This is a genomic window from Spirosoma arboris, assembly GCF_009754945.1.
Classification (GTDB): Bacteria; Bacteroidota; Bacteroidia; order Cytophagales; family Spirosomataceae; genus Spirosoma; species Spirosoma arboris.
Map to the genome: position 1 here is coordinate 865,072 of NZ_WPIN01000002.1, position 46,438 is coordinate 911,509.

Sequence of the window (46,438 nt, forward strand, 5' to 3'; positions counted from 1 at the left end):
GCCGGGAAGCTCTTTGTCGTTTGCAAACGATACATTAAAGATCCTGATGAAGCTGAGGACGTGTTGCAGGATGCATTTGTGAAGATTTACCAGCATATCGACTCATTTCGGTTTGAGTGTCCATTGGAAGCCTGGCTGAAACGAGTTGTGATCAATACAGCGCTTAAATCTTTGCGAAAACAAAAACCCTGGGAACATACCAGCGACGTACAGGAACTGGCCCCAGTATTACCACAGGCCGACGAAAGTTTGCCTGCACTGAATTATAAGTATTTGCTGCAACTGATTCAGGAACTTCCTCCCGGTTGTCGCACGGTATTTAACTTATACGCAATTGAAGGGTATAACCACCCAGAAATTGCCGAAATGCTCGACATTGCCGAAGGAACTTCTAAATCACAATATGCCCGCGCCAGAGGTCTACTGCAACAAAAACTTCAATCTGATAAACGATTTGCCGATGGGTATCCTGCCGAAGGACGCCCGTGAAGAATAACGAAGATGGATGAATTAGATAAAAATATACCGGACGATTTCTGGCGGAAGACATTCGATGAAGCCGCAGAAACACCCCCGTCCCGAGTGTGGAATTCTATCGAGCGTCGGTTAGATCAATCAAACGACACGAAAATAATACCACTTTGGGGATTAGGGCTCATTTCGTCACGACCATTTGCCTGGGGTATGGGTGTGGCCGCTGCCGTAACTTTACTGTTAATTGGCTGGTGGGCAGGTTCGACTCAAACAGCCTATGAACAACATCAGTCAGTTGCTCAACATACCGAGTCAGCCGACCGTATTAACGTAAAGTCACAGGCACCGGTGAACGCCACTGTCGATAAATCGCTGGTGCAATCTCCGACTACGATCGCATCAGCCAATAAGACTAGTTTACCTTCGGCAAAGTCGAAGCCAACTTCGGAGTATCCTGTAGCAATATCTTCTTCAGTTGATGATCAGGCAAGCGGTTTACTAGACCAATTGAAGGTCGTAACCAATCAAAAAGCAAATACGACTGATAATAGCATAATGACAATATCTGCTGATCATTCGACAATGGCTCCGGTCGCGACGAATGTTCCTCTGCCATCATCCTCTGCCAGCCGCACTACAATTAGTTCTTTTGCTTTTGCGCATTCGGTATCATCAAAAATAGTTGCATCCAAGTTGAATGAGTTGGCGGCATTTGAACCTCTTTTGGGGAAATCGTGGCGCTTCCGTGATTTGGGTCAGATTCATCGTATTGTCTGGTTCCGCCCGACAGAACTGCCATTGAAACCTGAATCTCTCAAATCAAAGCAGAAGACTCACGACGTTTGGGCCTCGGCTAGTGTTATGCCCGGTGCCTTCAATCCAATGGTTTCGGTACAATCGGCAGCGGTTTATACTAATAGTTACGCCAGTATGGATGCTCTAAAAGCTAGTCAGGCTAGTTCATCGGTTAGCAGCCGGGCTAATTTTTCCGTAGCGTATCAGGCTGGGGCTGGTGTTCAATTAACTGAACATTGGTCGCTGGAATCAGGCGTTGGTTATTTATCAGGGCGCTCAACGGTCGAAACTCCAGCTCAATTACCAACAGCCTCTCTTGTTGCAATTTCAGGCAAAAACACAACGTCAGGCACGCTCTATGTAGATGCCTTAAAAAGCAGCATACATACTGGTGATATGGCAGCTTCTCCAGCAAGTTATAACAACGTCGCCAACAGCGTTTATCAACAGGCCAACTACGCGAATTCAACACGGCAGGTACTTACAAATGACTATCAATACATGCAAGTACCCCTCCAGGTAGGTTATCAGTTGAGACCCCGTAAACGGCTTAGTCTAGCTGTGCTGGGAGGGCTGATTACCAATATTTTCATTCGTAATACCGTTGGTAATGAAGTTACAGTCACGGCGAAAGATGGCGTCTATCGGCCCCTGTCGCTAGCTGCTACTATGGGAGCCCGATTACGTTATCGACCTACACCGCAATGGTCGGCTTCATTAGCTGGTGCCTATCAACCGTCGTTAGGTTTAGGCACTCAGTCTGATTCACAGGTGCAAACTCATCCGACCTCGACTGGTATGAGTTTTGGCGTTGACTATCATTTTTGATATGACTGATTATGAAATCGATTGCCGTTTCCCTCTTATTTATCGTTGTTTTTGGTCGTTGTACAACTAATCTCACGCCACAAACTTCAGAAACCGACGAGCTGATTATCCGAACAGGAACAAAGTTCGGGATGTGCATCGGTACGAATTGTGTAAAAGACTTTGTCTTCAATGGCACCAGCGTTACACTGACACAGAAAGATATACAACCGAGAGAGCAACCTACCTCCAAAAGCTGCGAATCAACCATTAGTCTGGCCGATTGGCAAACGCTTAAAGCGAACGCGAATCTGGATACATTCAGTAAACAATCTACCATACTAGGCTGCCCCGATTGCGCCGACGGTGGAGCTGAATATGTGGAGATACAAATTGGTGACCAAAAGCACCGGGTTACGTTTCCATATGGCGAAACAATTCCCGGATTCGAATCACTGGTAAGTGGACTTCGAAGTCAACGGGAATCTATTAAAGATTGTCAATAATTTATGTTGTTTTATTCTCTATAGACGCCCAAGCAGCAATAGAGAATAAAGCAACAACAGAATCTACAATTGTTATGAAAACGACCCTTTTTTCAACCTTAGTCGTTGTTACAACCGGCGTTTTGCTGACAACGATCAGTTGCCAAAACTCCACAGTTACTCCTGCCCCCAGCACTGCCAGCGAATTACGCGTCTCGACCTCTTTTGCAAACCAAACTACCCAATTCGCATTTGATGTATCAAAACAGGTAGTTGCAGAAGAAGGTCAGGCTAAAAACGTTTTCATTTCTCCATTGAGTCTGCATATTGCGTTGGGCATGATCATGAACGGAGCGAATGGACAAACAGCTCAGGAAATTCAGAAAACGCTGAAACTGGATGCACAAACGCTGGCCGAAGCCAATCAGACGTACCAGAATCTACTGGAGAATCTTCCTGGAGTGGATTCTGAAGTAACGCTAACGCTGGCGAATTCTGTCTGGTATCGGAATACATTCTCGGTAGAAACCTCTTTTCAGGATTTGCTGAAACAATCGTTTAAGGCTGAAGTATCGGCGCAGAATTTCGACGATCCAGCCACGCTGGATAAAATCAATAGTTGGGCAAGCCAGAAAACCAACGGTAAGATTCCAAAAGTACTTGATCAGATTCAGGCTGACAATGTTATGTTTCTGATGAATGCACTGTATTTCAAGGGTGATTGGAAAACCCAGTTCAAACCTGAACAGACAATCGATAGCCCTTTCAAACTGGCATCGGGCAATACGACAACGGTGCGTATGATGCGGCTCAATACAGCGTTAAATCACGCTTCGCGACCAAATTATACAGCGTTTGAACTGCCTTACGGCTCTGACAAATTCGCGATGACGGTGCTTCTCCCAGCCGAAAGCACAACGGCTGATGCTCTGATAGGCAACCTAACCAGTACAGAATGGGCCCAATTACAACAGGCAATGATGTCAAGTACCATTGATATCGGCCTGCCAAAATTCACCCTGAGTTATGATATCAATTTAAACAAGGCATTGAGTTCGCTGGGTATGCCAACTGCCTTTACCGACGGGGCTGACTTTACTAAAATAAATAAGCAAGGTGGTCTTACGCTTAGTTTCGTGAAGCAAAATACATTTGTAGCGGTAGATGAGAAAGGAACAGAAGCGGCAGCCGTTACAACGGGGGGCATTTCGCTAACATCGGTGCCATTACCAACGCTCTGCGACCGTCCTTTTATCTTCGTTATTCACGAAAAAACATCGGGTACTATCCTCTTTGTAGGTAAAATTGCAGACCCGACTAAAACAACTAATTCATGAGACTTATAGGGATAGCCTGCCTGGTACTCATAACATTGATGACAAGCCAATGTAGAAAAGCAGAACCTGAATTAGCTCCTAAAATAGCGGAGTTGATTGGTACCTGGCAGCTTATCGAATCTGACTCAGCGTATACAGTGACCTTAACATTTGCGTTGGATACCGACAACCCTCCACACGATATCACGTCATTTAAAGCCAGTGGAAAATCGTCGGTTAATGCCTATAATGTGAATTTGTTTGCCGCTATTGACGGCATGATGCTGGCCGATCAATTTGGCAGCACGAAAATAGCAGGATCGCCCGATGCGATGCAGTTTGAGCAACAGTATTTCAAGAATCTAAAGGCTGCTGCCCGCTTTGAATTGCCAACCACTACCCAATTGAGGGTATATCATGGTGGCGACTTACCGCGTGTATTGGTGTATAAAAAACTGAACTGATTATGAAAACTGTACGGCTCATTCCTTTCACTGTCTTTCTGGTTTTACTAGTTTTCAGTTGCGAGAAACGCATGTGTGGCTGTGTTTTCCCTCCATCACCCCTATCTGGCGAATGGGTGCTGGCGAACATTACTTATGGCCTGTCGCAAAAGACGGTTACTGCTGCAGAGGCAGGGTATTCTGAAACAGTAACGTTTGATGGCACGACAACATCCGGTAATTTCCGGCAGGTGCGTAACGGGCTACCTATTTCAGACAGTCGCTATTCGCTTTCGTTTCCAAAAGGCGGCAGTACCGAAGGTGTAATTTATTTTGAAAAAGATACAACTCGGCAAGAATTCCGAATGGTCGAAACAGTGCTCTATTTAGGTGAGCGAATTCCGCAAGGAGCTGTCATTGCCGACGGTTCAACCTATGCTTATAAAAAACAATAATTTGCCTTTTTGTGTAAGATCAATATTGCCCGGCCGTATTTAAGACAGCCGGGCAATTTATTTTTAAACTATTCCAACGTTTCTAAGGCCTTTAGGCTCATAGTTTTATAATAACTGCGAGCTTATATGAAATCAAATTTACTTATCCTTATTCTATCTCTGCTCTACTTAACTAGTTGCACTGATAACTGCGAGCAGACAAGAACGTATCGGAAATACACGTCTGTTCAGCTTGCCTTATCCGATTTACGACAGCCAATTACGTCAGGGGCACCACAATCTCTGGTAGAACCGGGTAAGCTTTACGTAAAAGATCAATATTTATTTATTGTGGAAGTCAAAAAAGGAATTCACGTTTTTGACAATAGCAATCCATCAAACCCCAAAGCCATTTCCTTTCTTCCAATTCCGGGAAACGTAGATATCGCTGTTCGCGATAATATCCTCTACGCTGATAGTTACATTGATTTGGTAGCGCTGGACATTAGCAATCCGACAGCTATTAAAGAGGTAAACAGAACCGAAACGGGCTTTACGAACGGTTCTGTTGGACGTACCTATTGGTCATACGATAAACAGAACATGAAAATCTATGATCAGCGTGAAGAAATTGCCACTGAAACGGTTAAAACAGACTGCGAAGGTACATTTAATGTATTGCCTTATTTAGTACCAATTGCCTGGTTTGGGCGCTATTATGAAAGTTTTGCATTTGCAGATGTTGCTTCCGGGAGCAATACAAGTGTTAAGGCTCCAACGGGGTCTACAACTGGTACAGGCGGCTCGATGGCACGTTTTGCCATCACAGACAACCAACTTTACGTTGTCAATAGCGCTTCATTACAGCTATTTGATATCACAGACCCAACTAAACCCGCAAAAGGTAAAACGGTTACCCTAAACTGGAATGTCGAAACGATTTTCCCATATCGCACCAATTTGTTCATTGGTACCACCACCGGTATGTACATCTATGACATTGCCAACCCTTCAGAACCTAAACAGCTTTCGGCGTTTTCACACGTTCGTTCCTGCGACCCAGTTGTGGTGCATGAGAACTATGCTTACGTTACGCTGCGGGGTACCAGTACTTGTGGTGTTGCGGGTACTCAGGATGTACTCGATGTAATTGATATTAGCAGTTTATCATCTCCCAGAGTTGCCAAATCTTATCCCATCGAAACTCCTTATGGACTAGGAATCGACTATCCAACGCTGTTTGTCTGTCAGGGGAATAAGGGGTTGAGTGTTTTTAATGCCTCAAATCCGCTTGATTTAAAAGTTCAGCAAACGTTCGCTAATGTAAATGCATTCGATGTTATTCCGCTCTCGAAAACGTTGCTAACTATTGGTAAGGATGGATTGTATCAGTATGATTATTCCAATCCAGCTGCCCTTCGGTTACTCAGTAAAATTGATGCCCATCAAGCTAACTAATTGTCTCTCCTCACCATGAAAATCTTTACTTGTTTACTTTTGATTTTTGGTCTATCTGCTGAGTTTACTCAAGCTCAGACAGAGTCTGCTAAAACCAGTCGTTGGCGAACGACCGTTCAGATGGGTATTCAGGCGGGTCGGGTGCGTCCTGATCAGCCCAATGCTTATCCATATTACGGAGATTATATCTATTTGCCTAACTACTATAACTATTCTCCGATTCGCGCTGCAGGTAACCGAATTGGCCTAACAATAAATACATTTGTCGGTTATACACTGCGGCCGCAACTTATAACCGGACTCGCTTTGGGTGTTGACTATTATAATAACTCAGCGTTTATACCCGTAGCAGCCGCTATTCAGGGCGATCTTTTTGGACGCAGTAAACGACTAACAACCTTTTACAGTCTCGAAAGTGGTTACGCGATTGCAGGACCAAATCCACACGATAGCGAACTAAAAGGTGGCTGGTTATGGAGCCCAGGTCTTGGTCTTCGAATAAACAAAGGCAATGGAACTGGATTTTTGATTAGTGCGGGCTATAAACACCAAGAAGCAAGGCAAGTAGCTTCAGTTGATGGTGTTCAGGTTCTATCACAAATAGAAAACCGGTCGTACAATCGGCTTTTTTTTAGAATGGGCTTTAGTTTTTAATTGAATCAACTACAATATCAACACATGAAAACTTTGATAAATCCTATAAAGTCTACATTTTCAGCTTGTAGTGCTTTCGATTGATAAATAGTTAGCGACTACCTGTAACCAATGTATAGGTCTCAGAGTCTCAAGGGAGTTGTTCGGCGGAGAGCCCTTAACCGCATAATAAAAGGTAAGAAGGAGTTGGTCGTATAACCCATTAAATTGGTCGAAATTTCAACCTACCCACATTCCAACTAGTAATACAGAATAGCCTTAACGGCGAGAAACAATTGTTATGAAAAAGATCACTGTTGCAGTCATAGGTGGAACACTCTTCATCGCTGGATATTATCAGGCGCGTAGACAAACAGAATATATGACATCAAAATCTCAGATGGTAAGTCCTGCTTCTCTGGCCAAACCGATGACGCTTTCGCTTAAAACGCAATCACCTTTTGCCTTTCGCTTAGATCGCTCATTTGTAAGCAGCAACTGATAGCTGCTTTGCCCAATACAAAAAATCCCCGCTGACAGTCAGCGGGGATTTTTTGTATCTAGTGAATCACTCAAGACTAAGCCATCACAAACTTGTTCTGGTTCCGTTTACGTTCGTTCTCATCCAGATAGACTTTACGAATCCGCATCGACTTTGGCGTTACTTCCAAATACTCGTCTTTCTGGATATACTCCATATTCTCTTCGAGGGAGAACGAGATTTTCGGAGCAATTTTCACGTTGTTATCCGAGCCAGAAGCCCGCATGTTCGTCAATTGCTTCGCCGTTGTTACGTTGACAACAATGTCGTTCTGACGGTTGTGCTCGCCAATTACCTGGCCCGTGTAAATTTCATCACCTGGCTCGATAAAGAACGATCCCCGATCCTGAAGTTTATCAATCGAATAAGCCGTAGCTGAGCCGCTCGTCATCGAAATCAACGAACCGTTGATCCGCTCCGGGATTGGGCCTTTAAATTCCTGATACTCTTTGAACCGGTGACTCATAACAGCCTCTCCAAACGTAGCAGTCAGAACGTTTGACCGAAGGCCGATCAGACCACGCGATGGGATATCAAACTCAAGGTGTTGCAAGTCGCCTTTCGGTTCCATAATCAGCAATTCACCTTTACGTTGCGTAGCTAATTCAATAACTTTCCCGGCAGTTTCTTCAGGTACATCTACAACGAGGGTTTCAATGGGCTCCAATTTGCGGCCATTCTCATCTTCTTTGTAAAGAACCTGTGGCTGACCAACCTGCAATTCATAACCTTCACGACGCATCGTTTCAATTAGAACTGACAAGTGAAGAATACCTCGACCATATACCAAGAAACGGTCTTCACTATCCGTGTTTTCAACACGTAGGGCGAGATTTTTCTCAATTTCTTTATACAAACGATCACGCAAGTGACGTGATGTTACGAATTTACCTTCTTTCCCGAAGAACGGCGAGTTGTTGATTGTGAACAACATGTTCATCGTTGGCTCATCCACCGAAATACGGGTTAGCGCTTCAGGATTTTCAAGATCGGTCAGGGTATCACCAATTTCGAACTCTTCCAGGCCTGTTACAGCACAGATATCGCCACAGGCTACTTCTGCCACTTTAACTTTACCAAGGCCTTCAAACGATTGAAGCTCTTTGATTTTCACTCTCTTAACCGAACCGTCTGCCTTTACAAGGGCCATATTAGCACCTTCTTTTAGCGTCCCACGATGTACACGACCAATGGCAATCCGACCAACGAAAGTTGAATAATCGAGCGAGGTAATCTGCATTTGTGGTGCACCTTCGTTCATTGGCGCAGCCGGGATGTTCTCAACAATTGTGTCGAGCAGATACGTGATGTTGTCGGTTGGGGTTTTCCAATCGGGACCCATCCAACCTTGTTTCGATGAACCGTATACCGTTGGGAAATCCAGCTGGTCTTCAGTAGCACCCAGGTTGAACATCAAATCGAAAACCTGCTCGTGAACTTCTTCGGGACGGCAGTTTTCTTTATCAACTTTGTTTACGATCACAATGGGTTTCAGGCCCAGTTGCAGCGCTTTGCTCAACACGAAACGTGTTTGTGGCATAGCTCCTTCAAAAGCATCGACCAACAGACAAACGCCATCAGCCATTTTCAGTACACGCTCAACCTCACCACCGAAATCACTGTGGCCTGGTGTATCAATGATGTTGATTTTAACATCTTTGTAACGTACCGATACGTTTTTCGATACGATGGTAATGCCCCGCTCACGCTCCAGGTCATTGTTGTCCAAAATCAGATCGCCGAACTCCTGGTTATCCCGAAAGAGTTTTGACGCGTGAATAATTTTGTCAACCAGAGTCGTTTTGCCGTGGTCAACGTGGGCGATGATTGCTATATTGCGAATTGATTGCATACAGTTTCTGAACCCGGATTTAGCTGATTTAAGGAGTTACTGGATTTTGTTTATGGCTTTCATAAAACACGAAAACTTTTTAATCCATCACCGCCTAAAAATCCTGGTCAATTTTTCTGCAAAGGTACGAAAAAATATACTGAAACACAGATTTTTACAACTAATAATACGAAAAAAGGCCCTTGTAAGGGCCTGATTCTGATATAAATACAATTTCTTACTGGTTGCTTAATGATTTGGACAACCACAAGGATTTTTCTTTCGGAAAAGGCCGGTGTTAAACAGGCCACCACGCCGGGGTTTATACCCTTTTCGTTTGCGACCAATAGTCGAAACGTCAGTCTTAACAGTACTAGTAGAGGCCAGGGTTTGGACGGGCACATCAATCAGCATCAGCGATGCGACTATCATCAGAAATACTTGCGCCTTTTTCATTGTTGAACCCGGTTTTATCTATTAACGGCAAATTTAACTACTTTCGTCAACCTGCCAGCTATATTTATTTAATGACTAACAACCCTGATTTTCTGATTGTTTACGGCACCCTTCGCCCTCCGTTCGATAACACGTTTGCCCAATATCTGCGACAGAGAGGTCGTAATGTCGGCGAAGGTACATTTAAAGGGAAGGCTTTCGATATGGGCAGCTATCCAGGTGCGGTTTACGATGAGACCAGTAATACCCGTGTGCACGGCACAGTTTTCAATATAAGTAATCAGAAATCAGCCATTCTGACTTATCTGGATTATTACGAAGGAGTAGGTGAGGATTTTGAACAACCTACCGAATTTATTCGGGCTATTGTTCCGGTATTGTTCAATGATACGCTAACCGATTGCTGGATTTATCTATATAATCTCTCAACCGATGATAAGCCATTGATCGAATCTGGTGATTATTCGAAACACATCGGCAATCCCTACCAATCACCCGCTTGATATATACCTATCAACTCATAAAAAAGCATCGACTTATATAGGTCGATGCTTTTTTATGTATTTCTATTTCAGCTACATTAACGTGGCCCTCGCGAACGGCCACCACCACTGTATCCGCCACCATCATAACCACGACGGGCGTTAGGGCTACCACCTCCATAATAACGAGGAGCAGGTGCATAATACCGTGGTGCGGGACGAACAATTACGGGTGGTCTGTAATAACCATAAGGGCGACCATAACCGTATCCATACGGATTGTAGCCATATCCATAATAGGGGCGAGGGCCATAACCCACGCCAGTACTTACATAAGCCGGTCCGCAACTAGTCATCAGGACAACTAGCAAACCAGCCGTTAGTAAGGGCAAGAGTTTTATCGTTTTCATGATTTGTCGTTTAAAATTAACTTGTTGAACCATCTAACTACTGTTTGGATTAACCGAACCAATCAACTGGCTGGTTAATCCAAAGGTTTATTCTAACTCAAATTACCTACCAGCGGTGACCACCGTGACCATAACCACGACCGCCCCCAAAACCACCTCCGTAACCACCACGGCCACCGTAGCCATATCCATAATTTGCGTATGGGCGAACAACCACAGGAGGGCCAACTACTACTGGAGGAGGAGCAATAACCACTCTAGGTGGCACCACTACAACCTGTGGCTGAACCGGATAAGGTTGCCCATATTGGTTATAACCATAATTTCCATTCGGATAAGCCTGACCGTAGCCATTTGGATAGCTTTGTCCATAGCCGTTGTTATATCCATTTGGATAACCCTGGTTAGGATAGTTTTGGCCATATCCATTGGGATAAGCTGGTGAGCAATTACTCCCATTTGGGTAACTCTGGCCGTAGCCGTTACCAGGTCCATATTGTCCGAAACTAACAGTAGCCACTCCTAACAGAAGGCCAGCTATCACTCCACTCCATTTTATCGTTTTCATCGCCTTAGTGAGTTTTTGCTCGATTTGTAGGTTAGACAGAGCAAGAACCTCCACGTTTAATGGAAACTAGAAGAAAGCGGTTAAAGTTTAATTAAAAGCCTGAGAGCTAAGTTGTAAGTACAAAGTTGGTAAGTAATAAGTGACTGACGCGAAAGCTATGTGCATGCGCCAGCCACTTATTACTTACCAACTTCTACTTATGACTTTTTATTAAGATTAAGCCTTTAATTTTTCTTTCAAATAGGCAAGCGCCAACTTATAAGCGTCGGCGGCAGCTTCTTTGTTATAAACCGGGTTGCTGGGGTTAGCGAAACCATGACCTGCATCATACATTTTCACAGTTACTTTTTCGCCAGCCTTCGCCATATTCTCTTCGAATGTCTTAACGGATTCAGGTGAGATACCTTTATCCTGGCTTCCAAAAAAGCCCAATACGTCGGTATCAAGTGTTTTCAGTTTCTCAACATCCTGCTCAGGACGACCGTAGTACATTATGCAACCCTTTGCCTGTTTGCCTTCCAGCATGGCCGATTGCAGCGACAGCATACCTCCGAAACACCAGCCAACACTGGCGAATTCGGCTTTTGGGCCAGCATAGGCAATAGCGCCTTTCTGAATACTGGTCAGTCGTTCTTTGTTGGCAGCCTGCATTAACTTACCGGCTTCTGCAGGCTCCGTAGCGACTTTGCCATCATACATATCAACTGCCAATACGTTCACATCCTTCAGGTCGTTGTAAAACGTTTCTGACTGTTGCTTGATGTTGTCGTTCAAGCCCCACCACTCCTGATAAACCAGCAACCATTTGTTGGATGGCGTTTTCGATTTCAATAGAAACCCATTAGCCGACTGTCCATCGGGTGTTGAGAATTTAATCATTTCGCCCGCTCCCGCATAAGTAAAGGGTAAGGGAGCCTCGTGTAATCGCTGAAAAGCTGGATCAGCGGCCATCGCCGACATATCATTGCCTACACCATCGGTCGCAGGAGTATGGCAGAGTGGAATCGTTGTTTCTGCAGGCTCAACTGACTTGGGGCTCAGGTAAGAAAACAGCGACATGAAAAACGACAATCCGGTAATGAATACAATTTTCATATGGTATGTAATGGTTAGTGATAAAGGTAACTGACTGTGAAAAGAATTAGTTAAACTTAAAAAAGGGTAAACTGTCTGCAAATGGCACACAATTTACCCTTTTATTGATGTAAGTACATACAATTGGCTCACCAATTAGGCTTTCACCAATTCAAAAATCGTGATCTCCGGCAAAATACCGACCCGGCCAGGATAGCCAATGTAGCCATAGCCTCGATTTACATAAAGTCGCTGGTCGCCTTTCTCATACAATCCTGCCCATTGTTTATAGAAATATTGAGCCGGGCTCCATTTCGCATCGCCAATTTCTACGCCAAATTGAGCACCATGCGTATGGCCACTAAACTGAACATCAATATCTTTATACTTCTTATTGACTTCGGCATCCCAGTGAGTAGGATCGTGAGAGAGGAGGAGTTTAACAGGATATTCTTCGGTACCCTTGTAAGCTTTGGCAAGATCCCCCGCACGTAATGCAGCCGGGCCAAAACCTAGATTCTGAACGCCGATAAGCGCGATTTTATCCCCATTCTGCTCCAGAATCTTGTTCTCGTCCATCATGATATTCCAGCCCATTTGCTTGTGAGCAGCCACTACGTTCATTACATTTTGCCGCTCGGCCTGGGCACTTGGCCACTGTACGTATTTACCATAGTCGTGATTGCCCAGAGTTGAGTAAACACCCAGTGGCGCCTTTACTTTATCAAACACATCAATGTAACTATTGACTTCTTCAGCATGGCTATTGACTAGATCGCCGGTAAAAAATACCAGATCAGGCTTTTGACCGAGTAGCATTTCAACTCCACCTTTCACGGCTGTTTTGTTGAAAAAGCTGCCCGAATGAATATCCGAAATCTGGGCAATAGTCATACCATGAAAGCCCGATGGAAGGTTTTTGAGTGGGAGTTTAATCCGCCGGATTCGATAGTCGTGTGCGCCGGAAAGTATGCCCCAGGTAAATCCAACCAAGGGCACCGTACTAACTACCAATGCCGTTTTCATCAGGAAATCCGAGCGAGTAATGGTATCGGTGGGAGGGATCGTCTGGCGAGTAGAATCTTCAACTGCTTCGCGTACTTCGGGCTTGTAGAACAACGATACAATCCAGCGGAAGAAACGACCGATATCGTCAATCAGAATGATTAGGACGGCAAAAATCTTTGAGAAATAGGGGATGGCGATAGCAGCCCACAAAAACGTACGGGTGTTGCGACTAATGGAATCTGGCGGCAACAATTGCATAATGACGTATAACAACAATGACACCGCAGTAAAGCCCCAAAAGGCAATGGCAATAATACGTTGTGTGCTTTCTGAGGCCGACCGGCTTAGCGTTTTAACGGCCTGAAAAACATACCAGTCAATCAGAAGAAGAATGGCAGGAAGAATGAAAAATAAGGCGGTACGGTTCATGAATTAGCAAATGAAGGACATAGTTGCCTAACGGAATCAGCGTTCGTAAAGTTTGACGAATGATAGCGTGATTTTTCTATTATCTTTTCCAAATTCAATCACATACTCATAAATATATTCGCCATTTAGTGTTGTCATTTCGACCGGAGGGAGAAATCTCAAGTTTGATTAATGAGGAAGTTGAGATTTCTCCCTCCGGTCGAAATGACAAACACGTTTGTCAAAAGCCCAACCGCCCATGCATTCCTATACTGCCCAGAAAATTACTGAATCAATAACGATTAACGGAGACGTAACAAAACCCGTTTGGCAGAATGCCGTCTGGAGTCATCGATTCGTAGATATGGCAACAGGCGGACCGGGCATGTATGATACTAAGGCGGCTATTCTCTGGAACGACACACATTTATATGTAGCCTTCCGGGCTGAAGAGCCTTTTATAGAAGCTCATCTGACTGAACGAGATTCCATTATTTTCCTTGAAAATGACCTAGAGTTATTTATCGACGGGGGAGACTGCTACTATGAACTGGAAGTAAATGCGCGAAATACACTTTATGAAGTGTTTTTTATCTGGAAAGATGCCTATCAACGCGGCAGTCGATTCGATGTGCCGCAGTTCGATGTGCATCATCCACAGGCAATGACATTCGGTGGAGATTCTGATCGAAGTGGAGCCTCATTCTGGTACGGCACACACCCGCGCGGCTTGCGCTGGGCCTTTTTGAATTATGATATGCCTGGTTTAGAAACAGCCGTTTATATAGATGGTACGTTGAACGACAACAGTGATATTGATAATGGGTGGAGTCTGGAAATTGCTATTCCTTGGAGTAGCCTAACCTGGTTAGCCAATGGTCGTAATTTACCTCCTCATCCAGGCGATGAGTGGCGAATGTTTCTAGGTCGATTCCAGAAATTGATGGTGTCAGGTGTAGAAGTTCAACCGCACCCAGCTATGGTTATGAGTCCACACGGCGTTTACGATACACATATGCCTGAGCGTTGGAGTCGGATTTTGTTTGAATAAATATGGATATCTGTTCCTCGCGTTCCTCGTTCTCGCTTGGCTTTGCCGAGTGAGGATTATTTCAGGGCGTCTCGCCCGTAGTTATTATTGCAAAAGGGGCCAGAGGCCCTAGAAGAGATAGTCCTCACTCGGCAAAGCCAAGCGAGAACGGGATCATATAATCCCTAAAATGGAAAGTGCCAGTGATTTCCAAACCACCGGCACTTTCCATTTTACTCTATTCTTTAAGCTAATTCTTCTTCCAGTTCCTCAGCGGGTTCCAGTGCAGGGTCTTTCTTGCCGAACCATTTCATACGAACCTGCTCGTTGATCCAGTACATACAGGGAACAATGACAAGCGTTAGAATCGTAGAGAATGTTAACCCAAAAATGATAGTCCAGGCTAAGATGTTCCAGAATACCGAGCTATCGCCACCTATAATTACGTGCGGATCGAAATCGCGGAATAGGCCCACGAAATCAACGGTTATACCCAACGCTAGCGGAATCAGACCTAACACGGCAGCCGATGCTGTCAGCAATACCGGTGTTAAACGAATGCCACCCGCTTCGATAATGGCTTTGCGGAGAGGAACGCCCCGTCCCCGTAGCTCTTCGATAAACTCGATGAGCAGAATCCCGTTTTTCACCACGATACCGGCCAGGGAGATAATACCAACCCCCGACATGATAACCGAGAAGTCTTTATGGAAAATGACAAATCCTAAAAGTACCCCAATCAGTGAGAACAGGATGGTCACGAAAATAATCAGCGGTTTTACGACTGAGTTAAACTGCGTAGCCATAATCAGATAGATCAGCAGCATAGCAATACCGAAGGCCGAAACCAGGAAGTTCATCGACTCCTGCTGGTCTTCCTGCTCGCCACCCATTTTGATTTTATATCCATTTGGCACGTCCATATCATTAATAACTTCCTGAACCTGCGCCACAATTTCGTTCGCATTGTAGCCCGGTACAACATCAGAACTCAGTGTTACCAGACGTTCCTGATTTTTCCGGTTAATCTGGCTGAAGGTCGTCGAATAACTAATGTTCGCTACCGATGTGATAGGCACCTGACGCAGTTGTCCACCCATCACCATATCGCGATACACGACGTTCAGACTCAGCAACTTGTCAATCTGGCTACGATCGTCCTGTTGTAAGCGAACCATGATCGGATACTCGTCTTTGGCATCACGGAATTTTGAAACTTCTAGTCCAAACAAAGCCGTCCGAATGGCCAGTGCGACCTGACCTGATGATATCCCTTCTCGTTCCGCTTTGTCGCGGTCGATATCGATCACTATCTCAGGTTTGTTGGTAATCAGGTCAGATTTCAATTGGTCAATTCCCTTGATACCAGCCTGAGCGATTTTTTGCCGAACCTGTTTTTCTATCTTCTGGAGTTCGCCAAATTCTTCACCTGCAATCTCAATCGCAATTGGTTTACCCGTTGGCGGGCCATTAGATTCGCGCTCTACCGAAATTTCGCTACCTGGTAATCCACTCACCGCCGACCGAACTTTGCTCAACAGCGAATCTGTCGAGATGCCGTGCCGTTCTTCGTTTGGTTTAAAGGCAACCGTCACCTTCGATTTCTGTGGCGTCGCCGACCGATCCGGGTTCATTGGATCACCCGCGTTTTTACCTACGTTCGAGATAACCGAGTTGACAATATCTGTCGCCTTGTTATCATCTAAGACTTTAAACACACGCTTCTCAATTACGCGGGTAACGGAATCAGTTACGCGGGCATCGGTACCAACAGGCATTACGTTGTAGACGTAGATGTAATCGGGTTCACCGCTTGGGAAGAAGAGAACCTTTGGCTTTGCAATACCAACAATAACGAAGGTCAGAATCAGCACGCCAAAGGCTCCTACAATAGCCCAGACGGGGCGCCATCCGGTCAGAATCCACGAAATCAATTTACGATAACCGTTTTTAAGCGCGGGCAATATACTTTCCTGGAAAGGCACAATCAGTCTTGGCGTCAGTACGTAGTGATTGAACACATACAGGATAATGAACAATACAAACAAATTGCCAATACCGCGGTCAATTACATAGCCAATGCCCGCCAAAACGGTCATGATAATCAGTGGCCTTCTGATTTCGGCAAACGTCTGTTTGTCTTCATGGTTGTCGTCTTCATGCCGTTTCATGAACGTAACCGCAAAAACCGGGTTAATCACGTAGGCAACAAACAGAGAAGCAAACAGGGTCAGAATCAGCGTTAAAGGCAGGAACTTCATGAACTCACCTACGATACCCGGCCAGAACAAGAGCGGGAAGAATGGCGCAATGGTCGTCAGCGTTCCCGAAAGTACCGGCACGAATACCTCACCCGCAGCCGCTTTCACGGCTTGTTTAATATCCCAGTTTTTGTTCTCGTTGAAGAGTCGGTGGGAGTTCTCGATTACCACAATGGCATCATCCACCACCAGTCCTAAACCGAGCAGGAAGGCAAACAGAACCATCGTGTTTAGTGTGAATGAAGCACCCACCATTGGCCCAAGAACAGGCATCAATACGAAGGCAACCAGCGCCGATAATGGTACGGATAAACCAACGAAAATAGCATCCCGAACACCCATGAAGAACATGAGTACCAATACCACGAAGATAAATCCAAGAACAACCGTGTTGATCAGGTCATTCACGTTCTCACGAGTACGTTCTGATTGATCGGCAGTGATTTTCACATCCAAACCTTCCGGGAAACGCGATTCTTTGTATTCTTCAATGGTTTTCTCAATCCGATCAGCAGCCGAAATAAGGTTTGCCCCAGCCCGTTTGATCACGTTCAGCGTTACAACAGACTTGTTATTCAAGCGGGCAAAGTCCTGCTGCTCTTCAAAATTATCCCGCACTTCGGCAATGTCACCAAGGCGAACAGTAGCACCAGTTGCTGTGCGAATTTGCAGATCCTGAAGCTGCGTAACATCGGTAAATTCGCCTTTTACACGAACCGTACGACGAACACCATCAATTGGTAATTCACCACCTGATACGTTGATGTTTTCGCCCTGAATAGCTTGCTGAATATCGGAGAAAGCCAGACCCGCCGACTGCATTCTTGGCAAGTTGACATTGATCTGAATTTCGCGTTCCAGCGCACCAACGATATCTACCCGACGAATTTCAGGCATCCCTTCAATTACGTCCTGTAAGTCTTCCGCATACTCTTTCAATTGTTTCAGCGAGAAGCTGCCAGCCATATTGATGTTCATAATCGCCATTTCGGAGAAGTCAACATCTTGCGCTGTTGGGCCTGAATCCAGCTTTTGTGGCAGATCGGGCTTCGCTTTATCAATAGCATCACGAACCCGCTGCAAAGCTTCAGCCGATTCTACATCGGGATTGAACTCAACCAGAATTACCGATACGTCCTGCAATGCATTCGATTTGATGCGTTTGACGCCCGAAATCGACTTTAACTGCTTCTCGATCTGCTTGTTAATCGTGTTCTCAATATCGGCGGGAGCCGTACCGACGTATACCGTGTTGATATACACCTGTGGTACCTTGATGTCGGGAAATTGCTCTTTAGGCAGGTTATTATACACGAACAGCCCGCCAAGCGTAATCAGGAAGGTGAATATGTAAATCGCCGTCCGGTTCTCAACGCACCAGTTGGTAAAGCCGAGGGTTTTATACTGTTCAAATTTCATAAAAGTCGTTAGTTGGTTGTAGAGACCGGCGGACCGGTCTCTACTAATAATTAATTTGTTGTCCGTCAACTAAATCCTGATAACCAGCCGTGACAAGTTGATCGCCCGCCTGTAACCCTTGCGTTATGGCAATCTGACCACCATACGATTGCCCTGTTTTCACAGTCTTCGCTTTAGCGACCTTTTTGCCTCCTTCATTCACGGCCACATACACTAGCTGACCATTCTCGGTACTCTGAATCAGATTTTGATTAATTACAATAGCATTTCCCTGCGTAGCATCGTTGATTTTAATACGAGCCAGCATATTGGGTTTCAGTGCATTGTCGGAGGGTAGGGGAGCCTCGATAGTAAATGTCCGAGTCGCAGGATCTACCATCGTAGCCACAAAAGATATGCGCGAATTCAGGGTTTTATTCAGGTCAGGAAAATCAACCAGTACAGGATCGCCTTTCCGAACACTACCCGAATACGAGTCAGCTACTTTAGCAACAACTTTTAGTTGCGACAGGTTTACCACCCGAACCAATCCCATACCTGGAGCAGCCGACTGACCAATCTTCACAGTTACCTGATCGACAACACCTGAGATTGGCGCCGTTACGGTCGATTGACCAACTTGCGCATTCAGGGTAGCTAGTCGACGTTCGAGCGATTCTTTGTTATTTTTTGCTTGTAGATACTGGATTTCAGTACCGATTTGTTGTTTCCACAAAGCGGCCTGTTTTTCATATACTGTATTTACGAGCGAAAGCTGCGTTTTCAGTTCGGCTTGAGATTCACGTAAAAGCTCGTCATCGACTTTAGCAATAGGCTGACCGGCCCGTACCTGATCACCTTCTTTTACGTAAACTGCGGTAACAACTCCGCCCGACTTTGGCGAAACGAGTACGTTATTTTTTGCATCAATTGAGCCTTGTAATTCAACAAAGTGCTTAAACGTTGATGCGACGAGTGGCGAAACCGTTACGTCTTTTACACGGACATTTTCCTCTTTCTTTGGATCAAGTTTTCCTACTTCAGCCTCAAGTGTTTTGATTTTCGTCGTTAATTCAGCCTGCTGCGATTTTAGTTGGGCGAGTTCCTCGCGTTTGCCTTGTAAATCAGTTGACTTTTTCTCCTGCGAGCAAGCAGCTAATAAGCTCACAAGAATAAGGGCGTAATATGGTTTCATTCGTAGCATTTTAATGATTCATTTCAGGTTTCAAGCGCCAGATTACCGATATGGAATCCGGAGCAAACGGATTTTTTAATTGCCGGTATAAAGTTTTCCGTTTGCTTTATCGGCATCGACTTTGGTTTGTAGGAAGTTATATAAGGATGCGAAGTAGTTCGTTTGGGCCTGACGATATGAATTCTCGGCATCCAGAACCTCAATATTTGAACCTACTCCTTCCTGATATTTGATCTTGGTTACGCGGGCAACTTCCTGTGCCAGATCGACATTTCGTTTTTGCGTGCGTAAGGTTTGTAGACTATTTCCAAGCGTGATCGATGACTGACGAATTTGCAGATCAATCGTATTTTTCAGCAACTGACTGTTATTTTGGGCTTTTTGCAAGGTAAACCGCTTCTGCTGTGCCTGGTATTTCTTCTGGAATCCGTCGAAAACTGGAACCGATAGATTAAGTCCTATCATGGACGAATTGAACCAGGGCGAACCAATTACTTCACCGAATTTATTTCGGCCCGTATTGTAGCCATAATTGGCGAAAGCGGTGAGTCTTGGGTAGTATTGTTTAGCAATACTCTGGACATCCAGATCAGCCAATTGAATCTGCGATTGTAGCGTCGAGAACTCAATCCGCTGGTTGTAATCAAACTCAGCGGCAGCTCTCACATTCGTCCGTTCGACAGCATCAAGATCAATATCCTGAATTTGCTCAGTCAACGTAATATTGTCGTTTATGCCCAATCCCATCTGAAACTTCAGCAGGTAATAGCTCAATTCAACCAGATTCTTAACATTCTGGCGTTCCGCTTTCAAGTTGTTAACCTGCACTTCGAGACGGCTTACGTCAATTTTTTCGGCAAAACCCTGCTTGTTCAGTGCCTGCGTATTGTGGAATAGCGTGTCTACCCGGGCAATATTTAGATCGAGTAATTTGATCTGTTGCTCATTTACCAATACGCCATAGTAGGCTTTGGCAACCTGTTCAGCTACGGAAACTTTCGAAGCAGTGATATTTTTCTGCGCGAGCTGGCGATACGTCTCAGCCGCTTTCAAGCCCAGTCGATAAGATGCATCGAACAGGAGTTGGTTCAATGTGCCGGTCGCACTACCCGAATAGGCTACCCCAAACTGAACAGCAACCGGGGGATCACTATCGGCAGCATTCGGGTTAAAAAACTTGGCGGGCAGGAAAGCCCGTTGAATAATTAGATTATCCGTTATTGACCCAGCCACACTTACCTGAGGTAGCGCTACACCCCGCAACTCCTGTATTCGACCTTCTGCACTGAGTGCGTCCAGGCCCGAATTTTTCACGTTGATATTATTCTCGACAGCAAATTTGATCGCTTCATTCAGCAAGAATTCCTGTTTGGTTTGGGCCAGTAGCGGACCTGTACTACTCAACAATACGAGCAGCCAGACCAGTACTGTTTTTCTGATATTACTTAACCTCATGGTTGTATTGATTAACGTACTGATTGTAAATGGTGAAACCTTTTTCTGTTAGCATCCCCCGCACAAAATGATGCATCAATTCCGCCTGTACATCGTGCATCGAATATTGGTCGGAAGGAAAGAGATTATGGTTGAATGCTAACTCTATTTGTTCGACCCGTAAGCGGGCTAAAATGGATGGATTTATGTCGGAACGATATATACCTTGAGAAATACCTTTTTGGATATTATCAAGAATTGATTTCATAATCTGTCCCTCCTTATATTGCCTAAATAAGGCAAATGCTTGTGGATAATATCGTTTGATATCGATCAGCAGATTGGGGCTAACCTGGTCTGCATTCTTCCGTATCATATTCAGAACACCCAGGATTTCTTCAACCGGATTGGAGGTTTCTGTAACCATACAATCCATTTCTGATTGATCTCTCCCTGTTTTATCCTGAATAACCTGGTATAAGATCTGTTCTTTGTCGTTAAAATGTTGGTAAATCGTTTTCTTCGAAATACCAAGTTGATGAGCTATGTCTTCCATTGTTACGGAGCGAACCCCGTATTTCCAGAACAACTTTTCGGCCTCCGCCAGAATCCTCTCTTTCATCAAATAATAGAACTTTTACATGATGAACTTCGGAAACTCAAATATAGTTCTGAGTTTCCACCTAATTTTTGAGATTATGATGAACGGCCTAAAAAGCGGAGTAAAACAACCAAAAAGCCCGACGAACTAAGTCGTTCGTCGGGCTTCATCTAAGCGTAAACTGTACACTTTGGCCTAGGGCGCTGGGTAATTTTTAGTGGTATCGTCCAGTACAAGTACCCAATCCTGTCCATATCCAGCCGATAGGGGAGTAAATTTCTGCTGGCCTTTATTAGCGATTGAACCGTTGTCTTTCACTTCACCAGTTCGCGGGTTAAGCCAGGTTGTCTTTACTGTCTGGCCCGAAATTTTGCCCAGATTAACCGTAAATGGCTTTCCTGCCGTGCTGTAAATAAACGCATAATCGTTGCCTCGGGTAGCCTGTATCCGCTCGGAAGCCACATAACTATTCTCAACAATCAGCGACTGGTCAGGCACACGGTCAAGCAGTGGGCGTGACTCCATTAATCGCCGAACAATTTTCATCTGATTAGCGCCGGGCAACTCAAGGGCTTCCTGCCAGTAAATATGAGGGCCATTAACGGCTGGGCGATTGGGGCTGTACATCTGCCAGATATCGTGACAACCATAGGTATGCCCATGTGCGCCAGCAAACAAATCCTGGTACGCATAGATCCGAACATCATACGCATTGGACGTACCAAGGTCTTTCACGTTAAAGCAAACTGGGTGATCTTCATAGATCGGTTCAGCATCCATCGTCGGTTTGGCAGGCGTCCGATTATAGCTGACGGAAATTTTGTCGTAAATGGGCGTATCACGACAATGGCCATTCTGGTGCATGTTAAAATCGAGCCAGGAATCCTGATGAAACCATTTTGATGAACCACCATCCTGTACAGAATTTGGTTGCGGGTGAAATGTCATTAATGCTTTATCACTGCCCCCAACGCCCGCTTCAATTCCCTCAGCCATAGCTCGCCAAATGGCTACATCTTCAGAACTATCTCGCGGAGTCCGGTCTCCGCCCAATATCCAAATTATGTTCTGCCGGTTTTTATAGCGATTTCCTAACCATTGACCGTAGATTCTGGCATTTTTTGGATTAAATATTTCTGGTCCATTTCCCCATGAACTCTTAAATATTTTATCACCCCAGGTTGGCAGAAAGCCAATCACCAGATTATTCTCAGCCGCTTTGTCTACGATATAATCTACGTGTTTGAAGTAGGCTTCGTTGGGTGTAGTCGGATCATTGTTTAAGAGGGGCTTATCGCCATTTGAGTTAGGCGTATTCAACCCATCAAATTCAGCGAGTGCTACGGCCTGAACAACAGTAAAACCCTGTTCGGCTCTTCGTTTTAGATAGCGATCTGCTTCTTCGCGATTCAGGCGATGGAATAATTCCCAGGCCGTATCGCCCATATAAAAGAAGGGAGCGCCGTCTTGATGAACCAGATAACGGTGGTTGTCAGATACTTTTAGTGGGCCACTTTTGAAAGCTCCCTGCGCAAGTACATCTACGATGCTCAGCAACAGGACGATTATAGATATGATCTTTCTCATACCTAATTAAGTCGGTAGCAGAACCAATCTAATCGCGGCTAATCTCAAAAAAGCGTACGTCGGCCTGCACGTTGGTAAGAAGTTCACGCGTGCGCTCTGGGCGAGCATCCGTAATAAAGAGCTGGCCAAAAGCACCTTCGTCCATTTGCTTAATCAGCTTACCTATTCGTCGGTCGTCCAGTTTATCAAAAATATCGTCTAACAACAGAATCGGTTTAATTCCCTTTGCTGCTTGCAGTTGATCGAATTGCGCCAGTTTCAGGCCGATCACAAACGTTTTCTGTTGCCCTTGCGAACCAAATTTTTTAAGTGGTACAGGTGCGGGGCCATCCGGACCAACTTCCCGCTCACCAATCAGGAAAGCGTAGTCATCTTTATGAATCCCCATTGTGGTACGCTGCAAAACCGTATCACGTCGGCGGAAATGCCTGAACTCATCAGCAAAGTTTGGGTTGCTTACTTCCGATTCGTAGACAATCGTAACGTTTTCACGTCCATCGCTCAAGTACGCATAGTGCCTTCGAAAATCAGGCAGAAACTCATCAACGAACTGTCTCCGGCGATCATGAATTTTCTGGCCGAGGTCAAGCAAAGGCTCATCATAGGTATCGAGTAGGTCATTGTCTACCTGATTCCGTTCAGCAAAAAGTTTGAGTACGCTATTACGTTGTTTCAGAACCTGCTGATACATCAGGTAATTGCGCAGGTATTCGGCGTCAAGTTGGGAGAGGACCCCATCGAAAAAGTGTCGCCGGTCTTCACTATGTTCCCGTACTAAATCTGTGTCGTTGGGAGCCATCAGTACTACTGGAAACCGACCGATGTGATCACTTAAACGGTCGTATGGCTTTTTATCAGCCATGAGCACCTTTCGCTGTCCTCGTTGCAAACTGATCGTAATCTGTACAGAACGATTTTGCTCCTCAAAAACACCGTCGATAATGAAATAATCGCCATCGTGCTGAATACTAAGTGCATCCTGACTTTGGAAAGCACTTTTGCTGAGTGCCAGGAAATAAACCGCATCCAATAGATTGGTTTTACCGCTACCATTGGGCCCTACAATCACATTTACCTGCTGTCCGAACACATACCGGCTATCTTCATAATTTTTAAAATTGGTCAGGCTCAGTTTTTCGAGGTACATAGGTATAGCGTGTAACGCGATAATGCGTAATTTCGCGGCAGTCAACTGCTCATCTGGTTAGCTACCTGTATGATCAATTGATATTGGCAACAAAGATACGGTCGGTTTGTTAGTAGAAACATCTCCTGTATCTAGTTGGCACCACTCTGATAGCCCAGCGCTTAGGTGGTCGGTTGCCAGGTAGCGATTATTGATTTTATCGAACTTCATTCCTCATGGCAAGCGTCAAAGAGAAATCCAAACAGAATGGTAAGGCTCCGGCAGCCGAAAAAACGCAGCATCCGAAAGAGCGGTATATGTACTGGTATGAGTCGATGCAATTACAGCGGAAATTCGAAGAGAAAGCTGGTCAATTGTACGGTCAACAGAAAATCCGGGGCTTTTGTCATTTATATATAGGCCAGGAAGCTTGTTCGTCAGGCTCATACACTGCCTTAACAAAAGATGACAAGTGGATTACAGCTTACCGTGATCATGGTATCCCACTCGCACTGGGTTCCGATCCTAAGGCGATTATGGCCGAATTGTTTGCCAAACAAACTGGCTCGTCAAAAGGGAAAGGTGGTTCGATGCACATTTTCGACAAGTCGGTGAATTTTGTTGGCGGTCACGGCATCGTTGGCGCACAGATTCCAATGGGAGCTGGGATTGCTTTTGCGGAGAAATACAACAAGACCAACAACCTCTGCATTACGTTCATGGGCGACGGAGCTGTTCGTCAGGGTGCATTGCACGAGGCATTCAACATGGCGATGCTCTGGAAAATTCCGGTCATTTTCGTTGTTGAAAACAATGGCTATGCTATGGGTACATCTGTAGCCCGTACATCAAACGTAACTGATCTGTACACACTTGCTGAAGCTTATGACATGCCTTCCGAGCCTGTCGATGCGATGAGTGTAGAAGCCGTTCACGAAGCAGTTAGCCGCGCTGCCGAACGCGCCCGTGCTGGTGAAGGTCCAACCTTCCTTGAGTTCCGTACTTATCGCTATCGCGGTCACTCTATGTCAGATCCGCAGAAATATCGTAAGAAAGAGGAAGTTGAAGAATACAAAATGCGTGATCCAATCGAGCAGGTTAAAGCGGCAATTTTGGAGAAAGGTTATGCTACTGAAGAAGATCTGGCTGCTATTGATCTAAAAATAAAAGGCATTGTTGAAGAGTCTGTTCAATTTGCAGAAGAGTCTCCATACCCAACTGCTGACGAAGCATTCAAGGATGTTTATATGCAAAAGGATTATCCATTCTTGATGGAATAGCCATTTTGCTCATGTATTTAGTGTATGGGTTTTCAACTAGACTCATTTTCAAAGAAAAAGGTCTGAGGTATTTATCTCGGACCTTTTTCTTTGAACTTTCAGGATTATTTAATTGTATATACATTAAATGTAATGACATTTAAATTTAAACGGTTTCACCCATTAACTTATTTCAATCGTATGGAAACGCTCATCAATGGTCTTCACCACGTCACTACCTTAGCCGGCGATACTCAACGCAATGTTGACTATTATACTGACATCCTCGGGCTTCGTTTAGTCAAAAAAACGGTCAATTTTGATGCTCCCGATGTGTATCATTTGTATTACGGCAACGAAACCGGATCACCCGGCACTATTCTTACCTTCTTTCCGTACGGCGGCATTCCACGTGGCCGGAAAGGTGTTGGTCAGTTGACTTATACGGCTTTTTCAGCACCAATCTCATCGCTTCGTTTCTGGATGGATCGCTTGCACGAACGAAATATTCCTTACGCTGGTCCTTACAAACGTTTTTCGGAAACCTATATTCGATTTGAAGATTTCGATGGTATGGGCATTGAACTTGTCTTTACCGACGATGACCAACGTTCAGGTTGGGATAACGGTCGGATTCCAGCTGAGTTTGCTGTACGTGGTTTTCATACCGTGACCCTTAACGAACTGAATCCAGATAAGACCGTTAAACTCTTAACTGAGATTATGCAGCATACATTAGTAGGAGAGGAGGAAGGCCGCTTCCGGTTTAAAGCTGGCAACGGAGGCCCAGGAAATTATGTGGACGTTTTACATTCTCCTAAAGATGTGCACGCGCTGCAAGGAGCTGGTTCTGTTCACCATGTCGCTTTTTCAACCGATACTGATGAAACTCAGTTGATCATTCAAAATCAACTGGCTGAGTCAGGCTATCATGTGACACCTGTTCAGGATCGTAATTATTTTAACAGTATCTATTTCCGTGAACCCGGTGGAATCTTATTTGAAGTTGCTACGAATCCACCAGGTTTTGCCGTTGATGAGCCCGTTGCTGAATTAGGAACAGCTTTAAAATTGCCTCCTCAGTACGAACCCCGTCGGGCTAAAATTGAAGCTGAATTGCCTGAAATAATTGTCAAATAAGAATAAAACACAGAGTCATTGAGCGCACAGTGTTTAGATTTTTTACTGCGTTCTCTGTGGCTCTGTGTTCATCAACTTTATGATACACAACCCTAACAATATTCGCACGGCAGGGAAGCCTATAGAAGAAGCATCCAAAGTCATGATCATGGTACATGGTCGGGGTGGATCGGCTAGAGATATACTGTCTCTCTCTCAATACATCGATGATAAAGATTTTGCTTTTATTGCTCCTGAAGCATACGGCAATACCTGGTATCCGTATTCTTTTCTGAGACCTTTAGAAGAAAACGAACCGTTCTTATCTTCGGCTTTAGAAGTTCTGGCAAGTCTGCGAGCCCGTTTACAATCGGACTTTAATTTCAAACTGCCACAAATTTATTGGCTTGGTTTTTCGCAGGGAGCTTGTCTTGCATTGGAGTTCGTCGCCCGTAATGCGGCTGAGTATGGTGGCGTGTTTGGTTTAAGTGGGGGGCTGATTGGCCCTCCCGATTTAGTACGTAACTACGAAGGATTGCTGAACAACACACCCATTTTTTTGGGGTGTAGTGACATCGATCCTCATATTCCTAAAGAGCGCGTTCTTGAATCAGAAACTGTATTTCGGGAGATGGGTGCAAACGTGACGGCTAAATTGTATCCAAATTTTCCGCACTCAATTAACGAAGATGAACTAAACGTTGTTAATTTGCTGATAGCCGGAGCCCAATAAACTCTGGCTTGTATTTAACAGCAATGCCTATGAGCCAATACATGGTTGAATTTGACCTTCCAGCTGTAATGGATGAAGGTTTCGAGAACCGGATTCCCGCCCAACGGCTCAAAGTGGAGGAATTAATGGAAAAGGGATTTTTACTCTCTTACTCTCTTTCGATTGATCGACAAAAACTCTGGTGTATTTTTAAAGCCGATTCAGAGCTGGAAGTAATGGAATCGATTTCGGAATTTCCGCTTATCAAATACATGACACCAATGATTACAGAATTGATGTTTCACAACATGGTAGCAGCTCGAATTCCTCTCTTTTCATTGAACTAACATTGACGAAAAACCCTCCGATTTAGAGGGTTTTTTTATTCTTAACCAATGTACCTTTGTAAGCGTTTCACACCCAAAAACACTTAAGTAACCAGGGTTTAACTGGTTACATAGGATTATAACTAACTGATAATCAGTTTCACGTGGAACAATTATTTTATCCACTTGTTTAGCCAAAATTCCAGAAAAAACCCATGACTCCTAACATTCTAATCAGTCAATCTGAGCGTGAACTAGAGGCTCGATATGCAAAAGATTTTATTGCCCATGTCGACGGAAAGCATACACAAACATTGCGCCAATTTTACGAGGAGATCGCCGACTTATTAGAAATTCCAAATTTCGGTTTCACACTAGAAGCACTAAACGATTCACTGAATGACTTGCAATGGCTTGAAGACGAACGAGTCATTTTATATTTTACAAACACAGCTGAATTAGTAAATAAAGAACGTGACCCCGCCAAAATGGGTAGCTTGTTGAGCATACTCGATGCCATTGCCGAAGATTGGAAATGGGTGGATGACGAAGAAGATATTGATAAAAAAGAGATCGTAATTGTTTTTGAAGATAGCGACCGGATTCGAAAATTATTAGATAACGAGAGCATTGCATATGCCCTCATTTCAGAATTGAAATAAGCGTTTGGCGCAACAAATTTCCAAAACCCGCTGTTACTTAACTGTGCCGCCGGAATGTCCTTCCAGCGGCTTTTCGTGTTTGACATACAACCTGACTAACGCTTGAAACCAGATGAATTGCTCGGCTTATATGCCGACGATAGTTTTATAAAATTGCTGACTGAACCATTCACCCGCAAACCAGTGGCCAATGAACCTCAACGACTACAGATCAAAGGTTTGGCAGGTAGTTTGGATGCCGTGTTGGCTTCGTCAATTTTTAAATCGATTGGCGGGAATCACCTGTATATTTTAACGGATCGCGACGAAGCCTCTTATTTCTTCAATGACTTGCAAAACCTGCTCAGTCAAGAAGTGTTGCTTTTTCCGATGTCTTATAAAAAGCCATATCAGTACGAAGAAGTCGAGAATGCAAACGTATTGATGCGGGCAGAAGTACTTAACAAACTGAATCCAGCTCCTAAAGATGGGCTGCTAATGGTAACTTATCCTGAAGCTTTATCGGAGAAAGTTATCAACAAACGCTCATTACAAGCGAATACGTTAACGATTAGAGTGGGAGAGAAGCTGGATACACATTTCGTAGCTGAACTACTTCAAACCTATGAATTTGAGAAAACAGATTTCGTGTATGAAGCAGGGCAGTTTTCGGTCCGTGGGGGAATTATTGACGTCTTTTCATTCGCGAGTGAGTTTCCATTTCGAATTGATTTGTTCGATGATGAAGTAGAAAGTATTCGAAAATTCAATCCAGAATCTCAGTTATCCACAGATCCAGTTGAGTTTATCAACATCATCCCCAATATTCAAACTAAACTCGTTCAGGAAACGCGCGAGCCATTTTTTGACTTTCTACCAGAAGTAACGACAATATGGGCGAAAGACATTGAGTTTACACTTGAAATAATCGAAAAGTGTTTCGAAAAAACTGAGCAAAGCTTCGAGTCGGTTGTAGCAAGTAGTGGAGGTATCCAGGTAATATCCAACCCGACTGATTTATTCGAAACTCGTCGAACATTCCTGAATGAATTAAAACGATTCCGGACTGTTGAATTTGGCCGTAAATTCTATTTTAAAACGGAAGGGAAGCAGCAATATAATTCCAAACCACAACCATCATTCAATAAGGATTTTAAACGCTTGGCTGACACGTTAGGGGAAAATCAGGCAAAAGGATTTACTAACATAATTACAGCCGAATCCTTCAAACAACTCGATCGGCTTCGAACGATATTCGAAGAATTAGATCCATTTATAAAGTTCCAACCTATAAATATCGGATTACGGGAGGGTTTCATAGACGAAGCGCTGAAAATTGCCTGTTTTACCGATCACCAGATTTTTGATCGCTACTATAAATATCGCGTTCAGGATAAGTTCTCCAAATCAAAAGCGCTGACACTACGTGAGTTAAAAACCTTGCAACCTGGCGATTATGTTACCCATATTGATTATGGAATCGGACGTTTTGCAGGCTTAGAGAAAGTAGATCATGCTGGTAATGAGCAGGAAGCTATCCGCCTGATTTATCGCGACAACGACATTTTGCTTGTAAGTATCCACAGTTTGCACAAAATCGCTAAATATAGTGGTCGGGAAGGTGGACCACCTACGATGAGCAAACTCGGCACTCAGGAATGGGAGCAGAAAAAATCGCGAATTCGGAAGCAGGTTAAAGATATTGCGCGCGAATTAATTGCGCTTTACGCCAAACGCAGAACAGCGCCAGGGTACGCCTATAGTCGTGACAGCTTCTTACAGGTTGAGCTTGAATCCTCATTTATTTATGAAGATACTCCCGATCAGGCCAAAGCGACAAATGATGTAAAAGATGATATGGAAAAACCACACCCGATGGATCGGCTTGTGTGTGGCGATGTGGGTTTCGGTAAAACCGAAATAGCTATCCGTGCGGCATTTAAAGCTGTAACAGATAATAAACAGGTTGCGGTCCTTGTACCAACGACAATTCTGGCAATGCAGCATTTTAAGACGTTCAGTGAGCGCATGGTAGATTTCCCCGTCAAAATTGAGTATATCAACCGGTTTCGAACAGCAGCTCAAACAAAAGAAATTCTGAAAGGAGTGGCATCAGGCGAAATTGGGATTTTGATCGGAACGCACCGAATTGTCAATAAAGACATCAAATTCAAGGACTTAGGGCTTTTGATTATTGATGAAGAACAGAAATTTGGCGTAAAAACCAAAGATCGACTGAAGGAAATGCGAGTTGAAGTCGACGTATTGACACTTACAGCTACCCCAATTCCCCGGACGCTACATTTCTCACTGATGGGTGCTCGTGACCTCTCTGTAATAGCGACTCCACCGCCAAATAGACAACCTGTAACAACAGAGGTGCATCCTTACAACGAGGCAACTATCAGAGATGCAGTTAGTTACGAAATTCGCCGGGGTGGCCAAGTCTTTTTTGTACATAACCGTGTCAATGATATTGAATCCATCGGCAACCTGATTATGCGGCTGGTACCAGAAGCCCGCGTTGGCGTAGCGCATGGGCAGATGGAAGGCGACCGATTGGAGCGTATTATGACTCGATTTATTGAAGGGGAATATGATGTGTTGATGTCAACGAATATCATCGAATCTGGACTTGACATTCCTAATGCGAACACGATTCTAATTAACAATGCCCACTATTTTGGGCTTTCAGATTTGCATCAGATGCGTGGTAGGGTAGGGAGATCGAATCGAAAAGCATTCTGTTATTTATTGACTCCACCACCGTCAGTTCTGACAGCCGACGCCCGTAAGCGATTGCAAACTCTCGAAGACTTTTCCGACTTGGGAGAAGGCTTCAAAATTGCGATGCGTGATTTGGACATACGGGGAGCAGGAAATCTACTCGGTGCAGAACAGAGCGGTTTTGTCAATGACCTCGGCTTTGAAATGTATCATAAAGTGCTTGATGAAGCCGTTCAGGAACTGCGCGAAAACGAATTTAAAGACCTGTTTGAAACCAAACCTGGCGATCTGAAACTATCTTTACCAGACACCATTATTGAGACTGATTTGCAGGTTGTTATTCCTGAACGATACGTCTCAAATATATCGGAACGTTTGGCGTTATATACTCGCTTGGACAGCCTTCAAAACAAGGAAGAATTGCAGGCATTCCGCCAGGAAGTTCTCGACCGCTTTGGCCCAATGCCCGAGGAGGTCGAAAACCTTATTAAAATGGTGAATGTTCGTTGGAAAGCTGAGCAGTTATACCTTGAAAAACTGACGCTTAAGAATAATATCCTGAAAGGATACTTCGTTTCTAACGGGAACGACGACTTCTTCAAATCGGACCAATTTGGCAAGGTAATTGAATACATCAAGCGAAATCCGACCAAATGCTCATTAAAAGAATCGAAAGGAAGGCCCATTATCACCCATGTAAATGTGTATTCAGTTGAGCAATTGGATGAAATATTGGGTTCGATGACAAATTAATTACGATTTTTGTACCTACGTTTTACAAAAAATAGAGCAATGATTCAAAAGTATCACCTGCAACGAGCGGCTTATGTGCTACTGGCAATGACGGCCCTGGCATCCTGTAAGCCCAAGCACCCAACCAGTGTGCAGCCCGGTAAGACAAGTACGGCGACGGGTATTGCTTACAACCAGAAAGATGGATTTCAGGTTAAAAAATTTGCAGGACAGAAAGCAGGTCCAAACCTCGTTTTTATTGAAGGCGGCCGATTCACAATGGGCGCTCTGGAAGAAGATGTAATGAACTCGCGCGATAATAAAGAGCGCACCGTTTCGATTCAATCATTCTATATGGATGAAACCGAAATGGCCAACGTACACTATCTCGAGTATTTGAATGCCATTCAGCGTGATTCATCAGAGGAAGTAGTCAAAGCCGCTTTGCCTGATACAACAGTTTGGTCTAATCCATTGTCGTTTAACGATTCGTACGTAACACAATACCTCCGTTATCCTGCTTTCCGCTACTATCCAGTTGTCGGCGTTTCATGGGTACAAGCTACCGACTATGCCACCTGGCGGTCAAATGCTGTAAACAATGAATTGATAAAAGGAAGTGGGCCTAAAAAGAAAGGTGGCGGTTTCTCACTGAAACGTAAGTCTAAGAAGGCAGATGATGCTGCGTTAGCTGAAGCTACTACAGCTGCTCCTTCAAGACCAAGCCTGGAAAGCGGTACAATTTTACCAGATTACCGCCTGCCAACTGAGGCTGAATGGGAATATGCTGCCAAAGCCTTGATTGGAACTCAATATATGGACGAGAATCAAATCAACCAACGGATTTATCCCTGGGATGGCTCATCAGTTCGGAACCCTAAGAAAGGCCGGAAACAAGGTCAAATGTTAGCGAACTTCAAACGTGGTCGTGGTGACTATGCAGGTATAGCCGGCCGTTCAAACGATGGCGCTATCATAACTGCTGAAATCTACGCCTATCCTGCAAACGATTTTGGCCTTTATAACATGGCTGGTAATGTGAATGAATGGGTAATGGACGTTTATCGGCCACTTTCTTATCAGGACGTAAGTGATTTAAATCCCGTTCGTAGAAATGGTTATGTAGACGATTCGAAGAACTACGATAGCAAGAATAAACAATCACTAATTGACGATAAACTGCGTGTTTATAAAGGTGGTTCCTGGAATGATGTTGCTTATTGGTTGTCACCAGGTACGCGTCGATTCTTAGATCAGGACTCAGCTACAGCAATGATTGGTTTCCGATGTGCCATGATTGGCGTAGGGCGTAATAAATAGAATTACATATTCGATATAAAAAAGGGGCATTCTGATCAGAATGCCCCTTTTTTATATCGAATATGTAAAAATAATTTGCTCATCTGTGAGCTGTAGCCAGGGTTAATACTCGAACTGATTTACAGCCAGCTTTTAATAATTCAATAGCACAGGCTTCAATTGTTGCACCAGTTGTTAATACATCATCTGCTATAACTATATTTTTATTACAAACTAATTCAGAATTTAGTACAGCGAATACAGTCTTAACATTTTCCCATCGTTCTAATCGATTCTTTCGAGTCTGAGATTCTTTGAATTCATTACGAATTAATAAATCCGTTCTCATAGGAACATCAAGCGCTTCTGCTAAGCCTTCTGCAATCCAATCAGCTTGATTATAGCCCCGTTGTTGAAAACGACTTTTATGCAACGGAACGCCAACAATTACGTCTATATCTTCAAGTTGTTTGCATTCTGATTTCAACTGGTGGCCATACCAGTTTGCCAGTTCTTTAGCTGCTTCTTTTTGACCCTTATATTTAAAGGAGTGAATTAAATTTTGTACGACTCCAGCTTTTGTAAAATACAGGTAAGAGGCTAAAAATTGAATAGGTACTTTTCCGGCAAACTTATTGAGGTGATTTTGATCGTAAGGTTCCATATGTTGGCCTGTCTCTGGCAAACTAATTCGACAAGCTGTACACAACACACGTTCATTAGCACTTAACGAGTTTTTACAACCTAAACACAAAATGGGAAAAAGCAGATCGATAAAATCAGCTATTGATGATTGAGTAAACCGAAACATAGTTTGTATTCGTTTGTAGTATAAAACGTTGTAATTTAGGGAGAAGAAAAAACGAACCCATTGCCATGGAGGAAAAAAGTATAGATATAATATGGGATGGGTTACTTAATCAACTACAATCACTAGTTGGAAAACGCCCCACCGACTTGAATGCTGTCCTATTTCTAATCGGAGTACAGGAGTTAGGAGCAGGGCCCAAACGTTTTTCTAAAGAAGCAAAACAAGATTTAATGCATATAGCTGTGTGCCGTGTCTTGAGTCAATCTGGATACTACACATTCGATGGATACGATAAGGATGGTTGGCCGCAATGGATATTAACTAAACCTGTCCCACATGGTGACCTGTTAACTCAGGAAACCTTTTTGAAAAAACACGTTATTCAGTATTTCGAGACCCTATTAGTTTAACGACTCAACCTGAATTCCTATGCAATCCTCAACTGCTTACACAACGCTTTTACAACGCATAGACGAGTACAAAAAACGCTACTTCCAAAACCAATTGGTTAAAGGAAGTCTGTTTTTTATTGCCCTCCTCGGAAGTGGTTATCTATTTGTTAATACTGCTGAGTTTATCGGCAAATTTAATTCAGTTGGCCGAGGAGCCTTATTTTTCGGGTTTCTTCTGACTGCCTTAGTTGGCCTCTATTTATTTATTATTCGCCCATTAATGAGTTTATATGGCCTCAATAAACCTTTGTCGAATGACGAGGCCGCACGTCAAATTGGAACGTTCTTTCCAGAGGTAGGAGATAAGCTTCTAAATACGCTTCAACTTCAGCGCATCTCATCTGACCAAAGCGATCTACTACAAGCTAGCTTAAATCAACGTTCACAACAGTTACTAATTAATCGTTTTGCCAATGCTATTCAAATCAGCAGTAATCGACAGTTTCTCAAATACGCCATTCCTCCGTTAGCTCTGATTCTCTTAATTCTAATTGTGAATCCTACATTCTTCACAAAGTCATCAACACGGCTTGTGAATTATAATAAAGAGTTTGTCGAAGAAGCTCCCTTTAAGTTTATTGTTCAGAACAAGTCATTAAAGGCATTTAGAAATGAAGATTTCCCATTAAAAGTAAAACTTACTGGCGACGCTTTACCACAAGCAGTATATGTTGTTGCTAATGGAACACGCTTTAAACTTGAACAAACAGGAGATCTGTTTTCGTATAATTTTGATAACCTCCAACGTGATCTAGACTTTCATTTAGAGGCTGCAGGTTTCAATTCAGAAGGATATAAAGTTACACTGATTGACCGCCCAGCTGTCCTTTCGTTTAATGTTAAACTTGACTATCCGGCCTATCTTAACAAGCCTACTGAGCAGCTTTCAAATGTTGGTAATTTACTTGTTCCACAAGGAACAGTAGTAAACTGGGAATTTGCTGCTGATCATACAGATTCATTGTTGCTACGTTTTAACACAGACGCAAAACCTTCATCAGCTCGTCTCATTGATAATAATACTTTCGTGTTAAATAGACGGTTAATGCAAAACGCTACGTATACTGTATCATTGAAAAACGGGCAAATTGCAGCACCATCGGTAATTCAGTATAATGTCCAGGTCATTCCAGATCGGTTCCCACAAATTTCTGTTGATCGGATTCAGGACACAGTTACCTATAATTACATTGCTCTTTCAGGGCTTGTCTCTGATGACTATGGGTTCTCGAAGCTACGTCTGAATTACAAAATTAATCGCAACGGAAAAGAGTCAGCTTTATATAGCAAAGACATTCCAGTCAACCGTTCGACTACTTCACAGAATTTCGTCTACAATTGGTCGCTTGATAGTTTGAAGCTGGGTCAAGAGGACAAACTTGAGTATTTCGTTCAGGTTTGGGATAACGATGGCGTGAATGGGCCGAAGTCGAGCAGGTCAAATCAGCTGAATTTTGTGGTGCCATCAAACGCCGAAATTCAGAAACAGGTCGATAAGTCAGCCGAAAAAACTGAGCAACAAATTGACAACGCACTGAGCAAAACGCAGGAGATAAAGAAGGAGTTGAATCAGATGGAAGATCGTATGCGGACGAAAAAGTCATCCGATTTCCAGGACAAAAAACAACTCCAAGACGTATTACAGAAGCGTGAAGAGCTACTCAAGGAAATCCAAAAATTACAGGAGCAGTTCCAGAAAACGAACGATACACAGCAGCGATTCTCTGAGAAGAATCAAGCAATGCAGGATAAATTAGAGCAGTTAAAAAAGCTATTCAATGAATTGCTTGATCCGGAATCGAAGCAACTTTATGAGCAGCTCAAGCAACTTCTTGAACGTAAGCAAGATGAAAAAGCATCGGATATGCTTGACAAATTGAGTCGTAAAGAAAAGAATATGGAGCGAGATTTAGATCGAGCCCTAAAGCTTTTCAAGCAGATGCAACTGGAGCAAAAAGTAAATAATATTGCAGAGAATCTAGAGAAGCAAGCAGAGAATTTAGAGAAACAGGCAGAAGAAAATGCCAAGAAAAACGAGACTTCACAGGATCAGCAGAAACAACAGGAGAAGTCTCAGGAAGACTTTAAAAACACGAAAGAGCAACTGGATGAGTTGGAGAAACAGGCAGAGAAAGATGATTTAAATAAGCCTGAATCTTCTGAAGAAGAGCAGAAGGAAATTGAGAAAGACATGGAAGAAGCGATGAAAAACATGAAGAGCAATCAGGGTAAGCAAGCTTCTTCTAAACAGCAAAAATCAGCTAAGTCCATGCGCGCAATGAGTAAGGCAATGAAAGAATCAATGCAATCGGCTGAGATGGAAGAGATGCAGGAAAATATGGATGATCTACGTAATATCCTCGATAACCTGATTACCCTTTCGTTTGGCCAGGAAAAAGTAATGAAGGATTTCCGGGGAATGAGTCTACAAGATCCTCGTGTAACTAAACTTTCTCAAGAGCAATTAAAGCTTCAGGACGATGCTAAAATAATCGAAGATAGCCTGAATGCATTGGCTAGTCGGGTTGTACAAATCCAATCGTTCGTGACCCGAGAGCTGACAAATATGAAGTCTTATATGGACGAAAGTGTTCAACAATTACGCGATCGTCGTTTAAGTATGGCTTCTTCTAAGCAACAATTTGCGATGACATCAATCAATAATCTTGCACTTATGCTTAGTGATGTATTAAAGAATATGCAGCAGCAAATGAATGCAATGGCAATGCCTGGTAAAGGCAAAGGTGGCAAAAAGGGAGAGAATCCTAGCGGAATGGGGGAGATGCAGAAGCAACTTAACGCCAAAATGCAGCAACTTCAGAAGGGAGGTAAAACCGGCAGAGGTCTCTCAGAAGAGCTATCTCAAATGGCTGCTGAACAAGCGATGATACGTCAAATGTTAAAGAAACTGGAGGAAAATGCGAAAGGAACTGAAGCAGGTAAACAACAGGAAAAACAGGTGAAGGATTTATTGGAAAAGATGGACGAATCAGAAACTGATTTAGTGAATAAGCGAGTAAATCCAAATCTTATCAATCGTCAGAATGAAATTCTCACTCGCTTATTGGAATCTGAGAAAGCCTTAAAACAACAGGAAGAAGATCCAAAGCGTCAGGCTGAAGCTGCTAAATCAACGAAGCGCAGTACACCTTCATTTTTCGATTCTACTAACTTACAGCAGAAAACGAAACAAGTTGAAGTACTTCGATCAGTCACACCAAATTATAATCTTTTTTACAAAAAAGAAGCAAATCAGTATTTGCAGAAAGTAAGTAAGTAAATCTCACTTTCTCATTTGACCGCTGACTTGGCACGAAGGTCAGCGGTTTTTTGTTGCTTATGTATCAGTTTTTAATCACGTTTTATCTTTTCAACAACTTTCAACAATTTTGTGAAAAGTTTCCACGTGAAACATTTTTCAAAAATCATCAAAAATGTATTCTTCTTACGACGTCATTGTAGTTGGTGCAGGCCATGCAGGATGTGAAGCAGCAAGTGCTGCTGCGACAATGGGCTCACGAGTTTTATTGATTACAATGAATATGCAAACCATTGCGCAAATGTCCTGTAACCCAGCAATGGGTGGAGTAGCGAAAGGGCAAATTGTGCGAGAAGTTGACGCATTGGGTGGAATGTCAGGAATTATCAGTGATAAAAGCATGATTCAATTCCGGATGCTAAACCGTTCAAAAGGGCCGGCTATGTGGAGTCCGCGCTGTCAAAGCGATCGTAATGTGTTTGCATTGGAATGGAGGAAAGCACTAGAAGAAAATAGAAATATTGATTTCTGGCAGGATACAGTAAATGAAGTGATTGTGAAAGATGGCCGAATAGCTGGTGTAAAAACAAGTTTAGGCGTAGAATTTATCACCAAAGCTGTAGTCTTAACAAATGGTACGTTTTTAAACGGCAAGATGTTTATAGGCGAGAAAGTATTCGGTGGAGGGCGAACTGCTGAACGTTCAGCAACAGGCTTAACTGAGCAATTGGTGAGTTTAGGCTTTGAGGCTGGGCGAATGAAAACCGGAACACCACCGCGCGTAGATGGTCGAAGCTTGGATTACAGTAGGATGGAAGAGCAACTTGGAGATGAAAATCCTGGGAAATTTTCCTACACAAATACGCCAGCGCTAATTAAACAACGTAGCTGTTGGATCACGTATACCAATCAGGCCGTACATGATGAACTGAAAACAGGCTTTGAAAAGTCACCCATGTTTACGGGAAGAATCAAAGGGTTAGGCCCACGCTATTGCCCTTCTGTAGAGGACAAAATCAATCGCTTTGCTGATAAAGACAGACACCAGATTTTCGTAGAACCGGAAGGCTGGGACACAGTAGAAGTTTATGTAAATGGCTTCTCAACATCTCTTCCAGAGACCGTTCAATACAATGCCTTACGAAAAATTGAAGGATTTGAAAACGTTCGAATGTTTCGGCCTGGCTATGCAGTTGAGTACGATTTCTTCCCACCAACACAGTTAAAACCGACCCTGGAAACACAATTAGTGCATAATCTCTTTTTCGCTGGGCAAATAAATGGAACGACTGGCTATGAGGAAGCGGCCTGCCAAGGACTAATGGCTGGCATAAACGCCCACCGAAACGTAAATGAAGAAGCCGAATTTACCATCAAACGCTCAGAGGGTTATATAGGTGTCTTGATCGATGATCTTATTACAAAAGGTACAGAGGAGCCTTACCGAATGTTCACTTCTCGGGCTGAATATCGAACTCTATTACGTCAGGATAATGCAGATTTGAGGTTGACCGAAAAAGGATATGCAATAGGTTTAGCCTCTCAGGAACGCTATGAGAATATGCTTATAAAGCGTGATGGCGTAGCGGAACTAACAGAAGCTATACGAGCGACTAAGGTAAAACCTGAAGAAATCAATGGATGGTTAGCGTCGAAAAACAGTGCCCAGCTTCGCGAAAAAGGTAGTTTTTATACCTTGCTGAAACGACCAGAAATAGATCAGGAGGATGTGAAAGAATTGCTGAAAATGATTCCAGATATGCCTGGGGTAGGGGAGGAGATCATTGAACAAACCGTCATCGAAATTAAATATGAAGACTATCTGAATCGGGAAAAACAAAACGCCGATAAGTTAGATAAATGGGAAAGCCTGTCGATCAATCCTACTTTTGATTATGATCGACTTAAAGCGCTTTCCTTTGAAGGTAAAGAAAAATTGAAGCGTTTGCGTCCAGCAACTATTGGTCAGGCATCCCGAATTAGTGGTGTGAGCCCTTCCGATGTTTCGATTTTGTTGGTCTACATGGGCCGTTAGAAAAGTAGGTTCTGATTATACAATCAAGTTGATTTGTGATCAGAACCTTTTTGTATCCATAGAATTTTAATCGCGAATTTGGAAACTATAACAGAATGCCCAGTTTGTGGCGCCAATCGATTCAAGCCGTTTTTAGTCTGTCAAGATTACCTTGTTAGCCAACAGAAGTTCGCCATTCAACAATGTGAAACATGCGATTTTCGGTTAACAAATCCTCGGCCTGATGCTAATTCAATAGGTTCCTATTATAAATCCGAAGATTATGTATCCCACAATGATGAGGGGAAAGGACTAATAAATACAGCTTATCGCATTGTGCGAAATTATACGCTACGCTCCAAACTTAACTTAATTAATAAGCTGAATGGAGGAGAGGGGCGAATTCTGGATGTAGGTTGTGGGACAGGAGCATTTCTAGAAAACTGTAAAACAGCTGGTTGGAATGTAATGGGTATGGAACCCGACAGTGATGCTCGAGACATTGCCCAGAAAAAATTAGAGATTGAGGTAAAACCAAATCTAGAAGCCATCAAAGGAGAGGAACCTTTTGACATCATTTCTCTCTGGCATGTTCTCGAACATGTTTCAAATTTAAATGAAGTAATTCCGCAGTTATATCAATTATTAAGTAGCAAGGGGACACTGCTAATTGCTGTCCCAAATTCTGACTCATACGATGCCCATTATTTCAAAGAATATTGGGCAGCGTATGACGTTCCCCGTCACTTGCATCATTTCACTCCATCGACCATAAAGCCACTCTTCCAAAAGCATGGGTTTGTATTAACTGATCAGAAGCCAATGGTATTTGATGCATTCTATATTGCTATGCTAAGCACACGTTATAAGAGTGGAAAGGCCGATTATCTAAAAAGTATACAGATAGGCTTATCATCAAATGCCGAAGCTAAACGTACTGGCAATTCATCTAGCTTAATCTATATATTAAAGAAAGCCTAACAATATCAGAACCTTCATCCCTAAGCATTATATCGTTCGTTTAACCTCTAAATAATAGGAGGGCACAATAATTGCCCTTTAAAAGGGTGATTGAGATTTATTTTCCTCTGAAAGGCAAAGGTCTATTCTAAATTAAAAAAGTGAAATTTTTGTGTGAATAACCATGTGCATAAGTAAACAGTAGAAGTGGAAAACGTGTTTACAAGGGTCTGAACTTATGTGGAATGAATCGATAGTAATCCACACACGAAATATTAAGGCTGGTTGATGTGGAGAAAACCCTACATATCACAACTGATTCCACAAATTTTCCCCACTGAAAACTGTGTACAAATATTATGCACAAATCCACAATTACTTAACAAACAAAATGTGGAAAAGATGTTATTTACTTTAAAATGAGTAATTTAATTGTGGATAAGCAAATCTGGTCTCGTGGATAAACTGATTATCTTTTCCACAAAAGGCAATTCTAATAGTGGACAACTTAATTATTCACATTTCCACATGACTAATGGTTATAATAACGTTTCTTTTAAAAAGCTTTTTTATAAAATGTTAATAAGGTCAAAAGTCATTGTTGTAATGCTATGCCTGTTGTCAGCCGGGCTGGTGTATGGACAGGGGGGGACAACGCTGGCCGAAGAATATTACAAAACAGGTGAGTTTGAAAAAGCAGCAAACGAATATGCCAAGCTGTTGAAAACAGACGTCACATGGATAAGACTGACTCGGTATATAACGAGCCTCCAAAAAACCAATAAAATTGAGGACGCACTAAAATATCTAAAGAAGCAACAGCGAAGTGATGAAGCCAATCGTGCTTATTACGAATTGTTGAGTGGGCAACTGGCCACACAACAGGGCGATACCACACAGGCTCAAGCTCAGTATGCGGCCGCCTTACAATCGAGTAAAGCATCGATTGCAAAACTCGAAAAACTGGCAACGGCCTTTACTGAAGTTGGAGAGACGCGCTGGGCTGTCCGAACGCTTGAAACGGCACGTGAAGTCAGTAAAGACCCAACGTCGTACAGCGAGGATTTAATGGCGCTGTATCGGTCAACTGGTCAAACTGAAAAGGCAATTGATGAAATTATTACGACCAGTAAACAAACAGATAAAAAAGAGACGGTTTTGGCGGCTTTGCAAGGGTTTATCAACACAAAGGATGAGCCACTTGTGGAAAAAGCGCTTTATACAAAAATTCAATTAGAACCGAATGAACTAGCTTATAATGAGTTACTTATCTGGTATTTTGTACAGAAACAGAAATTCAGTAGAGCATTGTTGCAGGAAAAAGCAACTGATAAACGAATGAAATTAAATGGCAGTCGGGTCTATGACTTAGGTATGTTAGCCATGAACAACAAAGAATACAAAGCTGCTGCAGATGCATTTGAGTATGTCACAACGACTTATCCACAAGGCCAGCTTTACCCATTTGCCCGTCGATTAGTTATAAATGCTAGGGAAGAACAGGTTAAGAATACGTATCCGATTGATAAACTTGAAATCAGAAAGTTAATCGCTGATTATCAGCGTATGTTGCAAGAGATTGGTACTAATGTCAAAACACTTGAAGCCTTACGAAGTACGGCTAATCTTTATGGAAACTATCTTGACAGCAAAGACACTGCATTGACAGTTCTTGATCTGGCTATCGATTTAGGCAAAGCTGATAAAAATTTTGTTGATCGGTGTAAACTCGATAAAGGGGATATTTATCTGCTTAAAGGCGAACCATGGGAATCCACATTATTGTACTCTCAGGTGGAAAAGTCTCAGAAAGAAGAACTATTAGGGTATGAGGCTAAACTGAAAAATGCCAAACTACACTATTACAAAGGTAATTTCTCCGTAGCAAAGGATTTACTTGATGTTCTAAAACTGGCTACTTCCCGAGAAATCGCCAATGATGCCGAACAGTTAAGTTTATTAATTGTGGATAACACTGGTATGGATAGTACAGAAGCTGCCATGCGATGGTATGCTGATACGGAATTGCTGCTTTTACAGAATAAAACTGATGAAGCTGTGGATAACCTCAATCGAATGTTGACAAAGTATGGAGATCACAGCATCGCGGATGAGGTGCTTTGGTTACGAGCTAATACTTATATGAAGCAGGGGAAAAATGCTGAAGCACTCGAAGACCTAAAGCAAATTGTCAATAAATACCCAAATGATATTTTAGGAGACGATGCCTTATTCACTCAGGGAAAAATTTATGATGAGCGCTTAAAAGATAAAGCAGCCGCCATGGAGGCTTTTCAGAAAGTACTTACAAAGTATCCTGGAAGTATCTATGGGGCTGAGGCTCGCAAGCGATACCGTGCTTTACGGGGAGATACGGTGAATTAAAAACACGATTAGTTATCCACAAAAAAGCCAGAAATCCATAAATTTCTGGCTTTTTTGTGGATAACTAACTAAGCCACTGTGTGAAGTAAAGACTCTTTAAACGCTTCGTAATCAGCCGGTATATGAATACTTTGCTTTGGTCGATCAGATAAAATGGCTAAACGCTTAGGTACGTCAACAGATATATTTAGTACGACTTCAACAAGCGGTTTAAACTTCGAAGGATGCGCTGTAGCCAATGCTATACCGATACTATCCTGTTTCGATTCAGTTAAATAATCTTGTAGGCCCATGATTCCAATAGCCGTATGTGGACAGGCAACGTAATTGAACTGGTCATAAATTTTCTGCATACCAGCACGTGTTTCGTCATCATCGTAGAAAAATCCGGAGACATTAGTTTTAAAACGATTGTAGTCATCGCCATACAAATGTGCCAGCCGGACAAAGTTACTTGGGCTACCAACATCCATTGCGTTTGATATAGTCGCTACTGAAGCCTTAGGAGTATAAATTCCAGTGGTAAGATAGTCTGGAACAACATGATTGAGATTAGTTGCTGCAACGAAATGAGCGATAGGTAAGCCCATTTGCTGAACCATAGCACCCGCACTTATATTTCCAAAATTTCCGCTAGGTGTCGAAAAAACAACGGGTTTTCCAAACTGGCGAACCTGCCCATACGCCCGAACGTAGTAGAAACCCTGAGGAATTAATCGGAAAATATTGATCGAATTCGCTGAGGAAAGTGATAGCTGGGCGTTTAGTTCAGCATCAATAAAAGCTTGCTTGACAATTGCCTGACAATCATCGAATGAGCCATCAACCTCAAATGCCTGAATATTTCCACCTAACGTAGTTAATTGTTTCTCCTGCAAATCACTAACACGGCCGCTTGGATAAAGAATTGAAACCCGAACGCCCGGTACATTGTGAAACCCCATAGCAACAGCTCCACCTGTATCACCTGAGGTAGCTACCAGAATATTTATTTCTTTATCGCTACGCTTTGAGCAATAAGACATTAAAGCAGCCATATAACGCGCACCAACATCTTTAAAGGCTAAGGAAGGTCCATGAAATAACTCCAGAACAGCCGATTTACCAGTTTCCAGATTAACAACAGGCGTATCAAAAGGAAATGCTCGGTGTGTTAACTCTTCCAGATCTGCTTTACTGATCTCATTACCAAAAAGTGCCTTACTTATTTCAAAACCAATTTCTGCTAATGATTGACCAGCAATAGATTCAAAAAATTGAGCACCTAGCTTGGGCAAGGGAGTAGGCATATATAAACCCTTATCAACAGGCATACTGTGGAAAAGGGCTTCCTCGACTGTTACGGTTATTTCTGGATTATTTGTACTATAAAAACGCATAAGCTAAAAGTCAAAATAAGGATACAAAGTACGGTAAATCAGCTCAATGAATCGAAACGATACTCTTTAAATGTGGAAAACTAGTGTGGATTAGTGGATAAGTAGTGCAATCTGTAAATTTGTAAAAACTTGACACTTCATTATGTCTTTTGGATTTTTCAATGCACCGACACCGGCGAATGAGCCGGTCAAAGAATATCGTCCCGGCTCTCCCGAACGTGAAGCAATTAAGATAGCTTTAGCCGATTTCCGAGCAATGGAAACAGATATTCCAATGTATATCGATGGAAAAGAGGTACGAACTGAACATAAACTTCGTGTTGCACCACCACATGACCACCAACATACATTGGGCTATTTTTATGAAGGAGATGGTCAGCACGTTGAACAGGCGATAGAAGCTGCGTTGTCTGCAAAGGAAGATTGGGCTAGCTTATCATGGGAAAACCGAGCCAGCATTTTTCTAAAAGCTGCAGATCTAATCGCTGGTCCGTATCGAGCACGTATCAACGCTGCTACAATGCTTGGGCAATCAAAAAATGCCTATCAAGCTGAAATTGACTCGGCTTGTGAGCTAATTGACTTTTTACGGTTCAACGTACATTATGCAACCGAAATTTATCAACAACAACCTAATTCTTCACCAGGCGTATGGAATAGATTGGAATATCGCCCGCTTGAAGGCTTTGTCTTTGCCTTGACACCGTTTAATTTCACCGCAATTGCGGGGAATCTACCAACATCGGCTGCATTGATGGGTAATACAGTGGTCTGGAAGCCTGCCTACTCGCAGGCGCTTTCAGCCAAAGTAATTATGGATGTATTGAACGAAGCTGGTTTACCAAAAGGAGTAATCAACCTGATTTTTGTTGATGGCCCAGTGGCAGGCGATATTATTTTCAATCACGCCGACTTTGCCGGAATTCATTTTACAGGTAGTACAGGGGTTTTCCAACAAATTTGGGGAACAATTGGGGCGAATATCCACAAATACAAAAGTTATCCACGTATTGTAGGTGAAACCGGTGGAAAAGACTTTGTATTAGTACATGAATCGGCCAATGCTGATGAAGTAGCTACAGGATTAGTCCGTGGCGCGTTTGAATACCAAGGACAAAAATGCTCAGCTGCCTCTCGTGCCTACATTCCATCAACACTCTGGCCAGCAGTTGAAACAAAAATGAAACAATTCTTGGGGGAAATCAAAATGGGTGGAACAGAGGATTTTACTAATTTTATAAACGCTGTTATCGACAAACGGGCCTTCAAAAAGATCACAGCTTACATTGATGAGGCTAAAAAAAGTGGACAAGTGACGGTTGTAGCGGGGGGTAATTATAATGGTTCAAAAGGCTATTTTATAGAACCGACGATTTTGAAAGTAAGCGATCCAGCTTACCGAACAATGTGTGAAGAGATATTTGGACCAGTACTATCAGTATATGTTTATGAGCCGTCAGAATTCGATAAAATTATTGAAACAGTCAATAGTACTTCCCCTTATGCACTTACTGGTTGTATTTTCGCGAAGGATCGATATATAATAAACTATGTTGCAAATAAGCTCCAAAATGCTGCAGGTAACTTTTATATTAACGATAAACCAACAGGCGCAGTAGTTGGTCAGCAACCTTTTGGAGGAGCAAGAGCATCCGGTACAAATGATAAAGCAGGATCTGCTTTGAACTTATATCGCTGGGTTTCAGCTAGAACGATTAAAGAAACGTTTGTTTCTCCAAAAGACTACAGTTATCCATTTCTGCAACCCGAATAATTTTTTTGAAAACTTTAAAATAAGGCTTGCATAAAGAAATAGAAAAGTATAATTTTGCACTCCCAAATCAGAAGAAAGAGCGACACGTTGCAATGTAATAATCTTTCTATCAGGAAGTTAATAATGGGAAATGTGAAAAGTTGTTTAAAATATTTTTCAACTTTTTCTTGACAAAGTAAATAGAGTGCTGTACCTTTGCACTCCCAAATATAAGGAAGGCCAACAACGGTTGGCCACAATCTCGAAAGAGAGACAGTTCTTTGACGTATTGACATTAATAGGTTAGCACTATTAAGGCTATAAACATCGGGATTAACTTTATTAATCTCAAATA

The 46,438-nt window shown here is 43.1% G+C and carries 38 protein-coding genes (1 of these 38 cut by a window edge); 24 read left to right on the forward strand and 14 right to left on the reverse strand.

Features of this window, described 5'->3' with window-relative positions:
• From GO755_RS07490 to GO755_RS07530, 9 genes are all read left to right on the forward strand, one after another.
• Positions 1-489, forward strand: the 3' portion of a protein-coding gene (locus GO755_RS07490; protein WP_157584090.1) for an RNA polymerase sigma factor. Its footprint begins 78 nt before the window's first position; only the last 489 of its 567 coding nucleotides appear in the window; the start codon falls outside the window, past its left edge; it ends in the stop codon at positions 487-489.
• Positions 490-501: 12 nt separating this feature from the next.
• Positions 502-2,097 carry a hypothetical protein gene (locus GO755_RS07495; protein WP_157584091.1) on the forward strand — a complete coding sequence of 532 codons (1,596 nt, stop codon included), beginning with the start codon at positions 502-504 and terminating at the stop codon, positions 2,095-2,097.
• A gap of 11 nt (positions 2,098-2,108) precedes the next feature.
• The gene (locus tag GO755_RS07500) at positions 2,109-2,582 is read left to right on the forward strand and encodes a hypothetical protein (RefSeq protein ID WP_157584092.1); all 474 of its coding nucleotides are present in this window, start codon (positions 2,109-2,111) and stop codon (positions 2,580-2,582) included.
• A gap of 74 nt (positions 2,583-2,656) precedes the next feature.
• Positions 2,657-3,898: a serpin family protein gene (locus GO755_RS07505; RefSeq protein ID WP_157584093.1), complete on the forward strand. Its 1,242-nt coding sequence runs from the start codon at positions 2,657-2,659 to the stop codon at positions 3,896-3,898.
• Positions 3,895-4,341, forward strand: coding sequence for an META domain-containing protein (locus GO755_RS07510; RefSeq protein WP_157584094.1), 447 nt, complete (start codon positions 3,895-3,897; stop codon positions 4,339-4,341). The genes GO755_RS07505 and GO755_RS07510 overlap by 4 nt, the downstream gene beginning before the upstream one ends.
• Before the next feature lie 2 nt (positions 4,342-4,343).
• The gene (locus GO755_RS07515) at positions 4,344-4,775 is read left to right on the forward strand and encodes a hypothetical protein (RefSeq protein WP_157584095.1); all 432 of its coding nucleotides are present in this window, start codon (positions 4,344-4,346) and stop codon (positions 4,773-4,775) included.
• A gap of 126 nt (positions 4,776-4,901) precedes the next feature.
• Entirely contained in the window at positions 4,902-6,212 is a 1,311-nt protein-coding gene (locus GO755_RS07520) for an LVIVD repeat-containing protein (RefSeq protein ID WP_157584096.1), read from the forward strand.
• Positions 6,213-6,227: 15 nt separating this feature from the next.
• On the forward strand, positions 6,228-6,866 hold the full coding sequence (locus tag GO755_RS07525) for a hypothetical protein (protein WP_157584097.1): 639 nt from the start codon (positions 6,228-6,230) through the stop codon (positions 6,864-6,866).
• 280 nt (positions 6,867-7,146) lie between these two features.
• A complete protein-coding gene (locus GO755_RS07530) occupies positions 7,147-7,347 on the forward strand; it encodes a hypothetical protein (RefSeq protein WP_157584098.1) in 201 nt (66 codons plus the stop codon).
• Positions 7,348-7,423: 76 nt separating this feature from the next.
• On the opposite strand, the gene typA is transcribed toward GO755_RS07530, so the two are convergent.
• Both typA and GO755_RS07540 read right to left on the reverse strand, forming a co-directional pair.
• Complete coding sequence (gene typA, locus GO755_RS07535; RefSeq protein WP_157584099.1) at positions 7,424-9,238, reverse strand: translational GTPase TypA; 1,815 nt, start codon at positions 9,236-9,238, stop codon at positions 7,424-7,426.
• Positions 9,239-9,466: 228 nt separating this feature from the next.
• Positions 9,467-9,673: a hypothetical protein gene (locus GO755_RS07540; RefSeq protein ID WP_157584100.1), complete on the reverse strand. Its 207-nt coding sequence runs from the start codon at positions 9,671-9,673 to the stop codon at positions 9,467-9,469.
• 71 nt (positions 9,674-9,744) lie between these two features.
• Here GO755_RS07540 and GO755_RS07545 point away from each other — a divergent pair, with 71 nt between their 5' ends.
• A complete protein-coding gene (locus GO755_RS07545; RefSeq protein ID WP_157584101.1) occupies positions 9,745-10,176 on the forward strand; it encodes a gamma-glutamylcyclotransferase family protein in 432 nt (143 codons plus the stop codon).
• A 77-nt stretch (positions 10,177-10,253) separates the two neighbouring features.
• Here the strand turns inward: GO755_RS07545 and GO755_RS07550 are convergent, their stop codons facing one another.
• From GO755_RS07550 to GO755_RS07565, 4 genes are all read right to left on the reverse strand, one after another.
• Positions 10,254-10,565 (reverse strand): neuropeptide-like protein 29, encoded by a 312-nt coding sequence (locus GO755_RS07550; RefSeq protein WP_157584102.1) that lies wholly within the window; start codon positions 10,563-10,565, stop codon positions 10,254-10,256.
• A 106-nt stretch (positions 10,566-10,671) separates the two neighbouring features.
• Complete coding sequence (locus GO755_RS07555) at positions 10,672-11,133, reverse strand: hypothetical protein (protein ID WP_157584103.1); 462 nt, start codon at positions 11,131-11,133, stop codon at positions 10,672-10,674.
• A 216-nt stretch (positions 11,134-11,349) separates the two neighbouring features.
• Positions 11,350-12,228, reverse strand: a complete 879-nt coding sequence (locus GO755_RS07560) for a dienelactone hydrolase family protein (RefSeq protein ID WP_157584104.1) — start codon at positions 12,226-12,228, stop codon at positions 11,350-11,352.
• A 135-nt stretch (positions 12,229-12,363) separates the two neighbouring features.
• On the reverse strand, positions 12,364-13,644 hold the full coding sequence (locus GO755_RS07565; RefSeq protein WP_157584105.1) for a metallophosphoesterase: 1,281 nt from the start codon (positions 13,642-13,644) through the stop codon (positions 12,364-12,366).
• A 238-nt stretch (positions 13,645-13,882) separates the two neighbouring features.
• On the opposite strand from GO755_RS07565, the gene GO755_RS07570 reads away from it, so the two are divergent.
• Positions 13,883-14,674: a carbohydrate-binding family 9-like protein gene (locus tag GO755_RS07570; RefSeq protein ID WP_157584106.1), complete on the forward strand. Its 792-nt coding sequence runs from the start codon at positions 13,883-13,885 to the stop codon at positions 14,672-14,674.
• Between the two features lie 224 nt (positions 14,675-14,898).
• Here the strand turns inward: GO755_RS07570 and GO755_RS07575 are convergent, their stop codons facing one another.
• From GO755_RS07575 to recF, 6 genes are all read right to left on the reverse strand, one after another.
• The gene (locus GO755_RS07575; RefSeq protein ID WP_157584107.1) at positions 14,899-18,333 is read right to left on the reverse strand and encodes an efflux RND transporter permease subunit; all 3,435 of its coding nucleotides are present in this window, start codon (positions 18,331-18,333) and stop codon (positions 14,899-14,901) included.
• Positions 18,334-18,376: 43 nt separating this feature from the next.
• The gene (locus GO755_RS07580) at positions 18,377-19,507 is read right to left on the reverse strand and encodes an efflux RND transporter periplasmic adaptor subunit (RefSeq protein ID WP_157584108.1); all 1,131 of its coding nucleotides are present in this window, start codon (positions 19,505-19,507) and stop codon (positions 18,377-18,379) included.
• 75 nt (positions 19,508-19,582) lie between these two features.
• Positions 19,583-20,962 (reverse strand): TolC family protein, encoded by a 1,380-nt coding sequence (locus GO755_RS07585; protein WP_157584109.1) that lies wholly within the window; start codon positions 20,960-20,962, stop codon positions 19,583-19,585.
• The gene (locus GO755_RS07590; protein ID WP_157584110.1) at positions 20,949-21,563 is read right to left on the reverse strand and encodes a TetR/AcrR family transcriptional regulator; all 615 of its coding nucleotides are present in this window, start codon (positions 21,561-21,563) and stop codon (positions 20,949-20,951) included. Before GO755_RS07590 ends, GO755_RS07585 begins: the two co-directional genes overlap by 14 nt.
• A gap of 174 nt (positions 21,564-21,737) precedes the next feature.
• Entirely contained in the window at positions 21,738-23,129 is a 1,392-nt protein-coding gene (locus tag GO755_RS07595) for a glycoside hydrolase family 140 protein (protein WP_157584111.1), read from the reverse strand.
• A gap of 28 nt (positions 23,130-23,157) precedes the next feature.
• Positions 23,158-24,276 carry a DNA replication/repair protein RecF gene (recF, locus tag GO755_RS07600; RefSeq protein WP_157584112.1) on the reverse strand — a complete coding sequence of 373 codons (1,119 nt, stop codon included), beginning with the start codon at positions 24,274-24,276 and terminating at the stop codon, positions 23,158-23,160.
• Positions 24,277-24,491: 215 nt separating this feature from the next.
• On the opposite strand from recF, the gene pdhA reads away from it, so the two are divergent.
• The 7 genes from pdhA (at position 24,492) to GO755_RS07635 (ending at position 33,091) form a co-directional block, all read left to right on the forward strand.
• Positions 24,492-25,535 (forward strand): pyruvate dehydrogenase (acetyl-transferring) E1 component subunit alpha, encoded by a 1,044-nt coding sequence (pdhA, locus tag GO755_RS07605; RefSeq protein WP_157584113.1) that lies wholly within the window; start codon positions 24,492-24,494, stop codon positions 25,533-25,535.
• 180 nt (positions 25,536-25,715) lie between these two features.
• Complete coding sequence (locus GO755_RS07610; RefSeq protein ID WP_157584114.1) at positions 25,716-26,654, forward strand: ring-cleaving dioxygenase; 939 nt, start codon at positions 25,716-25,718, stop codon at positions 26,652-26,654.
• A gap of 79 nt (positions 26,655-26,733) precedes the next feature.
• Complete coding sequence (locus tag GO755_RS07615; protein ID WP_157584115.1) at positions 26,734-27,366, forward strand: alpha/beta hydrolase; 633 nt, start codon at positions 26,734-26,736, stop codon at positions 27,364-27,366.
• Positions 27,367-27,395: 29 nt separating this feature from the next.
• On the forward strand, positions 27,396-27,692 hold the full coding sequence (locus GO755_RS07620; protein ID WP_157584116.1) for a muconolactone Delta-isomerase family protein: 297 nt from the start codon (positions 27,396-27,398) through the stop codon (positions 27,690-27,692).
• A gap of 194 nt (positions 27,693-27,886) precedes the next feature.
• The gene (locus GO755_RS07625; protein WP_157584117.1) at positions 27,887-28,333 is read left to right on the forward strand and encodes a barstar family protein; all 447 of its coding nucleotides are present in this window, start codon (positions 27,887-27,889) and stop codon (positions 28,331-28,333) included.
• A 102-nt stretch (positions 28,334-28,435) separates the two neighbouring features.
• Positions 28,436-31,792 (forward strand): transcription-repair coupling factor, encoded by a 3,357-nt coding sequence (gene mfd / locus GO755_RS07630; RefSeq protein WP_157584118.1) that lies wholly within the window; start codon positions 28,436-28,438, stop codon positions 31,790-31,792.
• A gap of 39 nt (positions 31,793-31,831) precedes the next feature.
• Positions 31,832-33,091 (forward strand): SUMF1/EgtB/PvdO family nonheme iron enzyme, encoded by a 1,260-nt coding sequence (locus GO755_RS07635; RefSeq protein WP_157584119.1) that lies wholly within the window; start codon positions 31,832-31,834, stop codon positions 33,089-33,091.
• A gap of 79 nt (positions 33,092-33,170) precedes the next feature.
• Here GO755_RS07635 and GO755_RS07640 read toward each other — a convergent pair whose 3' ends face one another.
• A complete protein-coding gene (locus GO755_RS07640; RefSeq protein ID WP_157584120.1) occupies positions 33,171-33,881 on the reverse strand; it encodes a ComF family protein in 711 nt (236 codons plus the stop codon).
• A gap of 65 nt (positions 33,882-33,946) precedes the next feature.
• On the opposite strand from GO755_RS07640, the gene GO755_RS07645 reads away from it, so the two are divergent.
• The 5 genes from GO755_RS07645 (at position 33,947) to GO755_RS07665 (ending at position 42,951) form a co-directional block, all read left to right on the forward strand.
• Positions 33,947-34,291: a hypothetical protein gene (locus GO755_RS07645; RefSeq protein ID WP_157584121.1), complete on the forward strand. Its 345-nt coding sequence runs from the start codon at positions 33,947-33,949 to the stop codon at positions 34,289-34,291.
• 19 nt (positions 34,292-34,310) lie between these two features.
• Positions 34,311-37,613: a DUF4175 family protein gene (locus tag GO755_RS07650; RefSeq protein ID WP_157584122.1), complete on the forward strand. Its 3,303-nt coding sequence runs from the start codon at positions 34,311-34,313 to the stop codon at positions 37,611-37,613.
• Between the two features lie 154 nt (positions 37,614-37,767).
• Complete coding sequence (gene mnmG, locus GO755_RS07655) at positions 37,768-39,627, forward strand: tRNA uridine-5-carboxymethylaminomethyl(34) synthesis enzyme MnmG (protein WP_157584123.1); 1,860 nt, start codon at positions 37,768-37,770, stop codon at positions 39,625-39,627.
• A gap of 78 nt (positions 39,628-39,705) precedes the next feature.
• Positions 39,706-40,587 carry a class I SAM-dependent methyltransferase gene (locus tag GO755_RS07660; RefSeq protein ID WP_157584124.1) on the forward strand — a complete coding sequence of 294 codons (882 nt, stop codon included), beginning with the start codon at positions 39,706-39,708 and terminating at the stop codon, positions 40,585-40,587.
• Positions 40,588-41,031: 444 nt separating this feature from the next.
• Complete coding sequence (locus tag GO755_RS07665; protein ID WP_157584170.1) at positions 41,032-42,951, forward strand: tetratricopeptide repeat protein; 1,920 nt, start codon at positions 41,032-41,034, stop codon at positions 42,949-42,951.
• 68 nt (positions 42,952-43,019) lie between these two features.
• On the opposite strand, the gene thrC is transcribed toward GO755_RS07665, so the two are convergent.
• Complete coding sequence (thrC, locus tag GO755_RS07670) at positions 43,020-44,330, reverse strand: threonine synthase (RefSeq protein ID WP_157584125.1); 1,311 nt, start codon at positions 44,328-44,330, stop codon at positions 43,020-43,022.
• A 142-nt stretch (positions 44,331-44,472) separates the two neighbouring features.
• On the opposite strand from thrC, the gene pruA reads away from it, so the two are divergent.
• The gene (gene pruA / locus GO755_RS07675) at positions 44,473-46,104 is read left to right on the forward strand and encodes an L-glutamate gamma-semialdehyde dehydrogenase (protein WP_157584126.1); all 1,632 of its coding nucleotides are present in this window, start codon (positions 44,473-44,475) and stop codon (positions 46,102-46,104) included.
• Positions 46,105-46,438 lie beyond the last annotated feature (334 nt).

What these genes read in the sequence shown, in the direction of transcription:
- GO755_RS07495 (WP_157584091.1), top strand. Translation starts at nt 502, where the DNA reads ATGGATGAATTAGATAAAAATATACCGGACGATTTCTGGCGGAAGACA.
- GO755_RS07500 (WP_157584092.1), top strand. Translation starts at nt 2,109, where the DNA reads ATGAAATCGATTGCCGTTTCCCTCTTATTTATCGTTGTTTTTGGTCGT.
- GO755_RS07505 (WP_157584093.1), top strand. Translation starts at nt 2,657, where the DNA reads ATGAAAACGACCCTTTTTTCAACCTTAGTCGTTGTTACAACCGGCGTT.
- GO755_RS07510 (WP_157584094.1), top strand. Translation starts at nt 3,895, where the DNA reads ATGAGACTTATAGGGATAGCCTGCCTGGTACTCATAACATTGATGACA.
- GO755_RS07515 (WP_157584095.1), top strand. Translation starts at nt 4,344, where the DNA reads ATGAAAACTGTACGGCTCATTCCTTTCACTGTCTTTCTGGTTTTACTA.
- GO755_RS07520 (WP_157584096.1), top strand. Translation starts at nt 4,902, where the DNA reads ATGAAATCAAATTTACTTATCCTTATTCTATCTCTGCTCTACTTAACT.
- GO755_RS07525 (WP_157584097.1), top strand. Translation starts at nt 6,228, where the DNA reads ATGAAAATCTTTACTTGTTTACTTTTGATTTTTGGTCTATCTGCTGAG.
- GO755_RS07530 (WP_157584098.1), top strand. Translation starts at nt 7,147, where the DNA reads ATGAAAAAGATCACTGTTGCAGTCATAGGTGGAACACTCTTCATCGCT.
- typA (WP_157584099.1), bottom strand. Translation starts at nt 9,238, where the DNA reads ATGCAATCAATTCGCAATATAGCAATCATCGCCCACGTTGACCACGGC.
- GO755_RS07540 (WP_157584100.1), bottom strand. Translation starts at nt 9,673, where the DNA reads ATGAAAAAGGCGCAAGTATTTCTGATGATAGTCGCATCGCTGATGCTG.
- GO755_RS07545 (WP_157584101.1), top strand. Translation starts at nt 9,745, where the DNA reads ATGACTAACAACCCTGATTTTCTGATTGTTTACGGCACCCTTCGCCCT.
- GO755_RS07550 (WP_157584102.1), bottom strand. Translation starts at nt 10,565, where the DNA reads ATGAAAACGATAAAACTCTTGCCCTTACTAACGGCTGGTTTGCTAGTT.
- GO755_RS07555 (WP_157584103.1), bottom strand. Translation starts at nt 11,133, where the DNA reads ATGAAAACGATAAAATGGAGTGGAGTGATAGCTGGCCTTCTGTTAGGA.
- GO755_RS07560 (WP_157584104.1), bottom strand. Translation starts at nt 12,228, where the DNA reads ATGAAAATTGTATTCATTACCGGATTGTCGTTTTTCATGTCGCTGTTT.
- GO755_RS07565 (WP_157584105.1), bottom strand. Translation starts at nt 13,644, where the DNA reads ATGAACCGTACCGCCTTATTTTTCATTCTTCCTGCCATTCTTCTTCTG.
- GO755_RS07570 (WP_157584106.1), top strand. Translation starts at nt 13,883, where the DNA reads ATGCATTCCTATACTGCCCAGAAAATTACTGAATCAATAACGATTAAC.
- GO755_RS07575 (WP_157584107.1), bottom strand. Translation starts at nt 18,333, where the DNA reads ATGAAATTTGAACAGTATAAAACCCTCGGCTTTACCAACTGGTGCGTT.
- GO755_RS07580 (WP_157584108.1), bottom strand. Translation starts at nt 19,507, where the DNA reads ATGAAACCATATTACGCCCTTATTCTTGTGAGCTTATTAGCTGCTTGC.
- GO755_RS07585 (WP_157584109.1), bottom strand. Translation starts at nt 20,962, where the DNA reads ATGAGGTTAAGTAATATCAGAAAAACAGTACTGGTCTGGCTGCTCGTA.
- GO755_RS07590 (WP_157584110.1), bottom strand. Translation starts at nt 21,563, where the DNA reads ATGAAAGAGAGGATTCTGGCGGAGGCCGAAAAGTTGTTCTGGAAATAC.
- GO755_RS07595 (WP_157584111.1), bottom strand. Translation starts at nt 23,129, where the DNA reads ATGAGAAAGATCATATCTATAATCGTCCTGTTGCTGAGCATCGTAGAT.
- recF (WP_157584112.1), bottom strand. Translation starts at nt 24,276, where the DNA reads ATGTACCTCGAAAAACTGAGCCTGACCAATTTTAAAAATTATGAAGAT.
- pdhA (WP_157584113.1), top strand. Translation starts at nt 24,492, where the DNA reads ATGGCAAGCGTCAAAGAGAAATCCAAACAGAATGGTAAGGCTCCGGCA.
- GO755_RS07610 (WP_157584114.1), top strand. Translation starts at nt 25,716, where the DNA reads ATGGAAACGCTCATCAATGGTCTTCACCACGTCACTACCTTAGCCGGC.
- GO755_RS07615 (WP_157584115.1), top strand. Translation starts at nt 26,734, where the DNA reads ATGATACACAACCCTAACAATATTCGCACGGCAGGGAAGCCTATAGAA.
- GO755_RS07620 (WP_157584116.1), top strand. Translation starts at nt 27,396, where the DNA reads ATGAGCCAATACATGGTTGAATTTGACCTTCCAGCTGTAATGGATGAA.
- GO755_RS07625 (WP_157584117.1), top strand. Translation starts at nt 27,887, where the DNA reads ATGACTCCTAACATTCTAATCAGTCAATCTGAGCGTGAACTAGAGGCT.
- GO755_RS07635 (WP_157584119.1), top strand. Translation starts at nt 31,832, where the DNA reads ATGATTCAAAAGTATCACCTGCAACGAGCGGCTTATGTGCTACTGGCA.
- GO755_RS07640 (WP_157584120.1), bottom strand. Translation starts at nt 33,881, where the DNA reads ATGTTTCGGTTTACTCAATCATCAATAGCTGATTTTATCGATCTGCTT.
- GO755_RS07645 (WP_157584121.1), top strand. Translation starts at nt 33,947, where the DNA reads ATGGAGGAAAAAAGTATAGATATAATATGGGATGGGTTACTTAATCAA.
- GO755_RS07650 (WP_157584122.1), top strand. Translation starts at nt 34,311, where the DNA reads ATGCAATCCTCAACTGCTTACACAACGCTTTTACAACGCATAGACGAG.
- mnmG (WP_157584123.1), top strand. Translation starts at nt 37,768, where the DNA reads ATGTATTCTTCTTACGACGTCATTGTAGTTGGTGCAGGCCATGCAGGA.
- thrC (WP_157584125.1), bottom strand. Translation starts at nt 44,330, where the DNA reads ATGCGTTTTTATAGTACAAATAATCCAGAAATAACCGTAACAGTCGAG.
- pruA (WP_157584126.1), top strand. Translation starts at nt 44,473, where the DNA reads ATGTCTTTTGGATTTTTCAATGCACCGACACCGGCGAATGAGCCGGTC.